General features: G+C 70.5%; 52 protein-coding genes (1 of these 52 cut by a window edge). 18 read left to right on the top strand and 34 right to left on the bottom strand.

Annotated features, from left to right (window positions below; genetic code table 11):
- The 4 genes from ACWFQ8_RS18675 to ACWFQ8_RS18660 form a co-directional block, all read right to left on the bottom strand.
- Nucleotides 1–312, bottom strand: the 5' end (the start) of a protein-coding gene (locus ACWFQ8_RS18675; RefSeq protein WP_453787333.1) for an RNA polymerase sigma factor. Its footprint begins 840 nt before the window's first position; the window shows 312 of its 1,152 coding nt (coding positions 1–312); its start codon is at nucleotides 310–312; its stop codon lies beyond the left edge, outside the window.
- Nucleotides 309–716: a YciI family protein gene (locus ACWFQ8_RS18670; protein WP_453787360.1), complete on the bottom strand. Its 408-nt coding sequence runs from the start codon at nucleotides 714–716 to the stop codon at nucleotides 309–311. Before ACWFQ8_RS18670 ends, ACWFQ8_RS18675 begins: the two co-directional genes overlap by 4 nt.
- A gap of 225 nt (nucleotides 717–941) precedes the next feature.
- Nucleotides 942–1,994, bottom strand: coding sequence for a serine hydrolase domain-containing protein (locus ACWFQ8_RS18665; protein ID WP_453787332.1), 1,053 nt, complete (start codon nucleotides 1,992–1,994; stop codon nucleotides 942–944).
- 219 nt (nucleotides 1,995–2,213) lie between these two features.
- The gene (locus ACWFQ8_RS18660; protein WP_453787331.1) at nucleotides 2,214–4,109 is read right to left on the bottom strand and encodes an SMI1/KNR4 family protein; all 1,896 of its coding nucleotides are present in this window, start codon (nucleotides 4,107–4,109) and stop codon (nucleotides 2,214–2,216) included.
- Nucleotides 4,110–4,314: 205 nt separating this feature from the next.
- Between ACWFQ8_RS18660 and ACWFQ8_RS18655 the strand changes: the two genes are divergently transcribed.
- Complete coding sequence (locus ACWFQ8_RS18655; protein ID WP_453787330.1) at nucleotides 4,315–5,034, top strand: MBL fold metallo-hydrolase; 720 nt, start codon at nucleotides 4,315–4,317, stop codon at nucleotides 5,032–5,034.
- A gap of 92 nt (nucleotides 5,035–5,126) precedes the next feature.
- Here the strand turns inward: ACWFQ8_RS18655 and ACWFQ8_RS18650 are convergent, their stop codons facing one another.
- Both ACWFQ8_RS18650 and ACWFQ8_RS18645 read right to left on the bottom strand, forming a co-directional pair.
- Nucleotides 5,127–5,408, bottom strand: a complete 282-nt coding sequence (locus tag ACWFQ8_RS18650; RefSeq protein WP_453787329.1) for a hypothetical protein — start codon at nucleotides 5,406–5,408, stop codon at nucleotides 5,127–5,129.
- Nucleotides 5,409–5,472: 64 nt separating this feature from the next.
- A complete protein-coding gene (locus ACWFQ8_RS18645) occupies nucleotides 5,473–5,697 on the bottom strand; it encodes a hypothetical protein (RefSeq protein ID WP_453787328.1) in 225 nt (74 codons plus the stop codon).
- A 960-nt stretch (nucleotides 5,698–6,657) separates the two neighbouring features.
- Between ACWFQ8_RS18645 and ACWFQ8_RS18640 the strand changes: the two genes are divergently transcribed.
- Nucleotides 6,658–6,996: a MerR family transcriptional regulator gene (locus ACWFQ8_RS18640; protein WP_453787327.1), complete on the top strand. Its 339-nt coding sequence runs from the start codon at nucleotides 6,658–6,660 to the stop codon at nucleotides 6,994–6,996.
- A gap of 272 nt (nucleotides 6,997–7,268) precedes the next feature.
- Here the strand turns inward: ACWFQ8_RS18640 and ACWFQ8_RS18635 are convergent, their stop codons facing one another.
- Nucleotides 7,269–8,198, bottom strand: coding sequence for a LysR family transcriptional regulator (locus ACWFQ8_RS18635; RefSeq protein ID WP_453787326.1), 930 nt, complete (start codon nucleotides 8,196–8,198; stop codon nucleotides 7,269–7,271).
- A 111-nt stretch (nucleotides 8,199–8,309) separates the two neighbouring features.
- Here ACWFQ8_RS18635 and ACWFQ8_RS18630 point away from each other — a divergent pair, with 111 nt between their 5' ends.
- Together ACWFQ8_RS18630 and ACWFQ8_RS18625 are read left to right on the top strand one after the other, a co-directional pair.
- Nucleotides 8,310–9,056, top strand: a complete 747-nt coding sequence (locus tag ACWFQ8_RS18630) for an SDR family NAD(P)-dependent oxidoreductase (protein WP_453787325.1) — start codon at nucleotides 8,310–8,312, stop codon at nucleotides 9,054–9,056.
- 43 nt (nucleotides 9,057–9,099) lie between these two features.
- Complete coding sequence (locus tag ACWFQ8_RS18625) at nucleotides 9,100–9,312, top strand: tautomerase family protein (RefSeq protein ID WP_453787324.1); 213 nt, start codon at nucleotides 9,100–9,102, stop codon at nucleotides 9,310–9,312.
- Between the two features lie 143 nt (nucleotides 9,313–9,455).
- Here ACWFQ8_RS18625 and ACWFQ8_RS18620 read toward each other — a convergent pair whose 3' ends face one another.
- Nucleotides 9,456–10,109, bottom strand: a complete 654-nt coding sequence (locus ACWFQ8_RS18620) for a TetR/AcrR family transcriptional regulator (RefSeq protein WP_453787323.1) — start codon at nucleotides 10,107–10,109, stop codon at nucleotides 9,456–9,458.
- A gap of 126 nt (nucleotides 10,110–10,235) precedes the next feature.
- Between ACWFQ8_RS18620 and ACWFQ8_RS18615 the strand changes: the two genes are divergently transcribed.
- The gene (locus ACWFQ8_RS18615; protein ID WP_453787322.1) at nucleotides 10,236–11,219 is read left to right on the top strand and encodes an oxidoreductase; all 984 of its coding nucleotides are present in this window, start codon (nucleotides 10,236–10,238) and stop codon (nucleotides 11,217–11,219) included.
- 94 nt (nucleotides 11,220–11,313) lie between these two features.
- On the opposite strand, the gene ACWFQ8_RS18610 is transcribed toward ACWFQ8_RS18615, so the two are convergent.
- The 5 genes from ACWFQ8_RS18610 to ACWFQ8_RS18590 form a co-directional block, all read right to left on the bottom strand.
- Nucleotides 11,314–11,814: a DUF3291 domain-containing protein gene (locus ACWFQ8_RS18610; RefSeq protein WP_453787321.1), complete on the bottom strand. Its 501-nt coding sequence runs from the start codon at nucleotides 11,812–11,814 to the stop codon at nucleotides 11,314–11,316.
- Nucleotides 11,815–11,846: 32 nt separating this feature from the next.
- A complete protein-coding gene (locus tag ACWFQ8_RS18605) occupies nucleotides 11,847–12,584 on the bottom strand; it encodes a helix-turn-helix transcriptional regulator (RefSeq protein ID WP_453787320.1) in 738 nt (245 codons plus the stop codon).
- Nucleotides 12,585–12,909: 325 nt separating this feature from the next.
- Nucleotides 12,910–13,179: a DUF3253 domain-containing protein gene (locus ACWFQ8_RS18600; protein ID WP_453787319.1), complete on the bottom strand. Its 270-nt coding sequence runs from the start codon at nucleotides 13,177–13,179 to the stop codon at nucleotides 12,910–12,912.
- Between the two features lie 314 nt (nucleotides 13,180–13,493).
- Nucleotides 13,494–16,256 (bottom strand): OmpL47-type beta-barrel domain-containing protein, encoded by a 2,763-nt coding sequence (locus tag ACWFQ8_RS18595; RefSeq protein WP_453787318.1) that lies wholly within the window; start codon nucleotides 16,254–16,256, stop codon nucleotides 13,494–13,496.
- A 345-nt stretch (nucleotides 16,257–16,601) separates the two neighbouring features.
- Nucleotides 16,602–16,799, bottom strand: coding sequence for a hypothetical protein (locus tag ACWFQ8_RS18590; RefSeq protein ID WP_453787317.1), 198 nt, complete (start codon nucleotides 16,797–16,799; stop codon nucleotides 16,602–16,604).
- A gap of 393 nt (nucleotides 16,800–17,192) precedes the next feature.
- On the opposite strand from ACWFQ8_RS18590, the gene ACWFQ8_RS18585 reads away from it, so the two are divergent.
- Complete coding sequence (locus tag ACWFQ8_RS18585; RefSeq protein ID WP_453787316.1) at nucleotides 17,193–18,278, top strand: lytic polysaccharide monooxygenase; 1,086 nt, start codon at nucleotides 17,193–17,195, stop codon at nucleotides 18,276–18,278.
- An 842-nt stretch (nucleotides 18,279–19,120) separates the two neighbouring features.
- Here ACWFQ8_RS18585 and ACWFQ8_RS18580 read toward each other — a convergent pair.
- Nucleotides 19,121–19,714 (bottom strand): hypothetical protein, encoded by a 594-nt coding sequence (locus ACWFQ8_RS18580; RefSeq protein ID WP_453787315.1) that lies wholly within the window; start codon nucleotides 19,712–19,714, stop codon nucleotides 19,121–19,123.
- 334 nt (nucleotides 19,715–20,048) lie between these two features.
- Nucleotides 20,049–20,183, bottom strand: a complete 135-nt coding sequence (locus ACWFQ8_RS18575) for a hypothetical protein (protein WP_453787314.1) — start codon at nucleotides 20,181–20,183, stop codon at nucleotides 20,049–20,051.
- Between the two features lie 416 nt (nucleotides 20,184–20,599).
- Between ACWFQ8_RS18575 and ACWFQ8_RS18570 the strand changes: the two genes are divergently transcribed.
- The gene (locus tag ACWFQ8_RS18570) at nucleotides 20,600–21,085 is read left to right on the top strand and encodes a GNAT family N-acetyltransferase (RefSeq protein ID WP_453787313.1); all 486 of its coding nucleotides are present in this window, start codon (nucleotides 20,600–20,602) and stop codon (nucleotides 21,083–21,085) included.
- A 239-nt stretch (nucleotides 21,086–21,324) separates the two neighbouring features.
- Nucleotides 21,325–21,627 (top strand): hypothetical protein, encoded by a 303-nt coding sequence (locus tag ACWFQ8_RS18565; RefSeq protein WP_453787312.1) that lies wholly within the window; start codon nucleotides 21,325–21,327, stop codon nucleotides 21,625–21,627.
- A gap of 100 nt (nucleotides 21,628–21,727) precedes the next feature.
- Here ACWFQ8_RS18565 and ACWFQ8_RS18560 read toward each other — a convergent pair whose 3' ends face one another.
- Nucleotides 21,728–22,351 (bottom strand): TetR/AcrR family transcriptional regulator, encoded by a 624-nt coding sequence (locus ACWFQ8_RS18560; RefSeq protein WP_453787311.1) that lies wholly within the window; start codon nucleotides 22,349–22,351, stop codon nucleotides 21,728–21,730.
- A 125-nt stretch (nucleotides 22,352–22,476) separates the two neighbouring features.
- On the opposite strand from ACWFQ8_RS18560, the gene ACWFQ8_RS18555 reads away from it, so the two are divergent.
- Nucleotides 22,477–23,427 carry an alpha/beta fold hydrolase gene (locus ACWFQ8_RS18555; protein ID WP_453787310.1) on the top strand — a complete coding sequence of 317 codons (951 nt, stop codon included), beginning with the start codon at nucleotides 22,477–22,479 and terminating at the stop codon, nucleotides 23,425–23,427.
- A 215-nt stretch (nucleotides 23,428–23,642) separates the two neighbouring features.
- Here the strand turns inward: ACWFQ8_RS18555 and ACWFQ8_RS18550 are convergent, their stop codons facing one another.
- The gene (locus ACWFQ8_RS18550; protein WP_453787359.1) at nucleotides 23,643–24,527 is read right to left on the bottom strand and encodes a helix-turn-helix transcriptional regulator; all 885 of its coding nucleotides are present in this window, start codon (nucleotides 24,525–24,527) and stop codon (nucleotides 23,643–23,645) included.
- A 246-nt stretch (nucleotides 24,528–24,773) separates the two neighbouring features.
- On the opposite strand from ACWFQ8_RS18550, the gene ACWFQ8_RS18545 reads away from it, so the two are divergent.
- The 5 genes from ACWFQ8_RS18545 to ACWFQ8_RS18525 all read left to right on the top strand — a co-directional run bounded on the left by ACWFQ8_RS18545 (nucleotide 24,774) and on the right by ACWFQ8_RS18525 (nucleotide 28,803).
- Nucleotides 24,774–25,790, top strand: a complete 1,017-nt coding sequence (locus tag ACWFQ8_RS18545; RefSeq protein WP_453787309.1) for a zinc-dependent alcohol dehydrogenase family protein — start codon at nucleotides 24,774–24,776, stop codon at nucleotides 25,788–25,790.
- Nucleotides 25,791–25,878: 88 nt separating this feature from the next.
- Nucleotides 25,879–26,508 carry a GNAT family N-acetyltransferase gene (locus ACWFQ8_RS18540; protein ID WP_453787308.1) on the top strand — a complete coding sequence of 210 codons (630 nt, stop codon included), beginning with the start codon at nucleotides 25,879–25,881 and terminating at the stop codon, nucleotides 26,506–26,508.
- Nucleotides 26,509–26,549: 41 nt separating this feature from the next.
- Nucleotides 26,550–27,395: a PaaX family transcriptional regulator C-terminal domain-containing protein gene (locus ACWFQ8_RS18535; RefSeq protein ID WP_453787358.1), complete on the top strand. Its 846-nt coding sequence runs from the start codon at nucleotides 26,550–26,552 to the stop codon at nucleotides 27,393–27,395.
- Between the two features lie 186 nt (nucleotides 27,396–27,581).
- Complete coding sequence (locus tag ACWFQ8_RS18530) at nucleotides 27,582–27,839, top strand: hypothetical protein (RefSeq protein ID WP_453787307.1); 258 nt, start codon at nucleotides 27,582–27,584, stop codon at nucleotides 27,837–27,839.
- Between the two features lie 91 nt (nucleotides 27,840–27,930).
- Nucleotides 27,931–28,803, top strand: a complete 873-nt coding sequence (locus tag ACWFQ8_RS18525) for an ATP-grasp domain-containing protein (RefSeq protein WP_453787306.1) — start codon at nucleotides 27,931–27,933, stop codon at nucleotides 28,801–28,803.
- A 152-nt stretch (nucleotides 28,804–28,955) separates the two neighbouring features.
- On the opposite strand, the gene ACWFQ8_RS18520 is transcribed toward ACWFQ8_RS18525, so the two are convergent.
- Nucleotides 28,956–29,300 (bottom strand): hypothetical protein, encoded by a 345-nt coding sequence (locus tag ACWFQ8_RS18520; protein WP_453787305.1) that lies wholly within the window; start codon nucleotides 29,298–29,300, stop codon nucleotides 28,956–28,958.
- Between the two features lie 358 nt (nucleotides 29,301–29,658).
- Here ACWFQ8_RS18520 and ACWFQ8_RS18515 point away from each other — a divergent pair, with 358 nt between their 5' ends.
- Nucleotides 29,659–31,557, top strand: coding sequence for a hypothetical protein (locus ACWFQ8_RS18515; protein WP_453787304.1), 1,899 nt, complete (start codon nucleotides 29,659–29,661; stop codon nucleotides 31,555–31,557).
- Nucleotides 31,558–31,991: 434 nt separating this feature from the next.
- Here the strand turns inward: ACWFQ8_RS18515 and ACWFQ8_RS18510 are convergent, their stop codons facing one another.
- Nucleotides 31,992–32,486 (bottom strand): DUF4232 domain-containing protein, encoded by a 495-nt coding sequence (locus ACWFQ8_RS18510; protein WP_453787303.1) that lies wholly within the window; start codon nucleotides 32,484–32,486, stop codon nucleotides 31,992–31,994.
- Between the two features lie 194 nt (nucleotides 32,487–32,680).
- On the opposite strand from ACWFQ8_RS18510, the gene ACWFQ8_RS18505 reads away from it, so the two are divergent.
- The gene (locus ACWFQ8_RS18505) at nucleotides 32,681–32,902 is read left to right on the top strand and encodes a hypothetical protein (RefSeq protein ID WP_453787302.1); all 222 of its coding nucleotides are present in this window, start codon (nucleotides 32,681–32,683) and stop codon (nucleotides 32,900–32,902) included.
- A 222-nt stretch (nucleotides 32,903–33,124) separates the two neighbouring features.
- Here ACWFQ8_RS18505 and ACWFQ8_RS18500 read toward each other — a convergent pair whose 3' ends face one another.
- Nucleotides 33,125–33,589: a hypothetical protein gene (locus ACWFQ8_RS18500; protein WP_453787301.1), complete on the bottom strand. Its 465-nt coding sequence runs from the start codon at nucleotides 33,587–33,589 to the stop codon at nucleotides 33,125–33,127.
- 329 nt (nucleotides 33,590–33,918) lie between these two features.
- Nucleotides 33,919–34,203, bottom strand: coding sequence for a hypothetical protein (locus ACWFQ8_RS18495; RefSeq protein WP_453787300.1), 285 nt, complete (start codon nucleotides 34,201–34,203; stop codon nucleotides 33,919–33,921).
- Between the two features lie 328 nt (nucleotides 34,204–34,531).
- Between ACWFQ8_RS18495 and ACWFQ8_RS18490 the strand changes: the two genes are divergently transcribed.
- Entirely contained in the window at nucleotides 34,532–35,128 is a 597-nt protein-coding gene (locus ACWFQ8_RS18490; protein ID WP_453787299.1) for a hypothetical protein, read from the top strand.
- 70 nt (nucleotides 35,129–35,198) lie between these two features.
- Here the strand turns inward: ACWFQ8_RS18490 and ACWFQ8_RS18485 are convergent, their stop codons facing one another.
- The 13 genes from ACWFQ8_RS18485 to ACWFQ8_RS18425 all read right to left on the bottom strand — a co-directional run bounded on the left by ACWFQ8_RS18485 (nucleotide 35,199) and on the right by ACWFQ8_RS18425 (nucleotide 54,676).
- On the bottom strand, nucleotides 35,199–37,817 hold the full coding sequence (locus ACWFQ8_RS18485) for an RICIN domain-containing protein (protein WP_453787298.1): 2,619 nt from the start codon (nucleotides 37,815–37,817) through the stop codon (nucleotides 35,199–35,201).
- Between the two features lie 127 nt (nucleotides 37,818–37,944).
- A complete protein-coding gene (locus ACWFQ8_RS18480; RefSeq protein WP_453787357.1) occupies nucleotides 37,945–38,805 on the bottom strand; it encodes an expansin EXLX1 family cellulose-binding protein in 861 nt (286 codons plus the stop codon).
- Between the two features lie 288 nt (nucleotides 38,806–39,093).
- The gene (locus ACWFQ8_RS18475) at nucleotides 39,094–40,584 is read right to left on the bottom strand and encodes an alpha/beta hydrolase (RefSeq protein ID WP_453787297.1); all 1,491 of its coding nucleotides are present in this window, start codon (nucleotides 40,582–40,584) and stop codon (nucleotides 39,094–39,096) included.
- A 139-nt stretch (nucleotides 40,585–40,723) separates the two neighbouring features.
- A complete protein-coding gene (locus ACWFQ8_RS18470) occupies nucleotides 40,724–41,614 on the bottom strand; it encodes a DNA/RNA non-specific endonuclease (protein WP_453787296.1) in 891 nt (296 codons plus the stop codon).
- A gap of 196 nt (nucleotides 41,615–41,810) precedes the next feature.
- Nucleotides 41,811–43,652, bottom strand: a complete 1,842-nt coding sequence (locus tag ACWFQ8_RS18465; RefSeq protein ID WP_453787295.1) for a hypothetical protein — start codon at nucleotides 43,650–43,652, stop codon at nucleotides 41,811–41,813.
- Between the two features lie 133 nt (nucleotides 43,653–43,785).
- Nucleotides 43,786–45,333 carry a patatin-like phospholipase family protein gene (locus tag ACWFQ8_RS18460; RefSeq protein WP_453787294.1) on the bottom strand — a complete coding sequence of 516 codons (1,548 nt, stop codon included), beginning with the start codon at nucleotides 45,331–45,333 and terminating at the stop codon, nucleotides 43,786–43,788.
- On the bottom strand, nucleotides 45,330–47,021 hold the full coding sequence (locus ACWFQ8_RS18455) for a GMC oxidoreductase (RefSeq protein ID WP_453787293.1): 1,692 nt from the start codon (nucleotides 47,019–47,021) through the stop codon (nucleotides 45,330–45,332). Before ACWFQ8_RS18455 ends, ACWFQ8_RS18460 begins: the two co-directional genes overlap by 4 nt.
- Nucleotides 47,022–47,315: 294 nt before the next feature.
- Nucleotides 47,316–48,599: a hypothetical protein gene (locus tag ACWFQ8_RS18450; protein WP_453787292.1), complete on the bottom strand. Its 1,284-nt coding sequence runs from the start codon at nucleotides 48,597–48,599 to the stop codon at nucleotides 47,316–47,318.
- A gap of 323 nt (nucleotides 48,600–48,922) precedes the next feature.
- Complete coding sequence (locus ACWFQ8_RS18445; protein ID WP_453787291.1) at nucleotides 48,923–50,071, bottom strand: terpene synthase family protein; 1,149 nt, start codon at nucleotides 50,069–50,071, stop codon at nucleotides 48,923–48,925.
- Entirely contained in the window at nucleotides 50,068–51,603 is a 1,536-nt protein-coding gene (locus tag ACWFQ8_RS18440) for a cytochrome P450 (protein ID WP_453787290.1), read from the bottom strand. The genes ACWFQ8_RS18445 and ACWFQ8_RS18440 overlap by 4 nt, the downstream gene beginning before the upstream one ends.
- A 46-nt stretch (nucleotides 51,604–51,649) precedes the next feature.
- The gene (locus ACWFQ8_RS18435) at nucleotides 51,650–52,642 is read right to left on the bottom strand and encodes a 3-oxoacyl-ACP synthase III family protein (RefSeq protein WP_453787289.1); all 993 of its coding nucleotides are present in this window, start codon (nucleotides 52,640–52,642) and stop codon (nucleotides 51,650–51,652) included.
- Nucleotides 52,639–53,604 carry an SDR family oxidoreductase gene (locus tag ACWFQ8_RS18430; RefSeq protein WP_453787288.1) on the bottom strand — a complete coding sequence of 322 codons (966 nt, stop codon included), beginning with the start codon at nucleotides 53,602–53,604 and terminating at the stop codon, nucleotides 52,639–52,641. Before ACWFQ8_RS18430 ends, ACWFQ8_RS18435 begins: the two co-directional genes overlap by 4 nt.
- A gap of 334 nt (nucleotides 53,605–53,938) precedes the next feature.
- The gene (locus ACWFQ8_RS18425) at nucleotides 53,939–54,676 is read right to left on the bottom strand and encodes a VOC family protein (RefSeq protein ID WP_453787287.1); all 738 of its coding nucleotides are present in this window, start codon (nucleotides 54,674–54,676) and stop codon (nucleotides 53,939–53,941) included.
- 500 nt (nucleotides 54,677–55,176) lie between these two features.
- Here ACWFQ8_RS18425 and ACWFQ8_RS18420 point away from each other — a divergent pair, with 500 nt between their 5' ends.
- Nucleotides 55,177–55,644, top strand: coding sequence for a lamin tail domain-containing protein (locus ACWFQ8_RS18420; protein ID WP_453787286.1), 468 nt, complete (start codon nucleotides 55,177–55,179; stop codon nucleotides 55,642–55,644).
- The last annotated feature ends 173 nt before the right edge of the window (nucleotides 55,645–55,817 follow it).

Here is a 55,817-nt window from a genome sequence, read left to right as displayed (position 1 = left end):
CGCGCACAGAAAGTACAGCCGAAGCGTGTCGTCCACCGCCCCGCCCGGGTCGGGCACGGGCTCGGCCTCCACCAGCTCCTCCCGCCGCCGCCGCGAGGTGTCGGCGCGCACGGCGTCGAGGAACTTGCGCCAGGCCACCGTGACCAGCCAGCCCTTGGGGTCCCGCGGCGCGTCCTGCGGCCACCCGCGCACGGCCTCGACCAGGGCTTCCTGCACGGCGTCCTCCGCCTCCGCGAAGTCGGCTCCACGGCGGACGAGAACACCGATCACCGCCGGCACCAGCTCCCGCAGCAGCGACTCGTGCTCGTTCACTCGGTGGCCGTGGGCTGCTCGCCGTAGAACGGGCGCACCTCCAGCCACTCGTGGATCGGCTTCCCGCCGGCCCCCGGAGCCGCGGACAGCTCGCCGGCCAGCTCGATCGCGCGCTCGTAGGTCTCGACGTCGATCACCATCCAGCCGGCGATCAGGTCCTTGGTCTCCGCGAACGGCCCGTCGGTGACCGGCGGCCGCCCCTCGCCGTCGTAGCGGACGAACGTGCCCTCCGGGGAGAGCGCCTGCCCGTCGACGAACTCTCCGGTGCCTTCGAGCCGAGCGGCGAAGTCACGCATGTACTGCACATGGGCCGAAACCTCCTCCGGCTCCCACTGGTCCATCGGCACGTCGTTGACGGCTGCCGGCGCGCCCCGGTAGTGCTTGAGCAGCAGGTACTTGGCCATCATGATCTCCTTGGTGAGGTACGGCCCCCGTGTGGCCGTGTCCGCTCCTGGGACGGAGCCGTGCGCGGGTTCTCGACATCCCACCGCGAAGTTTTTTCGGCGGCCCCCAAGAATCCCCGCTTCACCCGCCTCCCGCGCGTCAGCGACTCACCCCTCGGACGACGTCGAGGACCTGCTTCCGCGGGCCGTTCGCGTAGGCGTCGGCCGGACCGGGGCCGAGCCGGGTCAGCTCGGCTCGGCCGCACGCTCCGCCTGCAGGGTGCGCAGGAGGTCGAAGGCAGGGCCGTCCACCGGGCGCCGGGTGTTGCCGAGGGCGATGACGGCGAGCCGCTTCTCCGGGTCGAAGCCCACGAAGGAGGAGAAGCCCCCTGTCCCTCCGTTGTGCCAGACCTGGAGGTGGCCGCCCTGCCGCGGGTGCAGGCGGTGGGCCATCCAGCCGAGGTGCACCCAGGCGAAGGAGCTCCTGCGGTGCTCGACCGCCCGGCTCAGACGGATCGCCTCGGCGAGCCCTGCGGGACCGCCGTCCAACTGGGCCCGTACGAAGGCCACCAGGTCGGTCGCGGTCGACCGCAGGCCGCCCGCTCCCGCCAGGTCGGCGAGGTGCCACGGTGCGGCGGGCCGCCCGCGGCGCACGTGGCCCTGCGCGGAGCGTTCCGAGCGGGCGCCGTCCACCGTCACGACGGTGTCGCTCATGCCCAACGGGGCGCAGATCTCACGGGTGACGAGGGTCTCGTACTCCGTGCCCGCCCGGCGGGCGAGGGCCAGCCCCAGCAGCCCGGCTCCGAGGTTGGAGTAGCGGAACCGCTTCCCCGGAGTGGCCCCCAGACGGGTCCCGGCCAGCCCGGACAGCAAGGCTTCGGCCGTGCAGCCGGCGTACGGATCCGGCTTCGACGGGCGCAGCAGGGCCTGGAGCAGCATGCCCCGGGGCAGTCGCGGCAGACCGGAGGTGTGGGTGGCCAGATGCTGCAGGGAGATCGGCCGGCCGTCCCGCGACGGAACGGCCGTCCCGGCGGGCAGCAGATCGCCGAGCGGCTCGTCCAGGCCCACCACGCCGGCGGATGCCAGGCGGGCCAGAGCCAGGGCGGTGAACACCTTGGTCACCGAGCCGATCTCGAACACCGTGCCGGGATCGGGGACGCGCCCGTGGTGCGCGCCGGTGCTTCCGGCACCCCGTATCTCCACGACGTCATCCGCCACCGCGGCGACCACCACACCGACGTGCTGCTCAGCCAGCCGGTCCGCGGTCTGCTGGGCGAGCGTTGCGAGTTCTTGTGCCATGACGGACATCATCGCGGCGTCCCCCCGTGCGACCGGTGCACCCTGATGATGATTTCCGGCCGTCACCCCTGCGACCTGAGCAGTACGGCGAGGCGGTGTTGGCAAGACCCCGCCGGCGCGACGGGAGACAAGCTCGCGCTCCAGCCGGTGGCGGAGCCCGGTCCTCGCCGTTCCAGGAACACCGAACGGGGCCCGGACGGCGGCCAGTTCGCGGCCGTGTCAGTTCACGCCGACCACGACGTACGCTTCCCCGTTTCCCGGCGGCCTCGTCCACGAGCGGGTGGTGAAGGTGTGCAGCCGCCCGGCCGTGATCGCGTGGCGCGGCAGCCGGACACCGAACTCGCCGGTCACGGCCTCCAGGAGCGCGCGTTCCGCCTCGGCGCCCCCTTGCGGGGAGCCGAAGAACCGGTCGGGGTCCAGTGCCCGCGGTATCTCCCCGGCTCGGCGTATCTCCCCGTCCGCGAACGTGAAGGCGTACTGCTCGGCACCGTCTTGCGCTGCGGAAAGGTGGAAGAACGGGTCCCCGCGCCAGGTCCTCAGACCGCCCCACACGACCACCGCGCGGGTGCCCGCGCTGGCGGCCGCGGCGGGGGAGACGAACCGCCGCGGGTCGAAATGCGCAGGGTCGCTGTCGAAGGCGAAGCTCCAACGGGTGCCGGCCCGGCCGACCGCCATGAGGGCCTTGTCGTCGTCGTAGGACGAGAACTCCCTCTGTCCGCGGAGCGATCGGTGGCGCGCTTCGGCGGACGTCATGGGATCGTCCAGCACGGCCCCGTTACCGTCCGCGAGGCGTCCGGGAAGGTCCTGCGGCTGCGCATCCTCGACCAGGACGAACCGGTAGGACGTGAGGCTGCCGTGGGGGTCCGGGCTCGCCAGCCACACCAGGCTGTCCCCGTCGAGGCCGGCCGTCGGGTGCGGCGCCCCACCCGCTTGCCCGCCCCTCGGGGTGGACAGCAGCTCGCGGCCCCGTTCCGGGGTCAGCAGGGGGCCGAGCAGGGGGTCGGCGACCCATCCCAGCGGCGCCAAGTGGTCGGGTCCGAGCGGCTGCCACACCGGCAGGGCGTCCATCAGCGTCCGCCACGCCCCGTCGGTGTCGCCCCACCGAGCCAGCTCCCGTGCCCGTTCGACCGCTTCCCCGAACCGTCCGGCCGCCGTGTACCGGTACGTGCCGCCGCGTATCTGCTCCAACGTCGCGTAGGCCAGCGACACCACGTCGGCACCGGCTCCCCGCAGGTGGGACACCAGCGTGGAGTCGTCCCCGTACGAGTGCGCCGCGTGCTCGGCAACCAGCACCGGCAGCAGCTCGGGCGCGTACCGCGGATCGGCCACCACGTCCTCGAAGTACACCATGTAGGTCCGTCCGAGCAGGCGGCGTATCTGGTCACCCAGACCGGTGGCCCGCGGTCTGCCGTACTCCTTCGCCTCGTCCAACGCGTCCCCGGCCCGTTCCCAGTCGCCGCGCAGCGCCTCCAGCCGGGCCTGCTCGATCCGGGCGTCCAGCTCTCGCGTCTCGTCGTTGGCGAACTCCGGCTCCCCGTCGACCGGGCGGGCCCGCAGACTGTGGAACTCCCGGTACATGCCCCGCATGAACTCACCGAAGTTCGCGTACCGCTCGGGTGTCGAGGCCCGCCAGCTCGCCCACGTGTACACGGCCCACTCGCCGTCCTCGTCCACGTCCTCGGGATCCAACAGGACGTGGGTGATGTCGGACTCGACGTCGAGCTGGAGCCCGCGCCGCCATATGTCCGCATCCCGCCGTTCGGCGGGTCCGGCGTCGTCGTCCAGGTACTCCTCGAACACGTCCGCGAGCCCGGACTCGTTGTTGTGCCAGCGCGCGTCCGTGGTCCCCGCCAGGAGCCAGATGAACCCGCCGGCGTGCTGCCACCCGTCGCTGACCTCAAGGAATTCCCGGTACGACGGGGGCATCCGCCGACCGAGGCGCTCCTCCATGGCTGCGATCCGCTCCTCGGACGCCGGAGGGAACCCCAACCACCGATCCCGCCGGGCGGCTTCGTCCCTCTCACCCTGCGTCTCATCATCGGGCCGCGAATCCGACCACTCCTCACTCCATCTGAGCAGAAATGGCCGCCAGTCGGACGGTGGCGTCTTCGTCATGCGCCCGATGCTGCCATCCACCGCTGACACTGTGCTCTGCGACACCTGGCGGCAGTGTGCGGCCGGCGGCCACGGACACTCCTCATGGCCACCCCGAGGAAACGGTGTCGCGTCCCCGTTCGGCGGTCTGCCGTTCACGCTCCGCATAATCCACCCGCAGCGCAAAGAGACCAGAAGCTCCTCGGTCGCCCCTTAGCGTCACGTCATGGAACTCATCCAGATCACCCCAACCGTCTGGCAGTTGCCCCTCCCCGTCGGGCACGTCCACATCGTGCGTCTGCCGGACGGGTACGCCCTGATCGATACCGGGGTGCCGGGGTCCGCCCCGGCGATCCTGGAGGCTGTCGATCAGCTCGGCGGCCGTCCTCAAGACGTGCTGCAGATCGTTCTCACACACTCCCACGGCGACCACACGGGCTCGGCTGCGGATCTCGTCGCGGCCACGGGCGCCCGCGTCCTGGCCGGTACGCTGGACGCCCCGGTCATCCGCGGCGCCGCCCCTGAACCCGAGCCGGTGTTCACTGCCTCGGAACGTGCCCTCTACGAGCAGGTCATGGCTGGACTCGCCGACGCGGGCGTGCCCCCTGCGCAGCACGTTCCGGTGGACATCGAGCTGCACGACGGCGACACCCTCGAAGGCTGGGCCGAGCCCGTCCGCGTCCTGCATGTTCCAGGTCATACGCAGGGAAGCATCGCGCTCCATCTCGTATCCAGCGGCGTGTTGTTCCCGGGCGACATCGTCGCCACCACCGAGGGCCGGGCGATCCTGGGCCCGTTCAACGTGGACCGGGAGGAGGCCATCGCTTCCTTCCGACGGTTGGCCGCGCTGGAGGCGGAGATAGCGTGCGTGCCGCACGGCGAGCCGCTGATGAAGGACGCGGGCGCGGTGCTCCGGGCTGCTGCTCCGGAAGGGGACTGGCTGTAGTGGAGCACCCAGGGCGCCGGCAAAGGTCCCCGCGTGGGGCGGGGAACGGAGGGGCTGCCGTGCGGAGTAGAGGGCGGATCTCCCGCTCGGGGTCAATCGAGCCATTGCTGCCAGCGGAGCCGGCCCGGGTCGCATCGGCCCGAGGCACGGGCTTGCTCGAAGGCGAGGTCGGCGAGTTCTTTGTCCGACCGGACTCGGCCGTTCGCGTCAGGTGCCGTGTTCCCGTTTTCGTCGATGAGCTTGGAGACCCCGACGACGCAGTGGGGGTACACGGTCTGCGTGCTGTACCAGGCGAAGACGGCCAGGACGGCGAGTGCGCCGGCGGCGATGACGGTGAGGCGCTGTGGCGAACTTCCGAATCTGGTAGCGGTCACTGACGCATCCTACGGACCTGCTCGGCTCACCTTCGTGGCCGCGCGGGCGGGGATCGGTGCGTGATCACAAGCCGTTGATGACGTCCCGTCGTCGCGAGGCATCCCTGCTGAACGTCGTGGCGCTGACGCGGTCGGCCATCCTCGCGAGAGAAGTGCCGCCAACCTTGTTCTTGATCAGCGCACCGACGGCCGAGGTATCGGCAATGGCCCACAGCGCCGCCCGGTCGGCGGCGGCGCAGGACTCCATGGTCGGTTGGCCGTCGCGCAACGTGAGGCACAGCTTGGTCACCCGCTGCCGCGACGCGGTGTCCGCGATCGCGCCGTCCCGCGAAAATCTGTCGCGGCCGAAGTAGACATTGGAGGGCGGCGTGGGTATGGTTTCTCTCGTAGCCCAGAGAGAACGAAGGGCCCGGCAGGGACGAACTGCCGGGTAGTGGTATCAGCAGTACTCGCAGTACCAGGAGTTGCAGTACCCGCAGTTGCAGTACCCGCAGTTGCAGTACCCGCAGTTGTAGTACCCGCAGTTGTAGTACCAGCAGTTGCAGTGCGCAGGACGGTGCGGTGGTGGAGTGTCGAAGCCAGGCGTGTGCAGGACGGCGACGGGACTGACGACCGGACCGGGCGGCCCGCAGTGATCAGGGGCAGCCGCAGTACCGCAGTTGACGCAATACGCAGTGGCAGTACATGCAAGTGCAGTTCAGTCCAGTTCGCAGTACCCCGCAGTGAGTCAGTGGGCAGTACCTCGGTGAAGGCGTCGGCTGCGGGCGCGCGCACCGGGAAGTTCGGCAGTGGGGTTCTGAGCCAGAGCAGACGCACGATGGGCGACGGGGCCGGCTGCCGGAGAGTGGCGCTGTCACAGGCCACGCAGCAGTTCGCAGTACCGGTAGCAGTGCACGTAGCAGAGCAGTAAACGCAGTACCTCGCAGTTGGCAGTGTCTCCCGTTTGGTAAGCAGTTGATCACCGAGGGAAGAACGGAGGAGCAGGAGTTGAGGCGCCATCAGGATCGCCCGGGCGGAAGTCTGAGTCCGGGTACCGCAGGACATCGATAGTGAGGTGGTCTCCGGTCGAGCAACCGCGATCCCCGCACTGCCCGTCCCCGATCGGACGGCTCTGCGGAAACAGAAGGCCGGCGCAGGACTGGGGCCGGCAGATGGTGTAGCAGTTCCTTCGGGGCCCTGGTGCTGTACGGACCAGGGCCCCTCCCCACGTCCAGACCCTTTTCCTCCACCTGTTTCGCAGTGAGGTGCGATGACAGCAGACGATTCGCTCGGCCGTCTCGACGACGACGGCTACCCCGCCTACACGATGGGCCGGGCCGCAGACATGCTCGGCACCACCCAGGGCTTCCTCCGCGCCATCGGCGAAGCCCGCTTGATCACCCCGCTGCGCTCCGCCGGGGGACACCGGCGCTACTCCCGCTACCAGCTTCGGCTCGCCGCCCGTGCCCGGGAGCTCGTCGACCAGGGCATGCCCATCGACGCCGCCTGCCGGATCGTGACGCTCGAAGTCCGGCTCGCGGAGGCGCAGCGCGTCAACGCCGAGCACCGTCTCTCCCTGCCCGAAGGGCGCCCGCGGACGGCGGCCTGAGGCGGGCGTGCCCGCCGTCGCGGCATGTGCCACGGCTACGGGAACCGTGAAGTGGGTCAACGCGGACAAGGGCTTGGGCTTCACCGCCCGGAACGGGGCGGCGGCTCGGACGTCTTCGCCCGCTCCACCGCGATCGACACGGTCATGACCGTGTCGAGTCGAGGCCGGTTTCCCCGCGGACGCGGGCAAACCGGCCTCGACTGCGGTGGGACCGTGGCGCCGGGCGGCGAACCGCCGGAGCAGGGGGGGGCGGCTCGCCGGAGCAGGACCCGTCAGATGCCGGGGCCGTCGGGCTCCGCGGCGCGGGGGGCCTTGAGCCGGGAGGTGAGTTCCTCCACGAACGCCTCCAGATGGGGCGGGCGCGCTCCGGTCCGGGTGGCGCAGAACCAGGTACGGGTCAGCGGCCGGGCGCCGATGCGGACGAGGGCGAGGTCGTGCGAGGCCGCGTACGGGGCGGCCACCCAGTTGGGCAGCACCGTCACGCCCTGCCCGCCCGCGACCATCTCGACCACCAGGTCGGTCACCACCGGCATCGTGGTGATCCGGGCCGGCCGGGCACCGGCGGGGATCGGCAGCGGCATCGCCGGGATGCGCTTTTGGTCGTAGAAGTCGTAGAGGACCAGGTCGGCGCCGTCGAAGTCACGGGCGGTCAGGTGCGCGCGCGAGGCCCACGGGTGTCCGGCCGGCACCACCGCCATCATCTCGTCCTCGAACAGCCTGGTCAGTGATACCCGGTCCATCTGCAGGTCCGGCTTGGTGACCAGGGCGACGTCGACCAGGTCGGCGAGGAGTGCCGGGATCGGCGCGTCGTCGGGGACGGTCTCGATGCGTACGTCGATGTCCGGCTCGCGCCGGCGGAAGGCGCGGAGCACGGGCGGCAGCCAGGGGAAGGTGGTGCTGCACTGCGCGGTGAAGCGGACCCGCCGGTCGCGCCCGTCGCGGAGCTCCCGCAGGTCCCGGGAGGCCGACTCCAGTTCGATGAGGACGTGGCGGGCCGCGACCAGCAGGCGGCGACCGGCGGCGTTGGGGACCAGGCGGCGGCTCTTGCGGTCGAAGAGGGGCATGCCCAGGCGGGCCTCCAGCCGGGTGAGCCGCTGGCTCAGCGCCGGCTGGCTCACATAGAGCCGCTCGGCGGCCGCGGTCAGCGAGCCGGCTTCGGCGGTGGCGTCCAGGAGCTCCAGGTCACGCAGGTCCACGTCCATAACCCGGGATTATGGCATGCTCCAATTTCCGTCGTGGTGTTATGGGTTGGGAGTTCGTAGGTTTCTGGTGTCAGCAGGACAGGCCAAGCCGCCACGAAAGGCACCCGCATCATGACCGACACCGCCCTCGCCACCACCGCTCTCGTCACCGGCTCCTCCAGCGGCATCGGCCTGGACATCGCCCGCGCCTTCCTGGCGAGCGGCGCCAACGTCGTCCTCAACGGCCGCGACGCCGACCGCCTCGCCAAGGCCGCCGCCGGCCTCGGCCACCCGGAGCGGACCGCGTGGGTCGCGGGCGCCATCGCCGAGCCGGCGACCGGCCAGGCCCTCGTCCGCACCGCGCTCGACCGGTTCGGCGGCATCGACGTCCTGGTCAACAACGCGGGCACCTTCGCCCCCAAGCCCTTCACCGAGGTCACCGAGGAGGAGCTCGACGGCTTCCTGACCGGCAACCTCAAGGGCACCTACCTCACCACCCAGGCGGTGGTGCGGGCGCTGCGCGCACAGGGCCGGGGCGGCAGCATCGTCAACATCGGCACCGTCCTGGTGGACCACGCGCTGGCGGGCTTCCCGTCCTCCGCGCCCGTCGTCAGCAAGGCCGGCGTGCACGCGCTGACGACCAGCCTGGCCGCGGAGCTCGCCGCCGACGACATCCGCGTCAACCTCGTCTCGCCCGGCATCATCCGTACCCCGCTGCATGCGGGCTCCGATGTGGACTCCTTCGGCGGGCTGGCCCTGCTGAACCGGGTCGGCGAGGTCTGCGAGATCTCCGAGGCGGTGCTCTACCTCGCGGGCGCCACGTTCGTCACGGGGCACGCCCTGCGCGTGGACGGCGGGCACGTCACCGGCCGCGCCTGAACCCCACCCCGCCACTTCCCTCCACCGAAAGGACATCCCCGCCATGCCGTACGTCAACGTCAAGATCACCCGTGAGGGCGCCACCGCCGCCCAGAAGGCCGAGATCATCGCCGGCGTGACCGACCTGCTGGTCAGGGTCCTGGACAAGGATCCCGCCACCACCTTCGTCCTCATCGACGAGGTCGACCTGGAGGACTGGGGCGTCGGCGGCGTCCCGACGCGGGAGTACCGCCGCCGCAACCGCGCACACGGCTGAAGAATATTGCGGAAGGTCTGTCCTGACTGAGCCGAAGCGGTGCACGGCCCGCTGTTCCACCGGGCCGGCGAGGTTGTGCGGGGTGGCGACGGCCTGGACGGCGTGGGGGAGGCCGTCGCCGTCGCGGTGGCAGTCACGGCGGGTCATGCCCGACCGGCGTCCGCTCCGGCCGCCTGGACGGCCGCGGCGGGGCGCTGTGTCAAGGCGTCGGCGCGGGCGGCGGCGAGCGTGATCCGCACGGCCTGGTCAGCGGTGCCCTCCTCGACCGGATCAGCACTGACCAGCAACCGGAAGTAGATCGGAGCGGCCAGCGTTTTGAACAGCTCGACCGGATCCGTCCCTGCCGGGAGTTCGCCCCGCTCGATGGCGCGGACGACCACGGGTTCGGCCCGCCGGAACCGGTCGGCGAAGATCCGCCGCCGCGCCTCGGCGATCTCCGGCAGCCGGCCGGCGTCGGAGAACATCGCGGTCTGCACCGCCCTGCCCACCGGGCCCGTCATGCTCAGCGCGAGCGCCCGCGCGATCGCTTGCAGGTCGGTCTCGACGGCGCCGGTGTCCGGAATGGGGATGTCGGTGGCGAAGTGCTCGGAGAGCGCGTCGACGACCAGGCTCGCCCGATCCTTCCAGCGCCGGTAGAGCGTCGTCTTGTGCACCCCGGCCCGCTGGGCCACGCCCTCGACGGTGAGCTCGGCGTATCCCCGGTCCAGCAACTCGGCGAGGGTGGCGGCGCGCACCGCTGCCTGGGCCTTGCGGCCGCGCCCGACAGGGCGGGCGGGTCCGGAGGAACCCAACTCCATTGCAACTCCTAGTTGCGTTAGCGGGCGGTCACATGTCAGGCTCCAGCGTATCGCAACTAGAAGTTGCATTCGGTGGGTGTGTGCCCGCCGCGCGTCGGACGTCCGCGACCCAGGAGAAGGAAGACCATGCCCAGCGCCTCCCGTACGTGGAACCTCGACTCCATCCCCGACCAATCCGGCCGCCTGGCGGTGGTGACCGGAGCCAACAGCGGCATCGGCCAGGTCACGGCGGAGGTGCTCGCTCGCCGGGGCGCCCATGTCGTGCTGGCCTGCCGCAGCGCCCGGCGGGGGCAGGCGGCCCTGGATCGACTGCTCGCCCGGGCACCCGGCGCCCATGCCGAGGTGCGCCTCCTCGACCTGGCCGATCTCGCCTCCGTACGCGCCTTCGCCGACGGCTGGGACCATGACCGGCTCGATCTGCTGGTCAACAACGCCGGCGTGGCGATGGTGCCGTTCGCCCGGACCGCCGACGGCTTCGAGTCGCAGTTCGGGATCAACCACCTGGGCACCTTCGCCCTGACCGGGCTGATGCTGCCCCACCTGCTCGCCTCGCCCGCTCCGCGGGTGGTCACCGTCAGCAGCGAAGGCCAGCGATTCGCCCGCTTCGACCTGGACAACCTCGACGCCGAACGCCGCTACAGCGCGATGTTCGCCTACCTGCAGTCCAAGCGCGCCAACCTCTACTTCGCCACCGAACTGCAACGCCGCGCCGACGCCGCCGGCCTGAGACTGCACAGCACGGCCGTCGCCCCCGGCCTCACCCGCACCAACGTTCTCACCGGCGGCGCCAACGGCAACCGCGGTCGGCTCTACGGAGCCTTGACCCGGCTGCTGCTCCGCGTCGCCTTCCGCCCCACTCCGGAAGGCGCCAAGACCTCCCTGTACGCGGCGACCGTCCCGGACCTGCCGGGCGGAGCGTATGTCGTGCCCGGCGGGCCGCTGCAGCTGCGCGGCGAGCCGGTCCTGCGCAACCGGGAGCCCGCCATCCGTGAAACCACCACCGCCCGCCGGCTGTGGGAGCTGTCCGAGGAGCTCACCGGCGTTTCCTTCGGGCTGTCCGGCGATGCCGCATGCCCCACCCGGGAGTCCGGCCGGCCGGCCCCTGGTTGACGACCGCAGCGCACGTACGCGACCGCGAAGCGGGAACGGACCGGTCCGGCCCGGCCGAGGTCTACGTCATGATCAACAAAGGGTGCGGGTCGGGCTACGCCGGCTCTGCCGGTGCGGCCCGCAGGTGCCGCGCGGCCTCCGTGGCGGTGTACGAGGAGGCGAAGGTGAACGCGCGCGGCGACGGCCCGTGCGAGCGCAAGTCCGCCAGGCGTTCCAGGGCCTCACCGACGGTCGGGAGGTGACCGGCGGGGACCCACCAGAGCGCCAGGTGTGCCTCGACGTGCCTCTCGAACCAGTCGCGCCGCCGCCGCATGACCTCCAAGTGACCGCTGCGGTAGGCGAAGTCCCACAGCGACTCCTGGGTCTCCCACACCGACAGGTTGACGATGACGTCCTCGCCCGCCGGGCGCAGGCCGGTGGCGTCGGCCGCCCCCTCCTCCACGAGCCGCCACACGAAGCCGGGCGCACCGTCGGCGGCGGCGTTGACCGGATCGAGCATCTCGACGAACGGTGCGATGCGCGGGTCGTCGATGGGGTGGCGCAGGACGGCGACGTTGAGCTGGGCGAGGTGCACGGGGGGCGGGGGCGGGGTCATGGCCTCATCCCAGCACGGCGGCTCTTTCTATGTCAATGATCATTGTTTTTAGAATTCTCCACCACCACGCAGCACTCGCCCGGCCGGGGGTCCATGCGCGCACGCACGGGCCCGTCCGTACCGATCAGCCCCTCCAGCAGCGCGAGATTCATGCCGCACACCAGTGGAGGGAAGCGTTCGGCGACGTCGTGGAAGGGGCAGTTGCGCATACGGACGACGCGGGCGGCCGCTCCGGGCTCCCGCTCGGCGCCGCCGTCCTCGGCCACGGCGTCGACGACGCCCCTGACGCCGTCCGCATCCTCGGCGGCTTCCCAGTGCGGTTCGTAGCCGCGGGCGGCCAGCACCGCCGCGGCGTCGTCGAGGCCGCCGCAGGGCGCCGCCGAGCCGCGCAGGGCCTCACCCCGGCGGCGCGCGGCCGCGCACAGTTCGGCATCCAGGCCGGCCTGCTCGACGGCTTCGGCGAGGAGCTCGGCGGCGGTGCGGTAGTCACGGGCGGGCAGCGACACCGACCGCTCGGTGCGCGCCCGCGTGTACACCTTGGCGGGACGACCCGCCCCGGGCCCCGACCGACCCGTCAACCGGCGGCTTCCGCTCACCAGCAGCCCGGCGTCGGTGAGCCGGTCCAAATGGTGCGCGGCGAGCGTGCGCGCCACCCCGGCCGCTTCGGCCGCCTCGTTGCGGCCGACCTCACGGCCCTGCGCCGCCACGTACTCGTACAGTCGGCGCCGCACCGGATCCTGCAGCACCGCGATCGCATCGATGTCCTCCACCTCGCCATTCTAAGAACAATCCCGATCGGCGATAGAAGCTGGAACAGCAAGGTCGAGTACGCCACCCATCAGCCGCGTCAACAGTCCCGCGGGTCAATACACCTGGGCCGACGTGCGGGCGACCCACCGGCGACGGGGCCCGGCGAGGACCCCGGGACAGGTCATGAGGGGGCGGCGCGACACGCCGCGCCGCCGATCCGTCCGCGCGAGGGGCGGCCGTCAGGTGAGGCGGGACGCGGCGCGTCGCCCGTTCCTCGGATGCGGTGGCCGTTTCCGGCCGGCATGCTCCGACGACCACCCGGCCGCGGCCGCGACCGGAGGGGTGTCAGCGGCGGCGGATGCGGATCGGACCGCGGGCTTTCACCGGGTCGACAGGGTGTCCACCCTGAGTGATCTCCACCTCTCCGGCCGCGACCAGCCGCCGGGCCGCGCGGCGGGCCGGCTCCATGAGCGCGCGCCAGCCGTCATCGTCCCCCGCGTACACGGCGCGCGCGGCGTCGGAGGGGCAGATCGTGGCGTCCGGGGCACGTCGCTCCAGCAGCTCCAGGATGGCTCGTTCCAAGTGCCGGTCCGTCTGCCGTTCGATGTCTGCCACTCCACCAGTGTGGCAACGTCGTTGAAGGTGTGCCCCGAGAGCCGGCGGGAACGCCGGCGAGGGCCCGGTCGCGATGGCGCCCGTCGGCATCAGGACGTCTGCGGACGCTGGAGTCCTTGGAGGAGGAGGGCGATCAGCCGTCGGGGGTCGTAGCGGGTGTCGTTCTCACGTCCGAGTAACCCCGCCGGCAGCCGTTGACGGTGATGGCGCACGGGCGGATGGCGCCGGCCCGCAGCCGCCCGCACGCGCACGCGCACCGGCCCGGCCGCGGAAAGTCCGGGGCCGGGCCGGTGCGCTCCGACGGGAGCTGGGTCTCAGCGCAGGGTGAAGGGCGCCACGTGCGTCGTGGTGTCGGCTCCGCTGATGGTGAATTCGAGGTTGTAGTCGCCGTTCGGCAGGTTCCTCGTGCTGACGGGGAGGCTGTAGGAGGAGGCGAACGCGGTGTAGTTGAACCGTCCGGTGACCGGCCTGGTGACGGGTCCGGTGATGCGGCCGGCTGTGAGCGTGATGTTCGAGTGGGAGAGGTTGTTGCCGTTCGCGTCGCAGATCCGCAGGCTGATCACGACCTGGCCGAGCAGCCGGGTGGGGCGGCTGGGGTCGTAGAGCAGGCAGATCCGGTACGCCACGTTGTAGGTGACGCTCTTGGTGGACGGGTTGGTGGCGACGTCCGTGGCGTTGACCGTGAACGTGTGCGAGCCGAGCGTCGAAGTGTTGAGCGGGCTGCCGTTGGGGACCGTACCCGTACAGCTCGCCGTCCCGGAGGTGGCGTCCGTGCACGAGTAGGACGCGGTGACCGGCTGGCGGTACAGGTAGGTGCCGGCCGCCGGGCGCACGATGGTGATCGTCGGCCCCGCGATGTCGAGCCGCACCGTGATCGTCTGCGGCGCGGAGGTGTTTCCGGCGGCGTCGGTGGCGGTGTATGTCACCGTGGTGACGCCGGTCGTGGTGATGGCCACGGCGGCGGCCGCGCCGGGGACATCGGTGGATCCGGACGGTTGGGCGCCGCTCGCACTGTAGGTGATCTTCTGGACGCCGGAGCCGCAGGACCCGTCAAGCGCTCCGATGTTGACGTTCGCGGGGCTGGTGGTGTTCCAGCCGGCGCCGTTGGGCGTCGGCGAGATGGTGGCGAAGGCGGCCGGTGCGGAGGTGTCCGCGTCGTAGGTGAACCGGCCGGCGGCTGTGATCGGGCTGGTGCCGTTGGCGTTGGTCACGGTGACGTCGACGGTTCCCCGCGCCTGCTGGGGCGCGTCCGCGGTCAGTTCCTCAGGACCGATGACGTTCACGTTCGTGGCCGCCGCGGAGCCGAACCGGACGGTGGCGCCGCTCGTGGGGAATTCGGTGCCGCGTACGGTCACGGTGTTCACGCACTGGGCGAGTTCGGGCGCGTGGGTCGGGGTGACGCTGGTGACGGTGGGCGGGGACAGCGTGACGCGGTCCATCGCGGTGCCCCAGTCGCCGCCCGCGAGGCCACCGATCTGCTGGATCGTCCAGACGTCCTTGGGGTTGGCCGGGTCGCGGGCGGTGCCCGAGTAGTCGCCCCAGCGGGTCGAGGTGCCGCAGTTGCAGGTGTAGGCCTGCGTGCCCGCGGCGTAGAAGTCGCCGAACGTGTTCGCGGGGAAGTTCCCGGAGGGCACTCCGATCGCCACCCCGGTGGGGAACATGGTGGAGGAGGAGGCGGTGAATCCGGAGAACAAGTCGTCTTCGTCGTTGAGCGTCAGCGAGCCGTAGTAGATGTCCCCGCCGACCATGCCGAGGTCGAGGTTGGTCGCCAGGGTCTGCGTACCGCCGGTGGAGATCTGGATGTACCGCTGGCAGGCGTGGACCGCGGTGTCGCCGACGGGGGTGCAGCTGACGTTGAAGACGCCCCACAGCCGGTTGTTCTGCCAGGCGACCGACAGCATCCGGTCGTCGTTGGTCTCGACGGTGGCGTCGCCCCCGGCCGGCTGGGCGGCGTCCGGCGGCGCGGCGGCGGCTCCGATGGCGATGGTGTTCTCGGTCAGGTTGACGGCGCTGACGCCGGGCACGCCGGTGATCGTGGTCACCACCACGTTGGTGGCGTCGCGCGGATCGTGCTCCATCGCAAGCTGGTCGTCGATCCCCGACAGCGAGGTGGCCGGCACGACCTGGAACTTGGTGTTGTCCTGAGCGAACGTCGCGAGGTCGACCGTACCTCCGGCCAGCAGGTCGGCCTTGCTGACGACCACGGTCACCACGCCCAGGAACGTCCGGGGGGTCGTTGTCCGGTCGTAGTTGTTCCAGCTGAGCGTGACCTTGTCGTTGGAGTAGCCGAGTTTCGGCTGGTCCTGCAGGACATTGGCGGTATTGCTGCCCGCGATGTAGACGGTCCAGTTCCCCCGCGGGTCGGAGCTGTCGCTGACCGCGACGTCGACCTCGTCGCCACCGGTCAGCAGGCCCTCGTACGCGGCGAAGAAGCGGCCGGACCCCGCGTCGTAGTGCACCCGAGGATCACCGCCGGTGTTCGCCGCGAAACCGAAGAGGGCCCCCAGGTCGAAGGGGGCGCCGACCGCGTTGCCGGCCTTGTCGTAGACCTGGCCGGAGCGGTTCACGAACTCGACGATGTGGGTGGGGCCCACCGCGAGCTGTGCGTCGGAGGGAACGGTGTTGTCCACGTTTCCGAGCGTGGGGAAGGTCTTCAGCCGCTGGATGACAGCCGTGGAGGGTACCGACGTCGGGGCCGCCCCCGCCTTCGTACCCTTCGGGGTCAGGGACGCGGTGGTGACCGGCAGGCTCGCCCGCTGCCTCGGCCCCTCGGACGCCTTCCCCTTCGGAGGGGCGAGATAGGGCTCGACCTGCCTCTCGGTCGAGCGCTTCGGCCGCGGCAGGGACCGTACGTCCACACGCCGTTTCACCGGGACCCGCTCCAACGTCCCCTCGCCGTCCGCCCGCGAGGAGGCGGCAGCCGCGGGCGGGACGCCGGGACGCGGCTCGGCGGCCGCGCCGCCGGCCGGCGCGACCGCCGTGAGCGCGACGGCGAGCGCGAGCACCAGTGCGCGGGGCCAGCCGCGCGCCGCGCGGAGCACCGCCCGGTTCACTTCGGGAAGCCGTCTCGACGACACGGGCTCCCCCCTTCAACCAGCTTCGGAAGTTCGGTCCCGCCCGCGGATCGCCAACGGACGGTCGTTGTCCTGCAGTAGCCGATGACCATGGGCCGGTGTCTAGCGGAAGAACCCCCGTCCCCCTCCGGTCGGCGACTCGGCGTGCCGACACAGTCCCCCTCACGGGCCTATGCCGCGCCGGACGGCCGCGCCGGGGACGTACCCACCGAGCAGCGGGCGGAGGAGCCGGATGTTTACGGTCGGCCAGTCTCCTCGCTGGACCCCCGCACGGCCGAGCTGGGGCGCGCCACGGTCAGCCTGGAACAGGCTGCCGTCCTTGTTCGACTGCCGAGCGCCGCCATGCCCTCAGCCGGCGGAGTCGGGGAGATGGGCGTCGCCGGTGTCCGACACCAGCTCCGCGAGTTGGAACAGGTACTCGAACCGCGAGAACCGTCCGTGGACGCGAACGATGTAGGACCGCTCTGAGCACTTGAAGATCTCGCGTCGTCTGACCTTCCACACCTCGCCCTCGTAGGTGTCCAGCATCTTCCGGAACGCAGCCATCGCGTCCTCCGGACTACCCGTCAGCTCTTCATGTACGGCAACGCGGTACGACTCCGCAGGCGACCCGCCGACCGGGCTGACCAGGACTATCCACCGGGACATATGGCTCTCAAATCAGTGATCCGGACCTCGCTGGACTGATCGTTTCAGGCAGCAGTGTCGGTGATCAAGCGCACGGCGGTTCTCGAACGGGGCGGCCCCACCGAAGCTCGATCCGATTGCTTCAGCTGGTGCGGCGGGGCTTGGTGCCCGTCCCTGTGGTGGGTTGGTCGGGGAACCGTGGCATACCCGGATGATCTGTGGTTACATTCTGTAATAGCTCGTTACTGTGGGTGGTCAAGCTGCCCGCGGTGACGGCCTGAGGAATGGAATCGATCCAGGAGAGGGGACACCGTGAGCGGTTCCCAGCCCGCTACTCCGTCCGACCTTCGCGCCGACATCAGGTACCGCGAAGACGGCAAGTACACGACGTACGGGATCAGTCTGCGATGGCGGATCGGGGAGAACGGCCCCGACCAGGGAGCATGGCCGCCGCCGGCGGACTGGAACGACGGCAACGCGCCCTATCCGCACCGGTACGAGGTGTGGATCGACGACGAGCTGAAGCAGACGGTCTTCCTCTACTGGCCTTCCTGGAACTGGATGCAGTCCAACGCCCACTGGGTGGATCTGGGAGATCGGGAGCCGGCCGGGGACTTCCGGGTGAAGATCCGCGCCCAGGTGGACGGTGAGTTCACGCCGTTCACCAACACGGTGACCGTGGGTTCGGCCTCGCCCCTCCAGTGGGCAGTCCGTGAGCCGCGCCGCGAGGCCGCTGAGGACCGTAGTGAGTCGCCGCGGCCGCGGCACGGCACGGTCAACCACCCGCGCAGTCGCGCGGCGGTCGCCATCCGGGACGAGGACCCCTCGCCGATCTGTGTCGAGGCGCGCCGTCGCAACACCAGTACCGTCTGGCAGGAGGTGGTGCCGGGGGCCGCCCGGATGCTCGCCGACTACCCGTGGAACTTCGACCGCAAGTACCTGGAGTACCGCAAGTTCTTCGAGGGCGACACCGTCCCGTCCGTGGGCAATGACGCCTTCAAGGGTCTGGATCTGGCGCCGGACGCCACCTTGGGGGAGTGGCCCCTGACGGAGCTGGACACTCACGCTCCCAGCCAGACCTTCTCCTACGACTACACGGCCTACCACACGAACGAGACCTGGTCCCACCGGTGGTTCATCACTCGTGCGGACTGGATTCCGGGCAACGGCCTGGCCTGGCAGGACCTGGAGCCGATCCCCTTCCTCGTGGAAGTCCAGGGCTCGCACCTGGCAGAGGAGTCCAGCAGGTGGGAGTTCTCTTCCCTTCCGCGCCGGACCGGACGAGCGGCGATCGTGCACATCTGGGGCGGCCACGGAGGACCGGACACCCCGAACGGCGAAAACGGAGGCAAGACCGGCGAGTTCTTCGCGTCCACATGCGACGTGATCCTGCGGTGACCGAACCTCTTCACGCCTGAGCGACCGCCTCCATCAGGCGGTCGCTCAGGAGAAGAACCGGACCGGGACGCGGCCGTCACCGCGCGGCGGCGCAGCCGCTCCGGGGCGGGCAGGGCGCCGGCCCCGGAGCCCGGTCCGCCACGTCCTGGCCGTGGCGGTCGGCCCGACGACTGCGCCCGGGTCCGGCCGGGTCCGGCCGCGTCCGCCCCGGGCGGCCGCGGGCCCGTGGCCGCCCTGATCCGCCGCGCGGTCAGCCCCCGGCGTCAACCTTCGCCCGTGCATGTCACACGGGAGGTAGAACGCCGTGCTTTTGAGGCGGGGCGCCGGCCGGCTGTGGCTACGGTCGGGCGCAGTCCGCGTCGACAGGGCGTGCGCGGGCGAGGCCCGGTGACCAGAGCGCTCTGGCGGCAGTAGCACCGGGCCGCCCAACCCATCAGAGCCGGACGGTGGTCCGGCGTCCGAGCACGCGGCTCGTCCGGTGCAGGCCCCCCGGCACGGCCTGACCGCACGTCCCGGCAGTTCCGCCGCCGACAGCCAGAGGTACCGGCCGGCGCGGCCCGCTCCACTCCAACCGGCCTCGGCCGCCGCCCGGGCAATCGGCGAGACGCGCCCCCGCGAGGGGCTCCCGGCCCGAGGCCGGACGGACGGTCGAGGAGTCGCTGACACGGCTCGCGGAAGACATCGGCCTCAAATACAGCACCAACGAGAGGCTCCGTGGCCTGCTGTCGAAACGCTGCTCTTCGACGTGTACAGAGCCACGACGGTGACCGGCGGCTGCCCAACGTTTCGGGTAGCCGCCCGAAACCGAGGTCCAGGACTGTGGCGGCCCGGCCCGGCCAGGATCAGCTCAATGAGGCGCATTCCGCGACGGCGTAGAAGGTGGTGTCCTCAAAGCCTTCGATGGTCACTTGCCATGAGTTGCCCGGGCCCCTCTGGTTCTCGAGGACGACGTACTCGACATCCGGGTTGGGTGGCGTCGCAGCGGCGACGAACCCGCCGCCCGTGACGACGGTTCCGGCGGGGCACGTCGCGGTGGATGTCGCTGTGCCGCCGCCGCCCTCAGCTACTACCGGCGTTCCCTCCACCTGGACGGTGGTGAGAACGGCATCCGGACCTGGTTCCGCTCCTCCGTCGAGGAGGCTGAGGAGGCCGCCTGACCTGGCGGAGGCACTGTTTTGGCCCAGACTGTCCTTCCCGCTGCAGATCTGCTGGGGAGACGTTGCGGTCGCCGGGCCGCTACCGAGGAGCGGGCCATTGATGAGGCCGTTCTGGTGCGTCACGTGCGTGACCTCAGAGCGCTGATCGCACTGGACCAGGCTCGTGCCCCGGTCGGTGTCCCCGCCGCCGTGGGGATCGGCGGATGCACCACCGGCTCCGAACACGCTGATACTTCCGACCACGGCAACCACGAGGGCAGCCTCGCGAAGCTTGCGCACATCATCTCCTTTTCGCCCAATTCAGTGTCATCTCTGACGAATTAAACGTCAGATTTGAGACATTACGTGGAATGAGTGGCTATTTAGCTGCAACACGCCCTGATTGGCGAAGGGATGACGCACCCACCGCGGGTGCGGGGGAACCCTTGGCATCCCTGGCGCCCGTTCCTGGGAGTCGCACGGTCCAACGCGTCCGCGACACCAGTCGGGCTGTTACAGGACGTCGGCAGAATGCTGGTGGCAGTGGAGACGAAGTCGCCGAAGGGGCCGCCTATATCGGTCAGGGTGCCATTCAGTCGCCTGCCTCACCACATAGGACACGGTCTTTATGGGATCAAAACAGGTACTCACGGCTACTTGGGCTGGTCGGCGGGTGGGCGGCGCCGGCGGTCGCCGTGAAGCCGCTGCCGAGCGCGGTGGCCAACGCGGCCGCGATCGCGGCTCGGGTGAGGGTGCGGGTGATGTTCATCCGCGTGAGTCCTGCCTTCGCGTGGGGCACTGGTACGCACAGCACAACTGACGAACCAGGGCCGAGGCGTCTGCGCGGGGGAGGACGGCGCTCCGGCGAGCGCGAGGAACGCCTGACCCGGGCCACCGCCGGCATCCCCACCGTCATGGGTAACCGCACCGCCCGAGCCGGGCACCAGTGCCCTTGAGGGAGCACTACGGCGAGGGAGCACTACGGCGAGTCGCGGAACCGGCCCCCGTATGGACGCCGCCGGCCTCCTTGCCTGCCCTGGCTCGCGCGGCACTTCACCGCGTCCTCGGAGGTGGGCAGTTGAAGGGAGGCCGTCTACGATCTCCTCAAGATCTCCGGCCGCGTGAAGCGTTCGCGAGCGAGGCGGTCGAGCAGAACCCTTGGGCGCTACAGGCGAAGCGGGCAACATGATCGAGTACGGTTCCACGGACCGCGAGGGCCGGGCGATACGCCTGGCCGGGGTGACGGACGACAACTGGCGGGCCGTTGCCGACATCGCGCCCCAGGATGACCAGCGCCGTTTCGTCGCAGCCCTGGCGGCCCGCTATCTGCTGCTCTCCTGGCGTGGCGGGGACTGGAACTCGCTGGCCGTGATGGCCGATGACGCGGTGGTCGGCCATGTGATGTGGGCCTACGACGACGACGGCAGGCACTGGATCGGCGGCATGGTCGTCGACGCCTCCGAGCAGGGCAAAGGTGTGGGCCGTGCCGCGGTCCGCGCTTTGGCGCGGTGGCTGTCGGAGCGCCCCGACTGTCGAGAGGTCTGCCTCTCCTACCATCCGGACAACACGTCGGCCGCGCGCCTGTACGAGTCGATCGGCTTCACCCCCACCGGGGAGAGCGAGGACGACGAGGTCGTTGCCGCGTTGAGCGCAGGCCGGGCGGCCGCCTGAGCTGCCGGCCCGGGCCCCCGAGGCGGGCCGGCTCTCGTTCGAGGGTTGCGGCGGCGGGCCGCCGCCGCAGCCTCGGCGCCCCCTTCGGCGGCCCGGGTGGCCGGCCCACTCCGTCCCGCTCATGGATGTTTTTTCGTCCCTTTTGGGGTAGTCGTCCCTATGGGACGACGTTGATCTTGGCGTGATCCCGACCTGTGGGAGTGCACCACGGGCTTCGTGCAACAGAGGGGACATCTCCAATGAGCTCTGCGAACCTTTCCGGCACCCCTGGCCACCACGCCGGCGGTGCGGACGTGTCGGGCCACGGGACCCGGCGGCCGGCTACCGAAACGAAGTCGGCCCTGAAGACGACGGAGTTCTTCGTCTACATCGCCTGCGTGATCGCGGTCCTGATCGCCTCCATGGTCGTAGGGACCGAAGAGGGCCACCTCGACTACTTCCGTGCCGACCGTGCCTGGCTGTACATCGTGGTCCTCACCTTCGGCTACATGATCAGCCGAGGACTGGCCAAGTCCGGCAGTCGGGACCACTACGACGACTGACCCCCCCGGCGAGGGAGGCCGGCTGCGCGGACCGAGCCGGACCTCGGTGCCGCCGTAAGCCCCCGGGCGCCGCTGGGCCGACCAGGTCCTGGACCGACCCCTATGCGGGCGGTGGAGTCCGGCCGGCGTCGAAGATCCGGTCGAGGTGGTGGTGGAGTACCGCGACGGCCGACTCCGGCGTCCGTTGGCCGACGAGGATGCTGGTGCCCATGGTCGCCGTCATGGCGAGCAGGCTGATCGCTTCTGTGCGCGCGTCGATGCCGGTGTCGGCCAGGCCGGTCTTCTGTGCCTGCTGAAGCAGTCCGGTCAGCGCGTTCTCGGCGGCGTCGGGGCTGTCGATGAAGGGCTGGGCGGCGAGTGCTTCGTCGGTGACGGAGAGGATCGCGTAGGAGCTGTACAGGAGGTGGAAGGTACGGCTCTCCTCGTCTGTGGGGAGGGAGGCCAGGAGCAGCGCCGTGACGGTCGCTCGCGGACCCGGGTCCGGGCCGGTGGCGGCGAGGCGGGCGCCCACTCGTGCGGTGAAGCGGTCGGTCAGGTGCTGGAGTCCGTAGAAGAGCAGCTTCTCCTTGGTCTGGAAGTAGTACTGCACGAGCCGCAGGGACACTCCCGCCTCGGCCGCGACATCGCGCATGCCGACGGCGTGCAGTCCGCGCCGCCCGGCGACCTGGATCAGGGCCTCGGCGATCTGGGTGCGCCGTTCCTCGTGGTCCACGCGCTTCGGCATGTGCCGTGCCTCCGCCTGTCCGGGGTGAGTTCGAGGTCCGGCCGTTCCGGACCTCTTCATGATACCGCCGTACCAGCAAGATGGTACGGTCGTATCACGAAGATGGATCCTTCCGGAGGTGCCCCGTGCCCGAGAACACGACCCGAGTACGCCGCGACGTCGGCCGCTACGTCAACGACAAGCTCCGCGACCGCTACTTCGCCGCCAGCGATGTCCTCTACGCGATGGGAGCGCCCGTCCGCTCCGAGACGGACGTCGAGACGAGCTTCGGCACCACCCACGTCTACCGGTACGGCCCGAGCGACCCCGCATCCGAATCCCGTACCCCGATCGTCCTGATCCACGGCGCGGCCTACTGCTCCGCCATGTGGTACCCCAACACCCCCGGGCTCAGCCTCGACCGCCCCGTCTACGCCCTCGACACCCCCGGCGACGCAGGCCGCAGCGTCCACCGCGAGCCCATGTGGCAGCCCGAGCGCGCGGCCCAGTGGATGGACGAGGCCCTCGGCGCACTCGGCCTCGACCGGGTCCACCTCGTCGGCTCCTCCTACGGTGGCTGGCTGGTGCTCAACCAGGCCCACCGCCGGCCCGGACGGCTCGCCTCGGTCACCGCCCTCGACCCCGGCGGCCTGGAGAAGGTGGGTCTGCGCTTCTTCGCCTGGGTGTTCGTCAGCCTGTTCGCCAGCTTCGCCCCCAAGGCCCTGCGTCCGCGCCTCGCCGCCTGGCTCAACCAGCCGGTCCTGGTCGTCCCCGAGATGCGCAAGTGGATCCAGCTCGGTGCCCGGGCGTTCCGGATCCGCCGCCCCGCACCCCTGCCGCTCGCCGAGGACGCGCTGCGGTCCATCCGGACGCCGCTCTACGTCATCATGGGCAAGCACAGCCTGCTCGTACACCCGAAGCGGCAACTGGAGCGGGTGCCGCGCCTGATCGCCGGGGCCCGCGCCGAAATCCTCGCCGCCACCGGCCACGGCCCGCAGATCGACCACCCCGAGCTGGTCAACGCCCGGATGCTGGGCTTCATGGAGGACGTCGACTCCCGCGACCGGGCGGCGAACCGGGGCGCCGCGGACGCGTAGTCGGGAGGCCGCCGCAACTCCTCGCGGACCGTCCGGCAGCGCATGACCGAAGTGATGGACCGAGCAGTCCGCCCGGGTGCGCAGGGCGAGGCGCTGGGTGTGCGGGACGTCGAGCACGTGATTGCTTCGGGTTCGCGGCGTTCGGATGGCGGCCGAGGCTCTGACCCGCTGTCTGCATGTGCGGCCCAACGGGTTCATGCCGGCGGCCGAGGACGTCAGTCGCCGGAGTGCGGTGCGGGCGCGGGGGTCCGGGGCGTGGCGGCCCAGGAGGCGAGTAGGCGCAGGCCTTCGTCGGAGGGCGAGCCGGGTTCGGCGGTGTAAATGGTGAGGGTGAGGCCGGGTTCGGCGGCCATCTCCAGGCCCTCGAAGGCGAGGGTGAGGTCGCCGACGGCCTGGTGGTAGAAGCGTTTGGTGCCGGTGCCGTGGTGGCGGACGTTGTGGGCGCCCCAGCGGGTGCGGAAAGCGTCGCTGCGAGTGGAGAGCTCACCGACGAGGTCGTGGAGTTCCTTGTCGTAGGGGTTCCGGCCGGCCTCGGTGCGCAGGATGGCCACGGCGACGTCCGCGAAGAGTTCCCAGTCGGGGTAGAAGCGGCGGGAGGCGGGGTCGAGGAAGTTGAAGCGGGCCAGGTTCGACTGGTTGCCGGGTGCGGCGTAGACGTCGCTGTAGAAGGCGCGGGCGAGCCGGTTGGCGGCGAGTATGTCCATGCGCCCGTTGCGAACGAACGCGGGACCTGCGGTGATGGCGTCGAGCGTCCACTGAAGGCTGCGGTGCGGCTTCCACCGGTCCTTGGTGGACCGTCGGCGGGGCCGGGTGAGGGCGTCGGAACCATCAGCAGCCCGGGCCAGGTGGAGCAGGTGGGCACGCTCGGCGTCGTCGAGCCGCAGGGCGCGGGCGACGGCTTCGAGGACGGCCGGTGAGACGCCGGCCAGGTTGCCGCGCTCCAGCTTGGCGTAGTACTCGACGCTGACGTCGGCCAGCGCCGCGACCTCGCTCCTGCGCAGGCCGGGGACGCGGCGCCGGGTGCCGGCGGGTAGTCCCGCCTGCTCGGGGGTGATCTTGGCTCGCCGCGAGGTGAGGAACTCGCGCGCCTCTCGCTGCATGTCCACCCCTCGACGGTACGTGCAACGCACCGCCCCAGGGATGTACTGCCGGTACACCCCCCGTCAGTGACTCGCTGTCCGCGCGAAGCGCGGGTTACCTGGATGACGTGGCGCTTTCCCACCGGACCCGAAGGCAGGGAAGGACGTCACGGTCCCGTGGCGGGGTACGCGGCGCCGTCTCCGCCCGGGAGTGCCAGTACGCGGGCCGCCTCAGGCGGCCCGGTCCCCTCGTACGTGAGGACTCTGATGCGCGGAGCAGTGATCTACGCCCCCGGTGATGTGCGCTTCGAGACCCTGGAGGATCCGAAGATCCTCCAGCCGACCGACGCGGTCATCCGTACGGCCGCAACCTGCGTGTGCGGCTCGGACCTGTGGCCCTTCCGCGGTCTGGAGTCGATCGGCGACCCGCACCCGATGGGCCACGAGTACGTCGGCTTCGTGGAGGAGGTCGGATCCGAGGTCACCTCCGTCCGGCCGGGCCAGTTCGTCGTCGGCTCCTTCGCCACCAGCGACAACACCTGCCCGAACTGTCGCAACGGCTTCCCGTCGAACTGCCTGCACCGCGAGTTCATGAGCACCTGCCAGGCCGACTACGTCCGCATCCCCAACGCCCAGGGCACCCTGGTCGCCACCGACGAGGTGCCGGGCGAGGAGTTCTGGCCCGGTCTGCTGGCCGTCTCCGACGTCATGGGCACCGGCTGGTGGGCCGCCGACGCAGCCGAGGTCGAGCCCGGCTCCACCGCCGTTGTGGTCGGCGACGGCGCGGTGGGCCTGTGCGGGGTGATCGCGGCGAAGGAGCTGGGCGCGGAACGCATCATCGCCATGTCCCGCCACGAGTCCCGGCAGAAGCTGGCGCGCGCGTTCGGTGCCACCGACATCGTCACCGAACGCGGCGAGGAGGGTGTCGCCCGGATCAAGGAGATGACCGGCGGGATCGGCGCCGACAGCGTGCTGGAGTGCGTCGGCACCGCCGAGGCGATGCGGCAGGCCCTGCACTCGGCCCGGCCCGGCGGCAGCGTCGGCTTCGTCGGCGTCCCCCACGAGGTCGCCGTCGACGGGCAGGAGCTGTTCTTCTCCCACGTCGGTCTGCGCGGCGGCCCCGCCCCCGTACGCCGCTACCTGCCCGACCTGATCGCCCGCGTCCTTGCGGGCCGGATCGACCCGGGCAGGGTCTTCGACCTCACCCTGCCCCTGGAGCAGGTCGCCGAGGGCTACAAGGCCATGGACGAGCGCCGCGCCATCAAGACCCTTCTCACCCCCTGACCCGCCCCTCTTCTATCACTGCAAGCACGGTCGTCAGGGAAGTGATAGTTTCGGAGTGAGGGCTTGCGGCGAGAAGAAGGAGAACGGGATGGGACTGGACGCGACGGACACCGGTACGGGACCGGTGACGGTCCGGCGGGGCGTTCCGGCCGGCGCCGAGCGGCGGGCGGCCGAGCTGTACTGGGACGCTTTCGGCCGCAAACTCGGCCCCGCGCTGAACCCGCCGGACAAGGCGGTGCCCTTCCTCGCCGCCCACCTGAACGCCGATCGCGCGGTGTGCGCGCTCCTCGACGGGCAGCTCGTCGGCCTCGCCGGCTACCAGCTCGACGGCCGTGCCCTCACCGGGGGATCGGCCTCCGCCGTGCTGCGCGTGTACGGACACCTGCGAGGACTGCACAGGCTCCTGCTCCTCGCCCTGTTCGAACGCCACCCGGCCCCCGGACAGCTCGTCATGGACGGCATCGCCGTGGACCCGGCCATGCGCGGCCGTGGCGTCGGGAGCCTGCTCATCGAGGAAGTGGCCGCCGTCGCGGCGGAGCAGCACTGCCGGGAGATCAGACTGGATGTGATCGACACCAATCCGCGGGCCAGGGCCCTGTACGAGCGGCGCGGCTTCACGGCCGTGCGCACCGAGCCCACGCCCTACCTGCGCGGGCTGCTGGGGTTCGCAGCGGTGACCACCATGCGTCGCGCCGTCGCGACGAGAGGGGCGCGATAACTGTGAGCGCCGAGACCGACCACGTCGAGGTCCCCACCCGCATGCTCGTCCACGCCCTGATCCGCGAGGACGGTACCGTCGGCGCGGGCGAGCTGTACACCGTCGCCAATACCCTGGGCATGAGCGACCAGCAGGTGCGGCTGTGCGTCAAACGCCTCGTGGCCGAAGGCCGGTTCACGCACGAGGGCCGTGGCCGCAAGGCCGAGCTGCACGCCACCGCGGACACCACGCGTGCCCTGGCCCCCAACGCGGACTTCCTCCGGCACGCCTTCCGGCAAGACGCCGGGCTCGCACCCTGGGACGGTGTCTGGCACTTGGCCGCCTTCGCGGTGCCCGAATCGGCGCGCACGGCCCGAGACGCCCTGCGTGAGACGCTCGTCCACCTCGGAGGCGCCCCGCTCCAGGGCGGACTGTACGTCAGCGCGAACGCCTGGGAACCGTACGTAGAAGAAGCGGCCCACCGCCTCGGCGCCCATGACGCGCTGGCCCTCCTCACCACGACAGACCTGCGCAAGGGCGACACCCGAGAGCCTGCCGAACTCGCCCGCCGCCTGTGGTTCCTGCAGGAGATCGCCGATCGCTACCACCGCCTCAGCCGTATCGCCCGGCCCCGTCTCGCCCGGCTCACCGACCCCGCCGGACTCTCCCCGTCCGCACTCCTGACCATCGCGGTCGAGCTGGCCGCCGAACTCACCCGCGCCATGGAGCCCGACCCGCTCTTGCCGCCCCAGCTCCTGCCCCAGCCCTGGCCCGGCACCCAGGCCCGGGAACTCGTAGCCCGGTGCTGGGCGGCTCTGCGCGAACGAGACGGCGGCGAAGCCCGCCCCACCCTCTTCCGCCTCTACGCCGACATCACCCGAGAGGCGGCGGACCGGGCCGGGCGCTGAAGGCGGGACAGCAGGCCGTGCACTTTGATTCGTACCGACCCGTGCACGTTCGGGTACGCCGACAGGAGGCCCGGAGTCGGGGCCGCTTCACGATCGGAGACCACGCCGTGGGGCGCCAAAGACCCATCCGTGTTTGGATGGAGAAGAGTGTCAGCGCACATCGGGTACTGATCCGAGGTGAGAAGCATGCCAGAATTCAAGATCGGTGATCCGCTGGATGACGATGTGGAAGGTCTCGTAAAGATGCCTCCCCCCGTTGTCCTCAGCGTTCAGGCAAACTCCTTCGTCCCCATGCGGACCCCTGAACAACTTCGGGCCTGGGAAGCCAACGTGCGGCTGACCACCGGCCTCGAAATCGTCGCCGACAACCTCGCGGGGGTTGCCTGCGAGACGGGGTCGAATTTCGGAAATGCATGTAACAGCGACGACTCCGGCATGCACTGACGTGATAGTAGCCGTCTCCCACCGCGACGATCTCCACGCTCTCGCCGTCCAACACGCAGTGCGTGCCAGGGGGTCCCACGACTTTCATATCGTGGAGTCCGACAACGTCAGCGGCAGAGAGGGAGTTTCCTGGAACTCGCACAGCGGGGAAGAGACCGGAGCCCCTGCCGCGGCCTTCCTCACGTCAGAAAATATCAAGATCGCGGTCGAGGAAGCGGAGCTGTTGTGGTGGCGTCGGCCCAAGATGGACCAGGAGATCACCGCGCACGCGGGTAGCGCTCACGAGCGCAGCCTCGTCAACAACGACTGCCGCGGCGCACTGGGCGGAGTCCTCGCCGCCACCTTTCGAGGCCAGTGGATCTCACCGCCTCAGGCAACCGACCAGGCCGCCGACAAGCTCTACCAGCTGAGCGTGGCGCGAGAGGCCGGGTTCCGAGTGCCCCGGACCCTCGTCTCGCAGTCGCGCGAAGACGTCATCGCGTTCTCGCGACGCGTCGAACGAACTATCGTCAAACCAGTCGTCGGCGCTCGCGGCCCTGCGCTCTACACACGCTGGCTGGATGCCCCGGAAGCCATCCCGGCGTCGTCCTTCGAGGTATGCCCAGCCATGTATCAGGAGTACATCAAGGGCCGCCGGCACATCAGACTCAACTGCTTCGGCGAGCAGATGTATGCCGCCCTCATCGAGACCGATGCACTCGACTGGCGCCCTGACCTCAACGTCCCCATGTCCCCCTGGCCCGTCCCCGAAGACCTCCGTCGAAAAGTGGGCACGGTGCTGGGCCGACTGGGACTGCGCATGGGCGTAGTCGATCTCAAGATGACACCAGAGGGTGAGCCGGTATGGCTTGAGGTGAACCCCCAAGGCCAGTTCCTGTTCCTCGAGCCCCTGACGGGGGAGCCACTGACCGAGCACTTCGCTGACTTCCTGCTCTCAGCGGCCACCACCCCACGCCCGCGGTAGGGCTCGACGGCATGATGTCCTCCGTGATGAACAGCGGCCCGCCGGCCGGTGGGTTGTCCTGCCGTCGGAGTGGACCGCGTGAGGCGGTGAAGCCGCGGCAGCTACCGGACCACCGGTAGCTGCCGCGGCCTCTGCGAGGTTCCCGGGCCGGCTCAGGCGCTCTCGGCGACCCAGCCGGACGACACGCCACCGACCCGGACCTGCCAGGCGAGCATGTTGCCGTCGCGGATGCCGGTCTCGTTGGAGTACACGTCGCGCCAGGTTCCGTTGCCGTTGTGGTTCGCGAACGTCCTGGTAGGGCCACCGTTGACCCTGAGGTCCAGGTACGGAGTGCGGCCGTCGGCCTCGGTGTCGCCGATGCCGAACATGTTCCGGGACGGGTCGTAGTACACGTAGGCACCCTTGATGACACGGACGTCGGCGCTGGACGAGGTCGCGGTGGACATGACGGTGACCGCCGCGGTGGCGACCGCGAGCAGAACGATCCTCTTTCGCATGGTGCGTCTCCTTCTGCAGGTTTCTCATGGGCTCGGCGGGTGGCCCCCACCGGGTTCCCAGATTCCGGACGGCCCGGTTGTCCGTCCATGAAAAGGGGGAAAATCGCAGATCAGCCGCGGACAATCTGGATTGTCCGGCGGACAAGGAGCCATCCGTTGTCGTCCAGCGCCGGATGCGCCGTGCTGAATCGAGTCACAGCCGCCAGGTTGTCCGACAACTGCTGGAGACTTCGACGGATCGCCTGCTCTGCTGGGACGTCGACCGGAACGGGGCGGGCAGGAGGCTGCATTGCCCCGCGCATACAAAGGAGCGTCACGGATGGGCAGGGCGGGACGTCTGCAAGGTGAACCGAAAGGGGTGACCGTCCAGGCGAATGCGCTGGCGGTATTCCTGCGCGGCATGACGGAAGGCCATACGGTGCGGGAACTGGCGAAGTCGTACGGGGCGGGAAAGACCAGCTGGAGCGACTACCGCTCCGGGGCGAAGATCGTTCCGTTGGATCTCTTGAAACGGGTGGTACTCGGCCGGGTCCGCGATGAAAGGGGCCGCGCCGAGCTGTGGGCCCGCGCCAGGGACCTGCACGCCGCCGCCTGCGCGGCCGAGAAGGGCAGGGCACGATCGGGCGACGGACGCCCCGTCGCTCCCGAGACGTGGGAGATGCTGCAGCGGGCCCAGCGGCAGGCCGACGCCGAACTCGCCCGGTCGGAGGAGGCGCTGCGCGCCCTCGTGCGCCTGTCGGCCAGGCTCCAGAAGGAACTGGACGACGCCATCGCCCGGGCCGAACACGGGCCGGTCACCAGCGCCGGACCCGCTGCGGACGCGCCCCCGCAGGAGGACGGGTCGTCCCCCGACCGTGGCGCCCGGGTGCCGGGAACGGCAGTCGTCCTATGGGCACCCCGCCCTCCGGCCCTGTGCGAACTCCAGGAGGACATGGCCCGGGTCGGCGCCGAAGTGGAGGTCCGCAGGCAGCGGGTCAGCCGGTTGCGCGAGGAGGTCCGGGACCTGCGGCAGCCGTATCCCGCGCCGGCCGGGGGAGTGTTGGTACGGCGGGAGTCCCCCCTGCCGGCTGACCGGCGGAGCCGGAGGCCGCCGGTCCTCCCCTCCCGCTCCCGCACCCTCCGCGGGAGCCGTGGCCGGCGACGGCTGTGCCGGATATTACTGTTCACCGCGGTCGTCATGGCTGTGGCGGTGCCTGCCACCTCCATGGATCCGCTCCGGCAGTGGTCCGCCCCCTCGGTGGCCGAACCGGCGACGGCCCTCCGGCCGGAATCCGGCCCGCAGACGCCCCCGGCCGGTTCGCCGCCCCCGGCCGCTCCGCCGGCGTCGGGGAACACCGAGCCTCCCGGCACCCCTTCCCCAGCCCGGTCCGCCGCCGCCCCTCCCGCCCAGCCGTCCTCGTCCCCCTCTCCAGGAGTGCTGGGTCCCCGCCTCCCGGACGAAGAGCCGAACGTACCCGGCGGACCCGCCGACGTCCCGGCCCCGACCGGCAGCGGCGTGTACGCGATCGCGGAAGACGGCGCCGCGGTGATCCAGTGGAGCGGCGCCGGCACGGCGTGGGTGAGGATCGGCGGCCCGGCGGCAAAGCTCTACGTCGGTCCGGCCGGGGTCTTCGCCACCGATCCGCAGACAGGCGATTTGCGCGGCTACAGCGGTGTCCCCGGCCGTTGGCGAACCGTCAGCGGGCGCGCCGCCGACTTCGCGACCAGCGGCCCGAACCTGTACCGGCTGGCCCAGGACCGCAGTGCAGTACAACGGTGGGACCGGGCGCACGGCACCTGGACGCGGGTCGGCGGCCCGGCAGGACGTCTCTACGGCGGGGGAGCGGGACTGTTCGCCACCGACCCGGTGGACGGCCGGATCTTCGCCTACGGGGGAGAGGGCGAAGCGTGGTCGTTCGCCGGGACCGCGGGCGCCGACTTCGTCGTGACCGACCAACACCTGTACGGGCTCAACCCTGAGCGGAACGCGGTGTTCCGGTGGAGTGGTGAAGCGGGTGTGTGGAGCCCGGTCGGCGGTCCGGCGGGCGCCCTGTACGCGAGTTCCTCGGAGCTGTACGCCGTCAACGAGGCCGACGACGGCCTGTGGCGCTACCGGGCGGGCACCTGGTCCCGCGTCGCCGATGCCGGGGCGGCGGTCGGGGTGCGCGGGGAGCGCCTGTACCTGCTGGACAAGGACCGCTCGGCGGTATGGGAGCGCGACGGAGCGGCTCGGCTCCGGATCGGAGGCCCTGTCCGCGCGCTCGTCGTCGCGGACTGACGCGGCATCGACGGCTCTGGTGAAACCGGCCGGCGCAGCCGGTCGGCCGGCGGCACGGCCCTCACCAGCTCGAAGGGCGCGACCGCGCCCGGGCGGCGGCCCGCGCACCGGCCGCGATGTACCGGATGCCCCGCGACGCGGGTCCTGCACGGTCGGCCAGAGGTCCGGGGCCTGCCCAGGCCGGCTCCGGGCGCGCGGATGTGGGACATCACCGTCTCCAAACAGCCGGTGCGTCACCCGCCCGGCCGTCTGTGACGTGAAGGCCTGCGGCCGTGCCCGGCCGTCGCAGACCGAGGGAGGGGACGGGTACCCGGCGGGTCACGGCCGGGTCGAGGGGCCGGGACGGTCGGCGGTCGGGCCGAGGGCCGACCGCCACGGGCTCACCCCCATGCGGCCCGTGTTCCCGAGGTCCACCGGGTGCTCCAGCTCCAGCGTCAGCCGGGGCGCCCCCGGCTTGGGTACGACCTCAGCACCCAACCCTCGGCCGCCCGCGCGGTCCCGTCCGTCACCAGGTTGCGCCACACCAGCCCCGTCGAAGCCGCCTGCCCCGGCCGCAGCACCACCCTCTGCGGCGGAGCGCCGCCCCCGGCATCCTCACCCGTCCCCGTCACCCCGTTGTTCCCCGGTGCGACGGACACCTCCACCGGCCGCCCCTCGCGGTCCAGCAGCCGGACCTCCGGGTGGCCCTCCAACTCGTACACTCCCGCACCGCAGTTCAGGAGCTGAACATCGGCCACCCGCAGACCCATCGCCGCGTTCCCCTCGCCCTCCAGCAGCCGCACCCCGCCCTCGGGACAGGGCACCGGCTCCGCCGACGGATACGCCTCCCCCAGCTCCTCGGCCAAGGCGTCGCACCCCGTCAACACCCCCACCAGGGCCACAGCCCCCACCACCGCACCGAATCGCCTTCCCCACCACTGTTGGCTCATCCGGCGACCCTACGCCGACCACCGGGCCACTCCCCGGGCCACCGGCCGGCTTCGTGACGTGGTCGGCCCCCGGGGCCTGTCGTCGGCAAACGAGTGCACCGCGCGCGGGCGGCGCGGCTGTGTCCGCGCGGTGGGGAAGCGATGGACGGTGATGCCGGGATCAGCCCGGCGCACCGTGAGAGAGGAACCGCACGATGGAGCAGTCCGAGCTGGAGACCAAGATTCAGACGCTGGAGACGGGCCTGGCTGTTCAGGAGGCGTCCATGGCCGGGGCGCAGGCCACGCAGGCGGCGACGCAGGCGGGAATGACCTCGACGTTCGGCGCGACTCAGGCGGGGACGTGGTCGGTGATGGTCGTCGGCAGTGTCGCGCTGGTGGTGGGGATCTTCCTCGGCCTTGCCATCGCCAGGGACTGACAGCCGGTCCCGCCCTACCGGGAGCTGCCGTCCGGTTCTGCGCCGCCCTCTGCCCGGCCCCGTGGCCGGTCGGGGGGCGGCTCGCCGTGAGGTGCCGCTGCTTCACGCTCTACATCGCCGATGCCGAGAACCTGCAAGCCGTCGGGGAGAGCGGCCGCACGCCAGGCCGGGGTGTGTGTTCCACCCGCTACGTACGGCGGGCCGTGTTCGGGCCGTACGCCGTCAGGTCCGGCGCCGTGTGGCCGATGCGAGCAGACGGGGGGCGAAGGGCGCAAGCAGCAGGCCGAGGAGGGTGGTACTGGAGCCGACCGCGATGGTGGGGTTGACCCATGCGGCCACCATCTCGGTGGCGTGTGAGCCCCCGGGGGAGTCGGCGCAGACCACGGATACCGGGAGCACGGACACGGTGATCAGTACCCGGTCCCGTGCTGCTCCAGGGGCATCGAAGGAGCTTGGCGGATTGCACAGGGCCTTCGGATCCAGCATGTTTCCGAATCCGGTCAGATGGCCCGCCGCAAAGGCGGCGACCGCGAGGCAAAAACCCGTGCCGGCGATCAGCAGGCACACCACACCCGCCCACTCCCGGCCCTTGTCGCGCCGAAGGTCCGGGAGGAGCGGGACCAAAACGGCGTACGCCCCGGCGACGGTGAGCAGCAGGACAGCAGTCAGGGCGAGGAGAAAGATCACGCATGTAGTGACAACCGAGAGGCGGCGGCGGTTGCGCGATGGGGCGGTTGCCGCCCACCACCGCGAGGTCGGCGAGCGCACCGCGCGAAAGGAGGCCTCGGGTACCGCCCTGGTCCGGCCGGCGGACGGGTCACCTCGGCGTCGGGCAGTCGGAGTACGTCCTGATGTCCCTGGGCGCGCCGGCCGCCTTCTACCGTGCCGCTTGTGTATCGGCCGGGCATCGGAGCACACCCGGGCCGGCCGATGGTGGAGCGGGCGGCCCGGGTCGCCCGGCCCGGCGTCAGCCGGGCGCTCGTGCGACTCCGTGGTGCGGAGGCCGTGATCCCGTCTCAGTTGCCGATGCCGGAACTGCCGACGCCGGAGTTGCCGATGCCGTGGCTGCCGATGCCCGTGTTGGCGATGCCCGCGTTGCCCAGACCCCAGTTGGCGATGCCCGCGTTGCCCAGACCCCAGTTGGCGATGCCCGCGTTCCCGATGCCGTCGTTGGCGATGCCCGCGTTGCCTACGCCGTGCCCCGGCCCCAGGCCGTCGGCGCTCGCCGCGCCGGCGCCGCAGATGCCCAGCAATGCCGCGGCACCCAGCGCGGCCGTCACACGGAGAAGAGTTGTGCGCATCGTCGTGTACCTCCTGGTTCGGGGTTCTCTGGTCGCTATCTCTAGCACGTGGCCCTAGCGGATATGGGGATAAATGCCCGAAACTGCCGTGTCGTCAAGCCTTGTCCGACGACGTGCGGGGCGACGGCGTGCGGGTCACAGGCCGGCGGCCCGGAAGACCCGCTCACCGGCGGTGGGCGCCGGCCCCCACGCGAACCCCCACTCCCAAGCCCGACCTCACCACCTCACGACCGTTCGGAGCAGCCCGTATGGCGGCGCCCGCGGGAGCGGGGGACGGTGGCTGCAGCACCGGCACGTCCGCCGGCCCAGCATCCTGTGGAGGAGTGTCATGTCCGAACGCAACACCGTCTGGCGCAGCATGCACGATGTGGGCCTGGCCGCATGGTTCGGCGGATCTCTGATGGGCGCGGTCGGCCTCAACGGCGCCGCCAAGGGCCACAGCGACAGCTGGCGCGACAACGCCCGGATCGCCAGCACCGGCTGGGCGAAGTGGACCCCGGTCAGCGCGGTCGCGATCGGCGCGCACCTGGTCGGCGGCAGCGGGCTGCTCGCCGCGAACGCGTCCCGGGTCGCCACCCAGCAAGGGGTGGCCGCTTCCACCGTGGCCAAAACGGTGCTCACCGGCGTCGCCCTGGCCGCCACCGCCTACGCCCGCATGCTGGGCAAGAAGATCGAACTCGCCTCCTCACAGGACCCGCAGGACGCCGAGGAGGCGGCCGCTGCCTTCGACATCAACAAGGCGGAACGGCAGCTGTCCTACGCCCAGTGGGTGGTACCGGTGGTCACCGGCGGCCTGCTGGTCCTCAACGCCCTGCACGGAGAACAGCAGCGTCCCGATCAGCAGGCCCAAGGCATGTGGCAGCGCGCCTGCTCCATGCACCCGCACCTGCCCTCCGGCGACTACTGGCACCACCTGGGCGGCTGACGACCCGTGTTCTCCGGCTGGGCGCCGCGGGCCGCAGGCGTTGTGCCTGCGGCCCCCTCGGGCGCTGGGGTCAGGACGGGTCGCCGTACTGGAGGCCGCGTCCGTTGGTGCCGACATAGACGCGCCCGTAGGTGTCGGGGTCGCCGGTGACGACGCCTACGCCGCCGATGCTGCCCCACTGGTGGGCGTCGTCGTTGACGCGGAACCAGGTGGCGCCCCTGTCGGTGGAGCGGAAGACTCCGGTGACGTCCTTGACGGTACCGATCAGGTACAGGGCCTGATAGTCGGCGCCCGGCGCGGCCTTGCCGAAGCCGAGGGCGGAAGCGGACCGCACCGTTGTGAGCGTGGTGAAGGTGCGGCCGCCGTCGGTGGAGTGCATGAGCCCCTCGCCACCGCCGGCGATCCACAGGTCTCCGGCGATGCCGGGGACGGCCGTGAGCCGCCCGGCGGGCAGGTTGGTGGCGCGGGCGGTGAAGGTCGCGCCGCCGTCGGTGCTGGCGTGGAGCGTGCCGCCGGCCAGTGAGTAGAAGGTCGTGGCCGAGGATCGGTCGGCGACGACCACGGCGCCGGCGCCCAGACCGCTGACCTTCGACCAGCTCGCCCCCCTGTCGATCGAGCGGTACGGGGCCTGGCCGGCCTGGGTCCAGACGATGGCGGAGCCGTCCGCCGCCAGCGCGACATGGCCGCTGTCGGAACTGCCGACCGGCTCTGCCTTGAAGCCGTTCCAGCTGCTGCCGCCGTCGGTGGAGTAGGCGCCGTCCTTGGCACCGCCACGGCCGACGCGGACCATCACCGAGGGGTTGGACTGGGCGAAATCGATGTCGGTGCTGGTGATCATCATCGGATTGTCCAACCGCCCCGCGGGCACCCTGGTAAGGGAGTCGTGGCGGAAACCGCCCAGGTCGCCCATGGCGGTGATGACGATCGCGCCGCCGGGCGGGGCGATCGCGTCGAACAGGGAGGTCTCCTCCAACCCTCGGGACCCCACGATCCAGTGGCTGGTGCCGCCGCTGTCGGTGGCGTTGGCGTCCTTGCTGCGCCAGATGCCGCTGCCGGTGCCGTACAGCACGTGCCCGGAGTTGAAGGGATCGATGGCCAGGGCGGTCATCCAGTGCCCGATGCCGGTACCGACGTAGGGCGCGCCGGAGGCGTCCCGCACCGACTTCGCCGCCAGTGCCTGCCAGGTCGTGCCGCCGTCGGTGGTCCGGTACAGCTCGTCCTGGGGCCACCAGCGGTGGAGGGTGGCGACCATCACCGTGGACGGCTTCTGCGGGTCGACGGCCAGACCGGAGAACCCGTAGTTGCCCTGGGACGGGGAGACGTTCTTCCACGCCCCGCCGGCCGGCGTGTACTTCCACACCGAACCCGCCGTCGCATCGCCGATGGAATCGGCGTACGCCAGATACAGCGAGCCGTCACCGGAGAGCACGCCGTGCTGCGGAATGTGCCCGGTGGGCTGCCCGGAGACGGCCTGCCAGGTGGTGCCGCCGTCGGTGGAGCGGTACAGGGAGGTGGACCCATCGGCGACGCCGACATAGACCGTCCCGCTGCCGGCCGGACCGTACGTCACGAAGGAGATGCCCGCGCCGCTGCTCGCCCCGTCCTTGACGGGGAACGAGGACACCTGACTCCACGTCACACCGTGGTCGGTACTGCGCCACAGGCCGTTCTTGCGGGTACCCAGCAGCAGGGTGCCGTGGTCCGCGGGGTTGATCGCCAGGCGCTCGCCCGCCCCGCGGCCGTGCTCGTTGGCGCCCAGCTTGAAGGGCAGAGCGCTGCGCTGGAAGGTGCGGCCCCGGTCCGTCGAGCGCAGCATCTCGGCGTTGCCCGCCCAGTCGTTGGTGTAGGTGCCGGCCGCGAGATAGAGCCGGTCGGGGTCGACGGGGTCGGTGGCCAGCGAATCGATGCCCAGCAGGTTCCAGTCCTTCTCGCCGACCCAGTCGGTCAGCGGGATCCACTGCTCGGCCGCGGCGTCCCAGCGGTAGGCGCCGCCCATGTCGGTGCGCGCGTACAGCAGCCCCTTCTCGCGGGGGTTGAACACCAGCCCGGTGACGTAACCGCCGCCCACCACCTGGGCGTTGTTCCACACGTACGGTCCGGCCGCGGGCCCCTGGGCCTTGGCCGCCTTCACCAGCCTCCACTGCTGGTTGGCGCTGCCCTTGCCGTGGTACTGGATGACTGCCGCGCCGTCGGCCGTGGAGCCTCCGGAGACGTCCAGGACCCGGCCGCTCCTGCGGGAGGTGAAGGTGACCGCGTCGGAACCGCTCACCTCGTCGATCCGCCACTCCTGTGAGGGGGAGGAGCTGTCGCTCTGCTGCTCGGCGGCGGTCGCCTGGGCGGTCGAATCCCCCGCTGTGCCCAGCACTTTGCCGCTGTTGCGGTTCACCAGCTCGTAGTGGCCGTCCGCGGTGGACCTCAGCCTCCACTGCTGGTTGGCGGTGTTCTGGTCGGTCCACTGCTGGATACGGGCGCCGTCGGCGGTGGAGAAGGCGTTGACGTCCAACACCTTGCCGCTGTGCACGGAAACCAGCCGGTAGTAGGCATCGCCGTCGACCGTCGCGGCGTGGGAGCCGTCCTGCACGAACAGGAGATACGGCACGACGGTGGCGGGGACGCCGAGCAGCAGGCTGGTCGCGGTCCAGCGACGGCGGTGACGCCCGCGGCGCCCGCCGTTCATGGGGCTTTTCATGGAAGGTGTGCTCCTTGGCATGCCGTTCGCCGGACAAAGGCGGATCCAGGTTCCGGAACGGCCGGGTCTGGTTCCTTGTGGTCGCAGACTCCGCGAAAGGTTGCCTCGGGCCGGAATCTTTCTCAGGTCAGTGCTGCGTGAACTGGACCTGTGTCGGCTGCACGGCTTCCGGCCGCAGAGCGATCCCGTTGACGGTCAGTTGTTCTCCGTAGATGTCGGTGATCCTGATGGCGCCGCCACACCCGCTGCCGTCGGGGGAGAGGAAGTAGTTGTAGTCGGTGCGGGCCAGCGGGCGCCAACCGCCGCCGGTGCGGACTTCCAGCCGCGCGAGCGGGTTGCGGTGGCCGATCGCCTGGATGCCGCACCAGTAGGGGCTGGATCCGTTCTTGTAGCGGATCGATATCGTGCCCGGTGCATCGGGGCTCAGCAGGCTCCAGGTGATCGCGATCCGGCCGGTCGAGAGGGGGGCCAGTTCGGCGAAGGCCTGCTCGCTGAGGTCGAGTTGGCCCGGTGCGCAGGGCAGGGGGCATTCGTTGGTGATCCGGACCGTGACGGAGGCGCCGTTCGCGGCGCGGACGAGGACGTGCGCCCCGCAGGCCTTGGACGTCTCGTAGTCGGTGGTGTTCATCGCCGCGATCATCATGTCCTCGCTCGGGCCGTAGGAGCAGGCGCCGTCCCCGACTCCGGCCTTGTAGGCAGTGGCGACTCCTCGGTAAGCGCTCTTGGGCCGAATCCGCCCGGTCAGGGGTGACGCGGCAGCAGCCCCTTGGCGGGAGGCCGATGACGACGCCGCCGACGTGCTCGGGGTAGCGGGCGCAGACGCGGCGCCGGCCGGCGCCGGGGTCCTCGCGCCGGCCGACGGGGTCGCCGAGGAGGCCGACGGGGAAGCTGTGGAGGACTTCTCGCCCGGCGAGGTCGGCGGGAGACCCCCCTGGGAGTCGGCGACGGCCGTGACCTGCCCGGCATCCCCCTTCCGGTCCGGTTGCATCGTCATGACCAAGCAGACGAGAAGACCTGTGACGACCAGGCCCGTGGTGGTGCCCACCATCAGCCCTCGTCTGCGCCTGCGCTGCCGCGCGGCCTGGCGTGTCTCTTGCATGTTCATCCGTCCGGAAGAGCGCGTCGCTGTTTCACTACTCAGTGGCCGCAGATGACGAGAAGGTTGCCGCCGATGGTTCGCTCGCGTCGAGTACCGCGATCGGGCCGAACGAGCGGGTCGGCCCAGGACCGGCGCGGGGTGGCGTCGCCGTGCCGGCGGCTGCCGCGGCACAGTCGATCAGCGGCTGTTGTCCGGGTGGTGGACGCTGAGGTCGCCGTAGGCCGACAGAACGTCGGCCAGGTCACCGGCTTTGTGCCGCAGGGTGGTGTCCAGGAAGGCGAGCGTGGTCGCGGCGACGATGCGCGGGCTCTCGGTGCGGCCCAGGGAGCCGACCAGTGAGGGCGCGGGCGGCAGGTACAGGGGGCCGTCCATGAAGGTGAGGTGGGCGGCGCCGGGGACGGTAAGCCGGTAGCTCGTCGCGGTGCTGAGCTTGAGGGCCTCGGTGAGGCGGGGTATGTAGTGCGGGTCGGTTCCGGGGGTGATGGCCTGGGTGAGCGCGAGCGTCGGCTGGTGGAGGGAGGGGGAGGCGGGACCGTGGGGGTAGCCGTCCAGATCGATGACGGCGTCGAACCGGGGGTCCTGCCGGGCTGCCTGCAGAGCGGCGGCACCACCCATGGAGTGGCCGGTGACCGCGACCCGACCGGTGTCCAGACGTCCGGTCAGCGGGCCGGTGATCTCGCCCCGGTCCAGATCGTCCAGCTGGGTGAGGACGAAGCCGAGGTCGGCGGCCCGAACGGCTGTCCAGCCAACCGCCAGCTCGGCGTCCTTGTCGCGGTCTCCGGTGGAGGCGATCGTGGCGTGAATCGTTCGGCCGTCGGCGAGGACGACGGCCGCTGAGTCGTACGGGTGATCGAGGGCGGCGACCACATAGCCGTGGCTGGCCAGTTCCTCCGCCCAGGCGGTGTTCTGGGTACGCACTCCGCCCGACCCGGGAGAGAACAGCACGACGGGGAACCGTTCGCCCCCACCGGCCACCGGGGCGTCGAACACCGAACGGGTGTGGGCCCGCGGGACCCCGTCGACCAGGAAGCCGGGCAAGCCGACCCCGCGGGCGAGGGCATCGGAAACGGTGCGCGCCTCGTGCTCCGTGCGTCCGAGGTACTGGGCCCGCAGCGCGCCTGCGGGACTCTTCCGCGCGGGATACCAGAGCTGGACGACGACCGTGCGCCGGTCGTTCGGATCGGCGGTGAAGCCCTCGGGGCGGTGTGGGTCGGTCCACTGCACCACGCGGGCGCCGACCGCGAAACGGCCGGACGGCTCGGGGAACACGGGTACGGGAAAGGCCCAGGCGGCCACCGCGCCCGTGGCGATCAGGCCGACGCAGGCCACCGACCCCGGCAACGCCAGCCACCGTCGGGCCCGCCACGTCGGCCGGCCGGTACGGCGCCGCAGCAGGGGAGAGAGGGCGAACGGCAACGCGACGCCAGCGCCCGCCAGTACCGGCAGCATCTGCCATCGGATCCCCGCCACACCCAGCACGATCGCGGACAGCACGAGAACCGCCCCCGCCGCCGTCGTGACGCGTGGACGAGCAGCGGGGGGAAGCCAACGCACCGCCACCAGCGCGACGGCACCCAGCACGGCAAGGAATTCCGGAGGGGACATGTACAGCCCCGCGATGATCTCGGTCACCCGGCCATCGTCGGGGCGGGGCACGCGAGGCCGCATCGATCCCCGGTCGCCATCGCATGCCACCGCAGTCGCAATCCACGGCGATCCCCTGTGAGACCGGAGTCGCATCCAGATGTCTCGCCTGTGCAACCGAAGTCGCGTCCGGCGTGGACGGACCGCGTACGGTCCGCCTCACTCAGTTCCGCAGCACCATGTCGTCGTAGGACTCCAGGCGCTTCCAGCGCTCGGCGGGCGCACGGGTGACGGGCATGACATCGGCGTCCGGCAGCGGCCCGAAGCCGAGACCAGTCAGCTCCGCGATGTCCGTGACCGGCACCTGGAAGGTGCGGAACGGGCCGAGCGGCGGCGGATCGCCGGGCCTGGCACCTGCCATCGCCCGCTCGCGGTCACGGGTGAGGTCGGGACTCTGGTCGAGGATGTACGCGGCCGAGGCCAGCTCGCCGCCCTGGACGAAGGCCGCCACCTTCCAGAACCGCAACGGCACCTGGATGCCCCGGTACGGCGGGTCCGAGTCGTGCAGGACGGGCCCCGTGAAGACGGACAGCTTGCGGTCGAACTGGGCGGCGTGGTCGAGCAGGTGGTTCTCCAGCCCCTGCCACAGCTGCTTGCCCTGGTTGAACACGTCCGCCTGCGGGGCGGCATTGGTGTAGCGGAAGGTGTCGGTGTTCGCCCGGTTGGCCTCCGCGGCGCTGCCCCAGACCGGGTCGAGGCGCCGGACCAGGTGGCCCCGGTCGAGGCTGTTGTTGCGGTAGATGTCGTTTCCGGCCTGCTGGGTCTCGGGGAGCCGGGGGTCGAACTCCCAGGCGTCGTCGCGGGGAACGTCCTCGACGAGCTTCTCGCCGTCGATGCAGACGGCGGTGGAGGCAGCCAGTCTGCGGTCGGGGCGCAGGACGACGGTGAAGTGCGTGTACGGGAGGACGACCCTCTCGATCTCGGTCGAGGTGGGCACGGGGAGTGGGACGACCGGCCCGAGGAAGGCCGCGTCGTAGCCGGTGCGCTCGGTCAGCGAGTCCTGACGGCCTTCGGCGCCCGCCAGGGGATCCGATGGCGTCTCAATTGCATTCATAATATTGCAATACCGCGTATGACGGATCGCTCACGGCGCGGGCTGAGCGGCCACCCGAACAGGGGCCACCCCCGCACGCAGACGCCCTTCACCGTCCGCGGTCCGGCCACGGCCGTCGATCACGACCGACGCAGAGCCCCCCGGCGCGGGTCCTGCGCCGGTGCAGCGGCTGCCGCGGGCGGTCGCCCTGGCGCTGTCATGGCGTACCGGCGGTCCGCGCGATCACGACGGGCTCTTCGATCAGCCGCACGGTCGGCATCACCTCGGGCACCGGCCGCATCCACGCGGCCGCGGTGTCCGCAACCTCCTCGATGCGCCAGTCACGACAGGTGCCGTCGAGCGCCAGGGGGTAGAGGGTGAGTGTGCCGTCCGGTGCGATGTGCATCCGGACGAATCCCGTGTGGTCGTCGATGGACTGGCCGGACATCTGCCACTCGGCGACGACGCCCCGGGGCGTCCACAGCACCCACAGGGCGAAGAGCTGGGAACCCAGCAACGCACCCACCGCGACAGGGACGACCAGCAGTATCAGCAGCAGGAAGGCCGTGTTCCAGGAGGGCGGGGCCGCACGGCCCACGCAGACGGCGACCGCGAGTGCCGCGAGGGCGACAGCCATTTGAAACAGCCCGGCGGTGACCGGGCGGGACGGCGGCGTGGGCCTACGCCCGCGCAGCAGCATGCTCCCCCAGACGGCCACGAACGGCACGGCGAAGCAGCCCACACCCAGGCCGAGCAAACCGAGAAGGTCGTCGGTACCGGCCATGCGTATGGCGTCGACCGGATTGCGTTTGCCTTCCGCCAGCGCGAACACGTAGCTCACCAACACGAAGAGCGCGAGGTGCAGCGCCCCGGCCAGTACGGCGAAGCCGGGGTTGCGGCGCGGCAGCCAGTGTCGCGACCAGGGCTCGGCGATCGCGCGCGCGAGCGAGCGGGACTCCTGCTCCCCGGGGTACGTCTGCTGCGCGAGCGCGAACGCCGACGGCGGCCGGTCCTTCTCCAGCATCCGCGAGGCGGCGGGCGGCAGTGGCAAGGCCTTCGGTAGCCCGTGCGTGGACGCCAGGTACGCGCCGCCCAGGCCGCACGTCACCATCTGGCGCCGCCGGGGGTCGGGCGGCAGGGCGCCGTCGGGGCCGGGCCCGTCCTCGGGCAGCCGTTCCGTGTACCGGGCGTAGTGGTGCTTGTCGCCGGTCAGCCACAGTCGGATCGATGCGCCCGTGTCCTCGCGCTTCCCGGTTGCACGGTCGAAACGGGTCCGGATGACGTTCCGGTCGAACCAGTGGAGGGAATTGAACGCGTCGGGCTCCTCGTCGCTCTTCACCCACATGGGCTGGGCGGAGCAGACGATCACGCTGTCGCCCGGCAGCAGTCTCGGCGAGAGGTGGGACTCGAAGTACTGCCGCTGGGGATCGTCGAAGTACGAGCCGAGCTGGCTGTCCAGTCCGACCAGCCACCAGCGCCGGGGCAGCTTCACGGCGAAATAGCTCCGGGTCTGCCGGGTCTGCCAGCCGCCGATGCTCCGTCCTTGGGCAAACATCCGCAGGAACGCGGTGAGGCCGTCGTACCAGTCGTGGTTGCCCGGCAGCGCGACCATCAGAGGCTGCTCGGACGCCGACGGGAACGCGGCCCGGTAAGGCCCCTTCATCCGGTCCTCGTACGCCGTCGTCGAGGCCACCGGGTACACCTGGTCCCCGCCGAGGACGAGCAGCGAGCCACGCGGCAACGGGGCCGGCCCGGCGACGGCCAGCTCGTCCGCCGCCAGGGCGAACGCCACCGAACTCGTCGCCTCGAAGCCGTCCCCGAGGTCGGCGACGAAGTCGATCCAGATCTCCTCGGCGCGGGCATGCGCCACTGGTGCCCGCAGCAAACCTGCGGGGAGCGCCCCCTGGATCTCACGCTTGTCCGAGTAGCCGGCGAACACGGCGGCCAGTGCGACCTTGACCGCCGTACGGGCGAGCTCCTTCGGTGCCAGCCACCGCACCGGTTCCTGCGGGGTGAACCGGAGCGCCGCCGCCCGCTCGCGCAACTCATGGACGTCCACGATGGCTCCCTCCGTCGGCCCGAGATGTCTGCCGTAGACGGCCCGGCTCGCCGAGACCGGCTCCCGCGCACCGAGCACGGCCCTGTGTCGTCGCCGTTCATCGGTGGACGGCCGGCTGGGGCACGGTCATCGGTCACAGCGGCGACCAGGGCAGAACGTTCTGCGCGTACACGTCCCACAGCTTGCCGAAGAAGAACTGCCCGAAGCGGCGCAGGGCTGCCGCCCTGCCGGGCAGCGTCGCCGCTTCGACGCGGAAGGTGGTGAGTTGCCTCAGGAAGTCGGTCGGGCGGATGTGAACGCTTCCCGAGGCCACCACCTCGGCCTCGGACTCATCCTGGGCATCGACGTGGCCGCGGACGATGCGCGTGTAGAGGACGGACGTGTCCTTCCAGATCCCCCGATGGGAATCCTCACTGACGTCCTTGTATCCACTGAGCGTGAGCCGGTGACCGGCTCGGTCCGTGAAGAACAGGCGGTACTGCATGCGCAGATGCTCCGGGTCGGACTGTTCCACGAACAGCTGGAAGGTGCCTCGCTCGACCCGAAGCCGTCCGCCCAGATCCTGGCAGACGATCTCTCCCCGCAACGACGCTTCGTGCTCGGGACCGGTGATGAAGCGGTCCACTCCCCGGATGTCGATGGTCAGGTGCAAGGCCAGGTCAGCAGCGGGCGCACCCTCCGACCAGTCCGCCGCCCCGAAACCGGTCTCGCCGAAGGCGACGCGGCCGACCATGCGTTCGCTGAACCGTATGCGAGTCGGGTCGTCGGGGCGGGCCGGAGGTGCGTCGGGCCGCCATGGAATGCCCTGGGCCGTACACCAGAGGCGAGTCTTGTGGACTCCGAGTTCCACAGCCTGGGCGAACCGATCCTTGCTGAAGTTGACCAGGTAGTTCAGCGGGACCTCGGCGCTCAGCAGTCTGACGTCGATCGGTCGCCCGAACTCTCCGCGGTCCCCGGTACGGATCGCCGCGTTGTTGGCCTCGATCCGACGCAGCCAGTGCTGCAACTGACCATTGGCCGCCATTTCGATGATGTGGAAGTAATTGGCCACGAAGCCGTCCCGCCAGCGTTGCCGACGACTGACCGTCCAGATGATCCACAGTTCGTCGCAGCCCCGCCGGACCGCCTCCTCGATGTTCCCGTCGGTGAGGTAGACCGGGTCGATGTAGGTCTGCCCGTCGATGACGACCGGAGGGAACCACATGGGCAGCGCCACCCCGGCACAGAAGCGATCCTCGTCCATGCGGTCGGCGGTCACTGCCTCCAGTTCGTTGGTGCTGAAGTTGTAGAGATTGAAGGTGGCTTCCCGATCGGTGGCACGGATCCTCTCCCAGTCCAGCCCCCAGCCAGGGAAGACGCGACGCCGATACCCGTCCAGGGTGAAGAGGGAACGGGCGTACGGCCCCTTGCACCACTCACGCCAGTTCGGGGAGACGCCCTTCAACGGAGAGAGATTGCGCCAGTTGTCCGCGATCTCGCGCCCGGACATCCCCTGGCAGTACATGGCGAGGTTGAACACACCTCCGCTGGCACCGTCGGCGTGGTCGAAACGCAACTCGGCCTCGTCGAGCAGGACCTGGAGGGCACCCGCCTGGAAGGCCACCTTCAGCCCGCCGCCGGCGAGGATGAGAGACCTGCGCGGGGGACCACCGCGGGGCTCGATGCTCTCGGCGGCCGTCATGAGGGACCCGCCCGGTTCCCGTAGTGATCCTCGATGATGCGGTTGGCCGACCGGTCGGCCAACGCCGCGATGGTGAGCGAAGGATTCGGGCCCACCGGCCCCGGCATCACCGAGCCGTCGGCGATCGACAACCCGGGATAACCGTATACACGCCCAAAGGAGTCCACCACGCCCTCCTGCCGGTTGCGCCCCATCGGCGCGCCACCCACGGGATGCACGGTGATGAGGCGGTTGAGCCACGACATCGGATTCGAGGCATAGCGCCCGCCCAGACTCTGTGACACACGCTTCATGGTCTCGTTCATCTGGTCGAAGTAGCGATCGGAGGCGGCCAGGTCCCAATCGAGGTCCAGATGTCCGTCCCGGAGGAACATCCGGCCGTTCGGAACGTCCCTTCCCATTCCGAGCAGCGGCATGGACGTCGCAGTGAACAGTCCCTTGCCCATGGCGTCGGAGAGTTGTCGCCCCACACGGCTTCTGGCGCTCCTGGTCAGCTGCGACCATCCTCGCCGCAGCAGGAACCTCGCGACCCTGTTGGACATGGTCAGGACATTGTGCTCGACGAGCCAATTCATGAATTCCGGGTAACCGGCATCCTCGATGTAGAAACCTCGGCCGGTCTCGCCGTCGTGCTCGCGGGGTATGACCATCGCACTCGTGATGACCGGGCCGAAACTCGGCTCCAGCATGCGCGGCACAGTCTCCCCGGTCCCGTCCCGCCGGCTCTCCCGTGCCTTGAAGACCAGCCCGAGGAAGTCCCCGTTCCCGGAGAAGTGGGTCCCCAACGCCGGGCTGATTCCGGGGAAGGCGCTGCGGTTTCGCAGGAGCAGATAGGTGGTGCCGAGCGAACCGGCAGAGAGAATCAACCGCCTGGCCTTGATGGTGCGCGGAGCGGGCGGACGGAATGGATCTCCGCCCCCTGCGGCGGCACCGTGCTCGATGTACGAGATCGAGAACCCCTGCGGGACAGGTTCGAACGAGCGGACCTCGCAGCAGGTTCGGATGTCTACCTCAAGTCGGTCCGCGGCGCTGAGGTACGTGAAGTCCAGACTGTTCTTGCTGCCGAAATTGCAGCCCAAGTCGCATTCACCCACGAGTCTGCACGTATAACGCGGACTTTTGTGCAGATTGTCCCTACCGCCTTCGACGGGAACGCCGGGCACCGGCGGTTTTCCGAATTCGACGGCCAGCAGCGGGAGTTCCCACTCAAGACCCAACCGGGACGCCGCGTGCTTCATGGCGATGGTCTTGGGTGTGTCCTGGTACGGCTTCACATCGAACGGGTACGGCTTCGCACCCATCATCTCTTCGACGCAATCGTAGTGAGGGTCGAGATCCTCGCGTGTCACAGGCCAGTTCTCGTATCCGCCATCGAACGATTCGTGTACGAACCAGCTCTCCGGCTTTCGGACGAGGACATTCGCATAGATCAGCGAGCCTCCGCCCAGGCCGCTGGACACGAGGGCGTCGAGTTTCGAGAAGCTCCACATGTCGTACATCCCGTACAGGCGGGAATCCGGGTCCCAGAAGTTCTTCGCCGTGTCATGGGGACTGCGTGGGAAAGATCCCGGCGGAAAGGGCTTTCCTCTTTCGAGAAGGCATACGCGCATCCCTGCCTCGGCCAGCCGGAAAGCGGTCACGGACCCGCCGAAACCCGACCCGACGACGACGGCATCGAAGGAGTCCACGCTCACCACCTCAAGGAGTCGAGGTCGAGGCTCATGCCTTGACGTCCCCCGTATGAGACCGCGGCATATCTCCGATACGCGCCGACCACCTCCTTCAATGGTTCACCCGGGCGCGGTGACGTGCACGTCGGAGCGTCCGCCCGGGCGGGGGAGTCCACCGGCGCGATTCCCCGGCCGCGGACGCTCTCGGCCTGCGGACCGCGCCGGGGCTCCGCGAGGTCCAGCACATCCACCACATCCAGCACATCCAGCACCGCAGGGCAGACCACGTCAGCCGACGTCGGCCGGCTCGGGTCAGTGGGCCTCTCCCAGGTAGCTCAGGGCCTGGCGGAAGTCATCGAGGGCGGGCCTGAACTCGCTGGTGGCGATGCGGAAGGTCGATCGGTCGATCAGGCTCCTGGCCAGTGCTCGTGCTCCCTCTGCCGGGTCGTGCCGAGAGAGTCGGCGGGCCAGGCTCACTCCGTCGTCGAACAGGGAGTGCACTTGCTCCGCGAACAGATGGGTGCGGTTCGCCCAGTAGACGGCGGAGCGGATGGTGAGGACCCGATGCAGGCGGACCAGTTCGGCCAGGTGCTGGTTCGGATCCTCGCCGGCTCGCGGAGCAAGGGCGTCCACCTCTTCGCGGAGGGCATGACGGCTGTCGAAGTAGCGCTGCTTGGCATCGGGCGACCACTGCATGGGCGCCGCACCCGAAGGCGGACGCGGTCCATCGGACGCAGGGCGGTCGCTTTCGGCGCCGGAGAAGGACAGCAGCACCGCCCAAAACGCCGCCTGATAGCCACTCCAGGATTTCCGCTCACCGGTATCGGCCAACTCCGTCAGCAAGGCGAATGCTTCATGCCGCGCGAGGGCCGCCCGCTCGCCTCGGCCGTGGGTGTCGAGCATCTGTGCGTACCCGATGAGGGAGTAGAGATGGCAAGCCATCGAGTCGCGGTCACTCGCGGCTTCGGCCGCTTCCATGCTGACAAGTGCCTCGAACGCGGCGAGCGCTTCGCTGGATCGGCCGGCGTCGTGGAGAGCGGCGATCCAGTCCAGGAGTGACCAGGCGAGACCCCCACTGCCGAGCCCGTGGGGCAGGATCGCTGCGACCAACTCGGTCATGGCATCGGCAGCCTCGGCATACCGGCCCTCCTCGGAGAGTCCGGCAGCCCACTCACGCAGCCCCTGTACCACGGGCTCTCCGGCCAGTTCGGCCTGTGCACGGCCAATGGCGAGCATCTCGGCACGCAGGGCGAGTCCGTCGGCGCGTCGACCCAGGCTGTACAGCTCTCTCTGGCACGTGTTGAGGGCCTCGTACAGAACATCCGCACGGGCAGGCTCGGCCGGATCGATGGACCGCGCCGCGGCCACCGCCTCCTCGCGCAGCGCGAGACAGGCCGCAGGCTTCTTGCCGGAACCGGTGTCGTAGCTCAGACGTTGCAGCGCCCTGGCCAAGAGCGGCAGATACGAGGCGGGGCTCACCTGGGCGAGCACCCGGTAGGCGTCGACTTCCTCGCGCGGCGTGCGGCGTCCCGACGCGAGCAGTACATTTCGCGCTCGCATGATGTCGTCCTGATCGGCTTTCCCCCGTTGATTCATAACGGAGATTCTGGGTGTGCCGGAGAGGGCCCAACAAGGCCGGTCACCTGTGCCGTTCGTCCTACGAAAACAGGCTCTGACCTGTCATGATGGGTGTGACATCACTTCGCCGGGATTGCTGCACGACATGCTCCTCGACCAATACGGCCCGGCGGCCGACGGCCCGCAGACGTGCGGCAGATGGTTGCGGTCCTGCCGGAGGCGAACTGCGACTACGTGGACATGCGGACCGGTCCTGCGGGTGAGGACCTCTGGTTCGACCTCGACGTGACGACCGCAGGCGCCGCCGCACTGGAGGCAGGCGGCCCCCGAGTCGGGCTGCTTCATCCGCCACTTGCGAGGTCAGCGCGTCGCGCCGGGTCCTGCGCGGGGGCCTGTTCGTGGGGCAGGTACAGGGTGCGGTGGGGGGTGAGGACGACGGTGGCGTCCGTCAGGCCGTTCCAGGTGTGGCCGCGGCCGTTGTAGCGGGGGGTGAGGTAGGACCATTCGAGGTTCCCGGCGATCATCGCTTCCAGCGCGTCGAGGTAGGCGCGAAGGTCGCTGTCCTGGCCGGCCGCGCCGGTCCGCAGGGTGGTGGTGAGGCCGTCGAATTCGGCCTCGACGCGGTGGACGGTCGCGGCGACGCGGTCGACGGCGGCTTGGAGGTTGCCGCCGTTGTCGGCGAGCGCGAGCTGGATCTCGTTCATGGTGTCGCCGCTGTAGAGCTCCTTGCGGTAGGAGAAGACGTCGTTGACACCGATCCAGTGACGCGCCACCAGCATGTTCAGGCGCTCCAGTTCCGGTAACTCCTCAAGGCGCTCGGTCAGGTCGGTGCCGAGGGCGAATTCGAGGAGGGGGAAGCAGCATTCTCCGATCGAACGGTGGCGGTGGCTTTCGTAGGTGGGCAGGTCCAGTACGGCGCGGTTGTCGATCAGGTGACGTTCGCTGTGGCAGGCGTGCAGGAATGCGTGCAGGGTCCGCGCGTAGCGCTGCCAGAGCGGTGCGGGTGCCAGAGGGAGGGTCTGCTCGCGCAGCTGCTTGAAGGCGCGGGTGAAGGCGGTGTCCAGGGCTGGGGGCTTGCCGTCGATGACGGCGGGCAGGTCGTGGATGCCCAGCTGCCGGATCCGGGATGCCGGGGCGTGGGCGAGGACGTCGTCGATGGCGAACAGGACGTCTATCCAGGCGCAGACCAGCTCGATGCGGTCTTCGCGGGCGTCGGCGTAGGTCAGCAGGTTCCACAGGCTGGTGCGGTGCTCCAGGAACGCCACCAGCTCCGCCCGGCTGGTGAAGGCGTCGGCGAGGAGTGCGCTCAGGCGGTCCGCGCAGCGCTGTTCCAGGGTCTTGAGGCGGGGGCGGCGCCTGGCCGGCGCGAACCGGGGGAAGAGCGGCATCCGAAAGCGCGGGTAGTCCTCGCCCGGGTCCGAGATGCCGGTCCCGAAGGCCGGACGGGGGAGGGAGGCGGCGCCGTCTCCGGCGTGGCCGAGGGCCTTCACTGCCGGACTCCCGCGTCGGCCCGGTGCCCGCCTGTTGCGGCCGTGCGGCGGATGAGAACGAGGGGGCCGGCTTGGGGGGTGAGGAGGAAGCGGGGCAGCGGCCGCAGCGGCGTGGCGTCGGCCTTGCGGAGTTGCCAGTGGCTGCTGATCGCGGCGAGGGCAAGGACGGCCTCGGTCATGCCGTAGTGCTCGCCCAGGCACTTGCGGCGCCCGCCGCCGAAAGCCGTGAACGCCTGGCGTTGGCCTGCCGTGAGGCGTTCGGGTAACCACCGGTCCGGATCGAAGACATCAGGGTCGTCGAAGACGGCCGGGTCGCGCTGTAGGGCGTAGGGGGAGAGGATCACATCCGCGCCCGCGGGAAGGGCGAAGCCTGCCACCTCTGTCTCTTCGAGGGTGATGCGGGAGAGCATCCAGGTGGGCGGCCACAGTCGCAGCACCTCGAAGAGGACCTGCCGGGTGTAGGGCAGGCGCGGAACGTCGGCGTGGACGGGAGCACGGCCGACAAGCTCGCGGTCCAGCTCGGCCCACAGCCGGCGCTCCACGTCCGGGTGTGCGGCCAAGGCGTGCAGGGTCCAGGCGAGCAGCGAAGCGGTGGTCTCCACGCCCGCCGCCAGCACCGACAGAACCTGATCACGAACCTCGGTGTCGTCAAGACGGCGCCCGTCATCGTCGGCGGCGGCCATGACCTGGGACAGCAGATCGTCCCCCGGCGCCTGCCCGGCCCGGTACTGCCCGATCACCTCACCAACGGCCACCTCCAGGCGGGCCTGCGCCCGCTGGAAACGGCGGTTGGCCGGCAGCGGAAGCCGGTGCAGCAGCGGCCAGGGCACCAGCATCCGCCGGAACATGCCCTCCAGCAGCACCGGCAGCGCCCCGGCCATGACATCCGCCGCCGTGCGGCCGGCCGGGGCCCCGACCAGCGTGCGCGCCACCACGCGGGCCGCGAGCCCGTACATGCTCGCCTCCACATCGAGCCGCTCACCCTCGCGCCACCGGGCGACCACCTGCGCGACGCACTCGCCCATCACCGGGGCGTAGCGCGCCACCTGATCCCGGCCGAACGCGGGCCGCATCACGGGCTGCTGACGCCGGTGATCCGTATTGCTGCACGTGATCACACCGTTGCCGACCAGAACCCGCGCCGTGTCCATGAACGGCCCGCCCTTGTCGAACACCGGCGACACCAACACCTGACGGGCCGCCTCCCCGCCATTGACCAGAAACACCCAGCGCCCTGCGAGCCGCAGCCTCACCACCGCCGGCTCTTCTCGCCGGGATGCCAGGAATGCGAGGGGATCACGCAGCAGCTCGATCACGTGGCCCAGCCAGGGCACGCCCCCCGCGACCGGCTGAACCTCATGAGCTCCCACCACGCCCACCCCTACTCCATCCGCCCGGAAGCACGCCGAACCACAACTGCCCACCCCACCCCGTACCAGAAACAAAAAATCGTTTCCTCTCTCCGTCTTCCAGGCCCGCCTGCCCGCATCCGAGCACGCCCGGCTCGGCCCGGACGGCCTCCCCGTGGTCATGAGCCCGCCGCGCCAGTACCTGACCACCCAGCTCGGCGGGTGCCGTCTACCAGTTGATGAGCATGACGCCGCCGCTGGCGCCGCTGGCCAGGCCGAACAGCGCTGTCTTCATGCCCGGCTGGAGGCGGCCCCGCTCTGTTGCGAGGGCGAGTTGAAGGGGGAGTGTCGCGGCGCCCATGTTGCCGGTGTACTGGAACGTGGGCACGACAGCGCCGCTCTGGAGGCGTAGGCGGTCGCAGATCATGCGGACGAAGGGGACTGATGGCTGGTGGAGGCAGACCAGCGGAAGGCTGCTGGGATCGGTGTGCTGTTCCTTCAACCACTGCCTGGCCTGAGCGTCCAGGTCCAGGAAGGAAGCCAGCAGCTGCTCGGAGTCGATGTGCAGACCGGCCGGCCCTCCCGGACCCTGGTGGGGGTTGAAGAGGGTCGCGGCGGGCCAGCCCGCGGAGTTCGCCATGAAGGTGCTGGCGATGATCCCGGGTGTCGTGCCGGCCTCGACGAGCAGGGCGGCGCCCATGTCCCCGCCGGTCAGGGAGGCGAGTCCCGTGCGCAGTTCGTGGGGGGTGAGCGTCCAGCGACTGAGCCGGCTCAGGGTCTCCCCGCACGCGACGGCGACCCGGCGGTAGCTGCCGCAGCGGATGAGGGCATCGGCGACCTCCAGCGCGTTCAGGACGCTGTTGCAGGCGTTGGAGATGTCAAGAACCGGGCAGGTCAGGCCGGTCTTGGCGGCCACGATATGGGCGTTGGCGGGTTCCTGGACGTCGGCGCTGACCGCGGCGAACACCAGCAGATCGATGCTGCCCGGATCCAGGCGTGCCTGGGCGAGGGCTCGGGTGACGGCGTCGGCGGCCAGGTCGGAGGGCAGGACGTTGTCGGCGGCGACAACGCGTTCTTGGAGCCCGTAGAGCCGCCGGAGCAGTCCGGTGGGGACCCGCAGGTCGGGACTGTCGCGCCGTAGCCGCTCCTCGATGGCGCGGGAGGTCTGGCGGCCGGGGGGCAGGTGGACGGCGACCTGGGTGATGCGGCTGTGCAGACTCATGCCGTTCCCCGTCCCACGCCGGCCCGCAGCCCGGCGTCCGGGCCGCCCTGGTGGTGGGGCTCCAGGCCGCGGACGGGGCCGGATCCTCGGCGGGGCAGGCCGCTGGCGGCATGCTTGACCCGGTCGGTGAGCCACAGAGGTGACGCGGTGTGCAGTGGGATGAGCAGGCGGGCGTCGAGGCCGACGGTGTAGCGGGCCCTGGGACGGCGGGCCGACAACGCCCGCGCGATCACCTCGGCGACCGGCTCCGGCCCCGGCACACGCTCGTTGACCTTGGTGAACAGGGCCCGGGTCCGCTCATATCCCGCGCCTCCCGCGCTGTCACCGACCGCGGCCAGGTCGGCGACCGCCCGCTCCAGCATCGCTGTCGCGAACGCACCCGGCTCCACCAGACACACCCGCACCCCGGCATGGGCGCTCTCCACCCGCAGGCAGTGCGTGAGCGCACTCAGCGCATGCTTGCTCGCGCTGTACCAACCGCCCAACGGCCACGGCACCCTTCCCAGACCCGAGGACACATTCACGATCCGCCCCGCGCCCCGGCGACGCATCGCCGCCAGCGCCAGACGGCAGATCCGCATCGCACCCAGAACATTCACCTCCAGCAGATGACGGGCCTGCTCATCGCTCACGTCTTCCAAAGAACCCGCCTGCGGCACACCGGCGTTGTTCACCACCGCCCACGCGCCACCGCCCGTCATCTCCTCGACCTCAGCCATCGCCCGCTTGCACGAAACCGGGTCGGCCACATCCAGCAGCACCGTCCGCAAATTCCATCCCCGCTCGGTGGCAGCAGCCACCAGAGCATCCGCCTTCGCCTGACTGCGCACGGTGCCGATCACATCGAACCCGCGCTCGGCCAGCCGCAACGCGGTGACCGTACCGATGCCCCCACTCGCCCCCGTCACCACCGCGCTGCGCACCACCAGGCGATCGGACGACTTGCCCACCGAAGCCGGCACGGCTCCTCCTCGCATTCCCGACGGCCGCCACCCAGCGGCGCTCACCGCACTGATCAACGACCACGCTCCGGCCGAGTTGTGGGCGCGGGCGCCGGCGGGACGACGAGCGGGGGCGGGGCGAGGCCGGGTGCTCGTGGTGGGGGGCACTGTGGCGCGGCTGCCGGCGGCCGCGGCCGGTAAGGGGCGAACGGTGACGCATACGGAGGCTGCGAGCAGGGCGGCGAGGATCAGAAAGGCCTGCGTCGGTGGGTTGCGTAGGCGCAGTTCCACTTCCCTCGGGGCACGGCGCGGACGTCTCCTACCAGCCCCAAACGGCCGGAGCCGTTGCTCAAGGTCAGCGAGGGGTGAGGAGGCAGAACTCATTGCCTTCCGGATCGGCCAGAACCGTCCAGGAGATCGCGGACTGGTCGATACCGGGGTCGGTGGCGCCCAGAGCGCGAAGTCGGGCTTCCTCTGCTGCCAGGTCGTCATCGGGGTACGGGCAGACGTCGAGGTGGACGCGGTTCCACACGCTCTTGGTGTCGGGGGTGCGGAGGAACTCCAAGTAGGGGCCGACGCCCTTGGCGGAACGCATGGCCGCGCGGTCGTCGGTGACCTCGTGCAGCGTCCAGTCCATCGCCTCACCCCAGAACCGGGCCATCCCTCGTGGGTCGGTGCAGTCGACCACCACCGCGGCGATCGGCCCGGTGTCCCGGTAGATCGGACGGGGCTCCAGGACGCAGAACTCGTTGCCCTCCGGGTCGGCCATGACCGTCCAGGGGACGTCCCCCTGACCCACGTCGGCGAGCGTCGCGCCGAGATCCCTCAGGCGCGCGACCAACTCCGCCTGCTGGGCGGTCGAGGTGGTGGCCAGGTCAAGGTGCACCCGGTTCTTCACCGTTTTGGGTTCCGGGCGGGCGATGATGTCGATGCAGACGGCCACGGGGTCGGGGTAGACGAAGCCCACGGGTTCGAGGTTGGTCACGCCGGGTCCCTCGCTGTCGACACCCCAGCCGAGTGCCTCCGCCCAAAACCGGCCGAGCGCGGAGTCGTCCCGGGCCTTCATATTGATCTGCACGAGTCGTGTTGCCATGTCTCAGATCCTAGAAGCAGCCGCCGGCCCGGACCGCAACTGCGCATCACCAGAGCGTGCGGCAGGGAGGGTGCCCGTGTCCGGCGTCCGGCCTGACCGCCCGGACGCCGGCCGACACCCGGACCCGTACATGAGGGCGGTGGTGCGTATCCCGGTGCGAAGAAACAGCAGAAGCCCCGTTACAAGCCCTGGACCCATTCGGCGTACAGCACACGGCATGGCGTGAATCAGCGGCTTATGTGACCGAAACCTTGTTGGTCCGACGCCGCACGGGCCGCCCCGCCCCCCGCCCCGGCCGCGTCAACCGCATCCTGACGGGTGCATCCTACAAGGGAGGGTTACGGACATGTCCGCATTTGGCAACGCACGTCCGGAGTTGTGGCGGTTGACGGCCGGGGTGGGCCAGAGTGTGGCTCCTCGGCGAGGACGCCGGGAACCGTACGGAGTCCGCCCGGCTTGCACGAGGCCGGGCCGGGCTGACTGTTGAAGGAGTCATCTGCATGTCTGCTTCTCTCGCCACCCGCCGTCTTCTCGCCGCGGCCCTGGCCGCCGGCGCCCTGGTCGGTGCGGCCGCCATCCCGGCCGCCGCCCACGACGACGACCGGCGCGGCCACCGCGGCCAGCACTCCTCGATCGTCATCGGCGACGTCCAGCACGACAGCCGCGACCGCGACCGCGGCAACCGCGCCCTGAACCGCGAGTGGGTCGAGGTGAAGAACACCGGCCGCCACTCGGTGAACCTGCGCGGCTTCACCCTCACCGACCGCGACGGTAACCGCTACCGCTTCAACCACCTCCGCCTGGACGGCCGTTCCAGCGTCAAGGTCCACACCGGCAACGGGCGCGACACCCACCACGACGTCTACCAGGACCGCCGCCACCAGATCTGGGACGAGCGCGACACCGCCACCCTCCGCGACGACCGCGGACGCGTCATCGACACCGAAACCTGGGGCCGCCGCCGCTAAGACACGCCGGCAGCCGCCACACCATCAAGGACTGTGAACTGCCGGCCCCAAGCACGGCGTGGGGCGGGCCCCCCCCCCCGCCCCCCCCCCCCCCCAACCGCCCAGGCGCCCGAACACCCCCGGGACCCCCCCCGCGCCAACACACACAACGCGTTTTGGGGGCGGGGCAGGTA

The sequence above is a fragment of the Streptomyces sp. NPDC055254 genome (assembly GCF_053606025.1).
The sequence above is the reverse complement of the archived record's forward strand: the minus strand, read 5'-3'. Positions and strand labels throughout refer to the sequence as shown.

Coding starts and splice junctions, on each gene's coding strand:
- ACWFQ8_RS18670 (WP_453787360.1), bottom strand. CDS start 716: ATGGCCAAGTACCTGCTGCTCAAGCACTACCGGGGCGCGCCGGCAGCC.
- ACWFQ8_RS18665 (WP_453787332.1), bottom strand. CDS start 1,994: ATGGCACAAGAACTCGCAACGCTCGCCCAGCAGACCGCGGACCGGCTG.
- ACWFQ8_RS18660 (WP_453787331.1), bottom strand. CDS start 4,109: ATGACGAAGACGCCACCGTCCGACTGGCGGCCATTTCTGCTCAGATGG.
- ACWFQ8_RS18655 (WP_453787330.1), top strand. CDS start 4,315: ATGGAACTCATCCAGATCACCCCAACCGTCTGGCAGTTGCCCCTCCCC.
- ACWFQ8_RS18640 (WP_453787327.1), top strand. CDS start 6,658: ATGACAGCAGACGATTCGCTCGGCCGTCTCGACGACGACGGCTACCCC.
- ACWFQ8_RS18635 (WP_453787326.1), bottom strand. CDS start 8,198: ATGGACGTGGACCTGCGTGACCTGGAGCTCCTGGACGCCACCGCCGAA.
- ACWFQ8_RS18630 (WP_453787325.1), top strand. CDS start 8,310: ATGACCGACACCGCCCTCGCCACCACCGCTCTCGTCACCGGCTCCTCC.
- ACWFQ8_RS18625 (WP_453787324.1), top strand. CDS start 9,100: ATGCCGTACGTCAACGTCAAGATCACCCGTGAGGGCGCCACCGCCGCC.
- ACWFQ8_RS18620 (WP_453787323.1), bottom strand. CDS start 10,109: ATGGAGTTGGGTTCCTCCGGACCCGCCCGCCCTGTCGGGCGCGGCCGC.
- ACWFQ8_RS18615 (WP_453787322.1), top strand. CDS start 10,236: ATGCCCAGCGCCTCCCGTACGTGGAACCTCGACTCCATCCCCGACCAA.
- ACWFQ8_RS18610 (WP_453787321.1), bottom strand. CDS start 11,814: ATGACCCCGCCCCCGCCCCCCGTGCACCTCGCCCAGCTCAACGTCGCC.
- ACWFQ8_RS18590 (WP_453787317.1), bottom strand. CDS start 16,799: ATGGCTGCGTTCCGGAAGATGCTGGACACCTACGAGGGCGAGGTGTGG.
- ACWFQ8_RS18575 (WP_453787314.1), bottom strand. CDS start 20,183: ATGAACATCACCCGCACCCTCACCCGAGCCGCGATCGCGGCCGCGTTG.
- ACWFQ8_RS18570 (WP_453787313.1), top strand. CDS start 20,600: ATGATCGAGTACGGTTCCACGGACCGCGAGGGCCGGGCGATACGCCTG.
- ACWFQ8_RS18565 (WP_453787312.1), top strand. CDS start 21,325: ATGAGCTCTGCGAACCTTTCCGGCACCCCTGGCCACCACGCCGGCGGT.
- ACWFQ8_RS18560 (WP_453787311.1), bottom strand. CDS start 22,351: ATGCCGAAGCGCGTGGACCACGAGGAACGGCGCACCCAGATCGCCGAG.
- ACWFQ8_RS18550 (WP_453787359.1), bottom strand. CDS start 24,527: ATGCAGCGAGAGGCGCGCGAGTTCCTCACCTCGCGGCGAGCCAAGATC.
- ACWFQ8_RS18545 (WP_453787309.1), top strand. CDS start 24,774: ATGCGCGGAGCAGTGATCTACGCCCCCGGTGATGTGCGCTTCGAGACC.
- ACWFQ8_RS18540 (WP_453787308.1), top strand. CDS start 25,879: ATGGGACTGGACGCGACGGACACCGGTACGGGACCGGTGACGGTCCGG.
- ACWFQ8_RS18535 (WP_453787358.1), top strand. CDS start 26,550: ATGCTCGTCCACGCCCTGATCCGCGAGGACGGTACCGTCGGCGCGGGC.
- ACWFQ8_RS18530 (WP_453787307.1), top strand. CDS start 27,582: ATGCCAGAATTCAAGATCGGTGATCCGCTGGATGACGATGTGGAAGGT.
- ACWFQ8_RS18520 (WP_453787305.1), bottom strand. CDS start 29,300: ATGCGAAAGAGGATCGTTCTGCTCGCGGTCGCCACCGCGGCGGTCACC.
- ACWFQ8_RS18510 (WP_453787303.1), bottom strand. CDS start 32,486: ATGAGCCAACAGTGGTGGGGAAGGCGATTCGGTGCGGTGGTGGGGGCT.
- ACWFQ8_RS18505 (WP_453787302.1), top strand. CDS start 32,681: ATGGAGCAGTCCGAGCTGGAGACCAAGATTCAGACGCTGGAGACGGGC.
- ACWFQ8_RS18495 (WP_453787300.1), bottom strand. CDS start 34,203: ATGCGCACAACTCTTCTCCGTGTGACGGCCGCGCTGGGTGCCGCGGCA.
- ACWFQ8_RS18490 (WP_453787299.1), top strand. CDS start 34,532: ATGTCCGAACGCAACACCGTCTGGCGCAGCATGCACGATGTGGGCCTG.
- ACWFQ8_RS18485 (WP_453787298.1), bottom strand. CDS start 37,817: ATGAAAAGCCCCATGAACGGCGGGCGCCGCGGGCGTCACCGCCGTCGC.
- ACWFQ8_RS18480 (WP_453787357.1), bottom strand. CDS start 38,805: ATGCAACCGGACCGGAAGGGGGATGCCGGGCAGGTCACGGCCGTCGCC.
- ACWFQ8_RS18475 (WP_453787297.1), bottom strand. CDS start 40,584: ATGCGGCCTCGCGTGCCCCGCCCCGACGATGGCCGGGTGACCGAGATC.
- ACWFQ8_RS18470 (WP_453787296.1), bottom strand. CDS start 41,614: ATGAATGCAATTGAGACGCCATCGGATCCCCTGGCGGGCGCCGAAGGC.
- ACWFQ8_RS18460 (WP_453787294.1), bottom strand. CDS start 45,333: ATGACGGCCGCCGAGAGCATCGAGCCCCGCGGTGGTCCCCCGCGCAGG.
- ACWFQ8_RS18450 (WP_453787292.1), bottom strand. CDS start 48,599: ATGAATCAACGGGGGAAAGCCGATCAGGACGACATCATGCGAGCGCGA.
- ACWFQ8_RS18440 (WP_453787290.1), bottom strand. CDS start 51,603: ATGACCACGGGGAGGCCGTCCGGGCCGAGCCGGGCGTGCTCGGATGCG.
- ACWFQ8_RS18435 (WP_453787289.1), bottom strand. CDS start 52,642: ATGAGTCTGCACAGCCGCATCACCCAGGTCGCCGTCCACCTGCCCCCC.
- ACWFQ8_RS18425 (WP_453787287.1), bottom strand. CDS start 54,676: ATGGCAACACGACTCGTGCAGATCAATATGAAGGCCCGGGACGACTCC.
- ACWFQ8_RS18420 (WP_453787286.1), top strand. CDS start 55,177: ATGTCTGCTTCTCTCGCCACCCGCCGTCTTCTCGCCGCGGCCCTGGCC.